Genomic DNA, 57,671 nt, shown 5'->3' with positions numbered 1-57,671 from the left:
AGTCGATATGGCGTTATGGGATATCAAAGCGAAAGCGGCTGGCATGCCACTTTACCAGTTACTCGGTGGCAAAAGCCGGGAGTTCATCAATGTTTATACCCATGTTAATGGTGAAACCGTTGACGATGTTTTAGAGGGATTTGCTGCTGCGCTGGAGAAAGGCTACAAGTTCATCCGCATTCAATGTGGTGTGCCTGGTTTGGCGAAAACCTACGGAGTGTCTAAGAAGGGGGAGGCATACGAACCTGCTAATGCCAGCCTGCCGGAAGAGCAGGTTTGGGACACCACCAAATATTTCAATAGTGTCGAAACCGTATTCAAAGCGGTACGTGAAAAATTTGGTTATGGCGTGGAATTGCTGACTGACGTCCATCATCGTCTGACGCCAATTGAAGCTGCCCGATTGGGCAAAATGCTTGAACCCTACCGTCTGTTCTGGATGGAAGACGCGACGCCGATTGATAACCAGGAAGCATTCAAACTGATTCGTCAGCATACCACCACTAAGTTGGCGGTAGGCGAAGTGACCAGTTCAATTTTTGATGTCAAAGATTTGATCACTAACCAGCTGGTCGATTATATCCGCACCACTATCGTTCATGGTGGCGGGATTACCCACGTCAGACAAATAGCCCAACTGGCCTCTTTGTACCAGATTAAAACGGGTTTTCACGGTGCGACCGATTTGTCTCCGATCACCATGGGATGTGCGTTGCACTTAGGCACTGCAATCAATAACTTTGGTATTCAGGAACATATGGCACATTGCGATGTGACCGAATCTGTCTTTACTCATGCTTACCAGTTTGATCACGGTACATTCCAGCCTGGAGAAGTTCCGGGGCATGGCGTAGACATCAATGAAGCACTTGCCGCAAAATACCCATACAAGAGAGCGAGTTTGCCTGTAAACCGCTTGGAGGATGGCACACTTCATCCATGGTAACCAAATGAGGCACAGTAACGGTGAGTGAACGTTTATATATAAAAATTGCGACTGACATTTTAGCTCAGATTAAGCAAGGGGTGATTACGGTCGGTGAACGTATTCCGCCTGAGCGAAAGCTGGCTGATGAACTCGGTGTGAGTCGTACTGTTATCCGCGAAGCGATGGTATATCTGGAGTTACTCGGAGTCGCAGAAATAAGAAAGGGCTCAGGAGTTTATGTGATCCATGAAGAGCCGATTCATTTACCAAAAGAGCTTCCGGATGTTACGCCGTTTGAAGTGACTGAAGCACGACGCGTTCTGGAATCCCAATTGGCGGCTATTGCCGCTGAAAAGGCCAGTGATGGCTTGATTCAAGAATTGGAACAATGCGTGATTTTGATGGAATCGGCCAAGCGTTTCTCCCGGCCGGAACTACGTAAAAGTGCCTCGGTTGATGCGGATATGCAATTTCATGTGCTGATTGCTCAAGCCAGTGAGAACCCGTTGCTGATCAAGTTCCATGCGGAACTTATGCAGAATCATATGGGAGGCGAGATGTGGGCCCGTTTGAATATCATGGCGGACGAGCCCGCAGAACGCGGAGTCTGGACTGACGATCATCGCAAAGTATTAGAAGCGATTAAGGCGCACGATCCCGAGGCGGCTTACAACGCAATGCAGAATCACCTAAATAATGTGATTTCTGAAATAACGTAGGACAACTGTATGAAATCTCTTGTTATTCAAAAACCGAATCAATTCCAGATGGTGGACAAGGTTCAACCGGAATGTGGGGCGGATGAGGTCGTAGTTAAAGTGGCATATGCGGGGGTTTGTGGCTCAGACATGCATATTCTGCATGGCAACAACCCGTTTGTGGTTTATCCGAGAATCAGTGGTCACGAATTTTCTGGTGTGGTTGCTGAACTAGGTAACGATGTGTCGGGACTGGCTATAGGCGATCACGTCGTGGTTGATCCGGTCATTAACTGTGGCCACTGCCGCCCATGTCGTAACGGCCGTGCCAACAGTTGCCTGAATCTGCAGGTTATTGGTGTTCATCGCGATGGTGGTTTCTCTGAATATCAAGTCGTTCCAGCCGGTAATGTTTATCCGATTTCCAACAAAATTTCATTGAAGCAGGCAGCCTTGGTTGAGCCTTACACTATAGCCGCTAACGTATTTGAACGCCTCAGACCTTGCGATGGCGACAGCGTGCTTATCTATGGTTCGGGTGTGATTGGCCTGACTCTGGTGCAAGTTGCAAAAGTGCTTGGCATTCCGTCGATTGTGGTTGACATCGTGGATGAGAAGTTAGCGGTGGCGAAGCAGCTGGGTGCTGAGCATGTCATCAACTCTAAAAAGCAGGATGTCGAAGCTGTAGTGATGGAATTGACCGGCGGCGAGGGAGTTCCGTTGATTGCTGATGCCGCTTGTATTCCATCTCTGGTACCGCAAATCCTGCGCCTGGCTGCTCCAGCTGGCTCCATTTGTCTGCTTGGTTTCTTGTCTGAGCCAAGTGAATTGATGCAAATGGAAGTGATTAAGAAAGAGCTGACGATTGTGGGGTCACGTCTGAATAACAAAATGTTTGCCAAAGTGATCCCATGGATTGAATCAGGGCAGTTGAATACTGAGGCTATCGTTAGTCATGAATTTGCTTTTAGCGAGTTCTCTGAAGCGGTCAAACAGTTAGAAAACTCGCCGGAATCTACGCGTAAAGTCATCTTAGCGTTTTAAATCCACCGATACCCTACACATTAAAATATAACTATATAGAGGCAATAACGATGAAACTTATGACCAAAGCTTCCCTGCTTGCTCTGTCTGTGCTGTCGACGTCAGCATTCGCGGCAGACTACACACTGAAACTTGGCCACGTTGCCAATGAAGCACACGTATGGCACCAGGCATTCGTGCATTTCGCCGATACTGTTAATAAAAAGTCAAACGGCAGACTCAACATTGATATTTACCCAAACTCCCAGTTGGGTGCGGAACGTGATGTGATAAGTGGTATCCAACTTGGCACAGTGGATATGACCATGAGTGGTGAAACTCTGCAAAACTGGGCGCCTAAAGCCGCTCTTCTGGCCGTGCCTTACGCTATTCGTGACAGTGAACATATGGCGAAAGTCGCCAATGGCGAGATTGGTCATGAGATTGAAAAACAGATCACTGAACGCACCGGTTTAGTTCCTATTACCTGGTTTGAACGTGGCGCACGTAACCTGACGTCGAACAAACCTGTGACCACGCCGGCGGATTTAAAAGGGATGACACTGCGTGTTCCTAATGTGCCAATTTTTGTTTCGACCTGGAGTGCTTTAGGTGCTAAACCGACGCCGATGGCATTTAGTGAAGTCTTTACCGCTTTGCAGCAGGGCACGGTGCATGGTCAGGAAAATCCATTGTCTCTGATCCAGAGTGCTTCTTTCTTCGAAGTACAAAAATATGTCAATAAAACTGAGCACGTGCGCAGTTGGATCTATGTGTTAATCGGCAAGCGTCAGTTGGACAAGCTGCCACAGGATCTGCAGACTATTTTGCTTGACAGTGCGAAAGAGATGCATACCTACGAGCATAAACTCGCGGTAGAGGCAGAAGCGAAACTGATCGATGAACTCAAAGCCGAAGGTATGCAGTTCCATGAGGTTGACCAAGAAAAATTCCGTGAGTTGGCTATCCCGGCGGTGAAAAACAGCCTGAAAGGTGATGTATTAGCGCTGTTTGAACAGATTCAAAAGCTGTAATTCCCGCTTTAAGCAAAGGGGGAGCCTGGCTCCCCCGCAATACGGAACACTGGGGTAGAGTATGGACGTTATGAATGTAAACAATGTCAATAAAAACCGGGGTTTTTCGCCGCCTTTGACCTGGGTGATCAAGATTGAGAATGGGGCCGAAAAGTTATTGGGATTGGGTGCGGTTGCCGGCATCGTTGCACTGTGTGGCGTGGTAATGTTGCAGATTTTCGGACGATTGTTCATGGATGTGCCGCCGGTCTGGACTGAGGAATTGTCACGTTATCTGTTCAGCGGTACGGTCGCATTGACGATAGGTATTGCTTACAAGCGCGGTGAGCTCGTGGCTGTGGATCTGCTGTGTAACTCGCTTAATCAACGTAACGCACATTTTTTTAATGCGTTTGTCGCGCTGGTCATTTTTGTTTTTGGTTTGGTTTTATATCCGTCTGCAGTGCAGTTTACCCAGATAGGTGAATACCAGATGTCTCCAACCATGTTTTTTCCGATGAGCTATGTATTTGGTTCCACTATTTTAATTTTGCTGAACCTGATGTTTTTCGCACTGCTGGCATTTATCCGCCACTTACTGAGTGCCTTTCATGGTGGAGATAATTAAATGGAAGTTGTTATTTTATTTGCCGTCTTTTTTGTTCTCCTGTTTGTCGGTTTACCGATTGCGATTACCTTGGCTTTATCAGCGATGGCATATCTGCTGATGATGGATATTCCCTTAACCGTCATTCCGCAGAAAATGTATGCGGGCATGGATAGCTTTGTACTATTGTGCGTGCCGGGCTTTATTTTGGCCGGTAACCTGATGAACCGCGGTAACATCACGGAGCAGATCATTAACGTCAGCAACGCCATGGTCGGGCATATCAGAGGTGGGCTTGGACTGGCTAACGTTGCCGGTTCTATGTTGTTTGGTGGCGTGTCGGGCACTGCAGTTGCTGATACGGCATCAATCGGTGGCGTAATGATCCCCGGCATGGCGAGGGCGGGATACGACAAGCCATTTTCTGCTGCTGTCACAGCGGCGTCTTCGACTATCGGGCCTATTATTCCGCCAAGCGTACCGATGATTATTGTCGGGACACTGACGGGCATTTCTGTGGGCCAGATGTTTCTGGCCGGGGCGATCCCGGGTCTGTTGCTCGGCTTTGGGATGATGATTACGGTGTATATTCTGGCGGTGAAGCGTAATTACCCGAAAGAAGAGAAAGTTTCTTTTAAACAATTAATGATAGAGATGCGTCGCAGCAGTTGGGCTATCTCTCTGACTATGCTGATTCTGGTCGGCATCATTGGCGGATTCTTCACGCCGACAGAAGCTTCTGTTGTTGCTGCTTTTTATGCATTGATCATCGGTCTTTATGTCTACCGCGGCCTAAAATGGAAAGAGGTACCATCGGTGCTGATTGCTACTGCAGTAACCAGTGCGTCTCTTTTGATTTTGGTTGGTTTTGCTAATGTGTTCGGTTGGATTCTGACCTCGGAGCGTATTCCGCAGATGATTGCCGATGCGATTTTGACGCTGAGTGAAAATAAGCTGGTGGTGCTGTTGATCATCAACCTGTTGTTGTTACTGGTTGGTTCGTTTATGGAAACCATTGCCGCGCTGATTATTTTGTTCCCGACTCTACTCGGAGTGGCGACTTCAGTTGGGGTCGACCCGGTGCACTTTGGTATTATTGCGGTATTGAATCTGATGATTGGCCTGTCGACACCGCCGGTGGGAGTATGCCTGTTTGTGGCTTCCTCGATAGGCGGTATATCGATGGAAAAAGTAGCCAGGGCGATTGTTCCGTTTCTGGTGTGCAACATTATCGTGTTGATGATGGTGACTTACATACCGGCTATCTCGTTGTGGCTTCCAAGTATGTTTTATCGTTAGTTAACTTCGATTAAATGATTATAAAGGGATAACCATCAGGCTATCCCTTTTGCTTTTCGTAACAGCAGACTCAAGAGAGATTTCAGCGGGCAAGAATCCAGTGCAGTTCAGAGTGGACCTGTTTGCCGCCTGAAATGGACGGGATTTGCGTACTCAGTCTGAGATCGTCACCGTCTGTTTCATTCAGTCAAAGCTGTAGCTTGCCGTCAGGCCAACGCCATAGTTGCGACCCGGTGCCGGTTCATAGTAGCGGCCGTAGGTATCATTGACGCTGACGTTACCGGAGTAATTACGGTCAAACAGATTATCGACGCGCACAAAAGCGTTGAACAGCCATTGGTCAAGCTCATATTTGTAGCCGCTGCTCAGGGACGACACTGCGTAAGAGGAAAGGTGCTCTGAGTTGTCATCATTGACATAAGTGCGGCCAATAAACTGAACATCGGCTTTACCGTACCAGCCCACCTGAGGTTGATAGCCCAGAGACGCATAGCCCACCTGGCTGGCTACTCCCGGCAGGTAGTTATCGCTCAGATTGTTACATCCGCTGTCATCGCATTGGTTATCGCGGAACTTCGCTTCGATATAAGACCAGGCCAGCATCAGTTGCCAGTCATCCATAAAACGCTGCTGATAGGCGGCTTCTACGCCACGACGGCGGGTCTTACCTGCGTTGGTGTAGGTTGTACGACCATTGGCACTGTCATCGACGATGATTTCATCATCGGTATCGGTCTGGAACAGGGCGAAGGTCAGCAGACCGCCATCCACGGCTTTTTTGGTACCGATTTCCAGGGTGGTATTGGTGGATGGTTGTAAAGCCAGGTTCAGACCACCCAGACCCGCGTTGCTGTACGAAAGCTCGGTGATGGTCGGGGTTTCGAATCCACGACCAATCGAGGTGTACACGTTCCAGTCAGGGCGGATATCGTATTGCAGCGAGGCGGCTGGCAGCCATTCATGGTAGCTGGTGCTGCCGCTGTCATCACCGTTATCCACGGTGACGTACTGGTCGTTCGAGTCGAAGTAAACCGAGCTATAACGCAGGCCGACATCGAGACGCAGTGCCTGAGTCAGTTGCCAGGAGGTTTGCACATACGGGTCGAGGTTCCACATCAGGTTACGCTCTTTACGACGCAAATCGCCTTTCACCCCTGTGGTGTAGTCGCCGCCGTTTTCCACGTAGTTTTCATAGCCGCGACGATGCTCTTTCATGTTTTCATAATCGAAGCCGCTGGTGACAGTGAATGGCACACTAAATGTGTCGTTACTGTGGGTCCAGCGTGTATCAATGCCCTGGTATTCACGGGTCAGGTCGACCACACCACCGGCATGAAGTGGGTTGCTTTCCTGAGTTGAGTAGGGAATTGCCTGGTATTGATTCATTTTACGTTCACCGGCATAGCCGGTCACGCTGAGTTGGTCGTTGTCGGTCAGTTCACGCTCGTAGCGCAGGCCGACCTGGGTCTGATTGATATTCTTACGGGTGTTGTAGGTATAAACCGCATCGCGGGCCTGGCTTGGATTATTTTTCCAGTCACTGCGGTTGAGTGTGCCCGGATCGTAGGCATCCAGGTCAACGGTATTGAGGATCAGAGTCGCGCTGCTTTTATCATCAATAATGACATTCAGCTTGGCGTTAGCGATGTTCTTGTCTGCCGAGCTGTGATCGCGAAATCCGTGGGTCGCAAAACGGGTACCTGAAACAGTGTAATTCACGTCCCCCGGTTCGTAACCGCTACCAATACTACCGGTCGCCTTCACGCCATAGCGCCAAGTGCCGTAACTGCCGTAGTAGCTGCTCATTTCAACCCGGTTTGGCTGAGCGCCGGTTTCGGTTTCGATATTAATCACGCCGCCGGAAGAGTTGCCGTATAACGCGGAAAACGGACCGCGCAAAACCGTCATACTATCAATTGAGCTGATATCGATATTTGAGGTTTGCGACTGGCCGTCCGGCATGGTTGCGGGAATACCGTCTACATACATACGAATGCCGCGCACACCATATCTCGCCCGAGCACCGTAACCGCGAATAGAGATTTGCAGATCCTGAGCGTAGTTGTGGCGATTGCGGATAAGCAGGCCCGGGATACCTGAGGTATTTTCTGACAGGTTGATGCCTGCACTTGCGTCGCGCAATTCATCGCCATACACCACACTCAAAGCGGCGGGAGTGTCAAATTCTGACAGTTTTTGCGAAGAAGCGCTGATGACCATGGTTTCCATCGGCTCAGTGTCAGCACTTTTTTCATCGGCGGCCAGGGTACCGAAGGCTGGCAAAAGCAATACCAGCATTCTGGTATCAAGATTGTTTCGTTTCATTGCTGTTCCGTTTCTGTTGGTGTTTTAGGTTGTCACCCAGACAAAGCGGCAGTTTAAATATGTACATCAGTGCTTAGTGTGTCTAAATTTAAAACAGTCAGTATCGATATGCGTTAAACTGCCGACAGAATGGTGTACGATATACCTGTCAGGTCATGTATCCAGATAGAGAATTTAACGCCAATTAAACTTTCCCTAACAAATCTGATTGTCTAAATCTACCGAACCGATCATAATTATGTAACGAAGTGTAAAAGAATTACAGCGAAAAATTACATTCCAACCTAGGAGAATGCACGTCATGCCTGAAAAAACTGTTCAGTCAACACCGAAGTTAAAACTTTGGAGTTGGCTAATGGCGATTATCCTGGCTTGTGTCGGCCTGTTCTTTACTATAGCAGGTGCCAAGCTAGTTTCATTGGGAGGTAGTCTTTACTTCCTCATCGCCGGTATCATCACTCTTGTTTCCGCCATCCAATTTTTCCGAGTTCGTTCCTCTGCCGTGACTGTTTTCGGCCTTGTTTTCATCGGAACACTCATCTGGGCTTTAGCCGATGTCGGCATTGACTTCTGGCCGCTGGTTTCACGTCTTATGGTTCCTGCGGGCCTGATGATGCTGGCTCTGGTGACCTGGCCGTTCCTGCGCGCCAGTGAGAGTAAGTCGTCTTGCAGCAAGCCATCTTTTACCCTTGCTGGTGTGATTCTGGTATGTATGGTGGCAACTCTGGTCAGCATGTTCCAGCCACACCCGACGGTTGATAACGGCAGCGAATTACCTCTGATCCCGGTGACCAAGGAAACTCAGCAGAAAAACTGGGAACACTATGGCAACACGGTTGAAGGCAGCCGTTTTGTTGCACTGGATCAGATCACGCGTGATAACGTTAAAGATCTGAAAGTCGCCTGGACTTACCGTACCGGTGATATCGCATACAGTAATGGTAACGGTGCTGAAGATCAGCAAACACCACTGCAAGTGGGCAACCGTATCTTCCTGTGTACGCCGCACAACAATGTTATCGCGGTAGACGCCGATTCTGGTAAAGAGATCTGGAAGCATGAGTTTAACGCTCAGGCACAGGTCTGGAACCGCTGTCGTGGTGTGACTTATTTTGATACCACGCGTCCGGTTCAGCAGCCAACGGTTCCTGGTTCCACTCCGGTAAAAATCATGGATGTAGCGGCTGAATCTCAGTGTCAGCAGCGCATCATCATGAACACCATTAACGCAGAGCTGGTCGAACTCGATGCCAACACGGGTGAGCTTTGTACCAGTTTTGGTGACAACGGTATGGTTGATCTGAAAAAAGGCATGGGTGATGCCTCGGATCCGACTTATCAGCTGACCGCGGCACCGACTTTGGCCGGCACCACGATTGTGATTGGTGGCCGCGTTGCCGATAACGTGCAAACGGATATGCCTGGTGGCGTCATGCGTGGCTTTGACGCATACACGGGTGAAATGCGTTGGGCATTTGACCCGCGTAACCCTAACCCGAATGCAGAACTGCAGGAAGGTGAAACCTACAAACGCAGCTCGGCTAACTCGTGGTCGGCGATGTCGTATGATCCGGCGATGAACACCGTGTTCATCCCAATGGGTAGCCCGTCAGTTGACTTGTGGGGAGCAAACCGTACTGAGCTGGACCACAAATACTCAACCTCGGTACTGGCGCTGGATGCGACAACCGGTAAAGAGAAGTGGGTATATCAGACAGTTCACAACGACCTTTGGGACTTCGACGTTCCAATGCAGCCAAGCCTGATCGATTTCCCGATGGAAGACGGTTCGACTAAACCGGCAGTGATTGTTGGCACTAAAGCGGGTCAGATCTTCGTGCTGGATCGTCAGACTGGTCAGCCATTGACGAAAGTGGAAGAGCGTAAAGTTAAAGTCGGTGATATCCCGAACGAACAGTACTCTGAAACTCAGCCGTTCTCGGTAGGTATGCCGCAAATTGGCGCGCAAACACTGACTGAGTCGGATATGTGGGGTGCAACACCGTTTGACCAATTGATCTGTCGTATTCAATTCAAGTCAATGCGTTACGATGGTTTGTTTACGGTTCCGGGCACTGACCTGTCGCTGAGCTTCCCTGGCTCTTTGGGCGGGATGAACTGGGGCAGCATGTCGTTTGACCCGAATAATCAATACGCGTTTGTGAACGATATGCGTCTGGGTCTGTGGGTACAAATGATTAAGCAAGACACCAGCAACGCGCAAGCCAGCAGTGGTGGTGAAGCGGTGAACGCTGGTATGGGCGCAGTGCCTCTCAAAGGTACGCCTTATGCCGTGAACAAAAACCGCTTTATGTCACCTCTGGGTATTCCGTGTCAGAAACCGCCGTTTGGTACGCTATCTGCGATTGACCTGAAAACGCGTCAGGTCGTTTGGCAAGTGCCGGTTGGTACGGTTGAAGATACTGGCCCGTTCGGAATTAAGATGAAAGCGCCGATCCCGGTTGGTCTGCCAACGTTAGGTGGTACGCTGGCTACTCAGGGTGGCCTGGTGTTCATCGCTGGTACTCAGGACTACTATCTGCGCGCATTTGACTCGGCAACCGGTGAGCAAGTGTGGAAACAGCGTCTGCCGGTTGGTAGTGGCGCCACACCAATGAGCTATGTTTCGCCGCAAACAGGTAAGCAGTACATCCTGATTACCGCCGGTGGCGCTCGTCAGTCACCAGACCGCGGTGATTACGTGATTGCTTACACGCTGGATGACTAATCATCTGTGAATTGTGACGTTATCGCAAAGCCAACCTTAACCGGTTGGCTTTTTTTGTGTACATTTCCCATCATTTGGGCGTCATTCACGCCGCACGCCACCGATGGCCTGGATGATTTAACACAGGAAAGCGGGGCATAGCTGAGTATGTGGCGGGCTGTCACGGTTTTGTCATTGACTTGTCATGTATCTTATATATGCTAATCCATATATACGGTATTTCATATTTGTTCGTTGGCTGTCACAGCCCAAATGTAATATCGACTGACTATCATTATGACTCTCTAACATTAGGCCAAGGTATTCGCCATGTCATTACCTAATATCGATGAATCCCTGTTTCATCTTCCCCAACCATCGCAACTTGCTGCTCCTCGTTCAACTCACGCTCCGCGTATTCTTCTTATGTACGGCTCGTTACGAGAGCGTTCATACAGCCGTCTGGTGGTAGAAGAGTGTGCGCGTTTGCTCGAGCGTATGGGCGCTGAAGTGAAAGTCTTTGATCCGCAAGGTCTGCCTTTACCAGACAGTGTCGATGCGAGTCACCCTAAAGTCGCGGAATTGCGCGAGCTGGTCACTTGGTCAGAAGGCCAGGTATGGTGTTCTCCGGAGCGGCATGGTTCCATGACTGCCATCATGAAAGCCCAGATCGACTGGATCCCGCTTTCAATCGGTGCGGTGCGCCCAACCCAGGGGAAAACTCTGGCTGTGATGCAGGTATGTGGCGGTTCACAATCGTTTAACGCGGTGAATCAACTGCGTGTGTTAGGGCGCTGGATGCGGATGATCACCATTCCGAACCAGTCTTCGGTGGCAAAAGCCTTCTTGGAGTTTGATGATGAAGGTCGGATGAAGCCGTCGGGTTACTACAACCGCATCGTTGATGTGATGGAAGAGCTGATGAAGTTTACCTGGTTGACGCGTGACAACAGTGATTATCTGGTGGATCGATATTCTGAGCGGGTGGAAAGTGCTGAGCAACTGATGCAGCGCGTTAACCAGAAAGAGATTTAGGAGCAAATCGATGGGACTTTTTGAACGTTACCTGACTGTTTGGGTCGGTTTAGCCATTATTGGTGGTATTGCATTAGGCAGTGTGACGCCTGATGTGTTTGCCGCCATCGCCGGGCTGGAATATGCCCACGTGAATATCGTGATCGCGCTACTGATCTGGCTGATGATTTTTCCGATGATGGTGCAGATTGACTTCTCTTCCATTAAGGATGTGGGTAAAAAGCCGAAAGGGCTGGTACTGACTCTGGTCATCAACTGGCTGATTAAGCCGTTTACTATGGCGCTGCTGGGCTGGCTGTTTTTCAAAGGTCTGTTCGCGGACTGGGTTGACCCGCAAACTGCGAGTGAATACATCGCCGGGATGATTCTGCTGGGCGTTGCGCCGTGCACGGCAATGGTGTTTGTCTGGAGTCAACTGACCAAAGGCGATGCCAACTACACTCTGGTGCAGGTGTCGATTAATGACATCATTATGATTTTTGCCTTTGCACCGATCGCCGGCTTCCTGCTCGGGGTGACTGATATCACCGTACCGTGGGATACGCTGCTGCTGTCTGTGGTACTGTATGTTCTGATCCCGCTGCTGGCGGGGGCCTTTACGCGCCAGAAACTGGATAAAGCCAATGACCACTCAAGGCTTAATAGCTTCCTTGCCACGATGAAACCCTGGTCGATTGTCGGCCTGCTGGCCACGGTTGTGCTGTTGTTTGGTTTTCAGGCTGAAACTATTTTGCAGCGTCCGGAAGCCATTCTGCTCATCGCGATTCCACTGCTGATCCAGACCTACAGCATTTTTGCCATTGCTTACTGGGCGGCGAAGCGCATGCAATTACCGCACAATGTTGCTGCGCCGGCCTGCATGATTGGCACATCGAATTTCTTTGAACTGGCGGTCGCCGTTGCCGTCTCTCTGTTCGGACTGCACTCGGGCGCGGCCCTGGCAACCGTGGTTGGCGTGCTGGTGGAAGTGCCGGTAATGCTGTCGCTGGTCTGGTTTGCCAATCGCACCCGCCATTGGTTTGGTCCTGTTAATGCATCTTCGGAGCAATCAAAATGATCGTAATTCACCACAATCCAGAATGTGGCACATCACGTAATGTGCTGAGTATTATTGAGCAAGCCGGCTATCAGCCGGAAGTGATCGAGTATCTCAATGAAGGCTGGACCCGCCCGCAGTTGCTGGCGTTGTTTGCCGCTGCCAACCTGACACCGAAAAGTGCGTTGCGCACCAGTAAGTCACCGGCTAAAGAGCTGGGTCTGATGGAAGAGGGTGTTACCGACGAGCAGATCCTGGCTGCCATGCTGGAGCATCCGGTGCTGGTTAACCGTCCGATCGTATGCAGTGAAAAAGGCGTTAAGCTGTGTCGCCCGAGTGAGCTGGTACTGGATCTGCTCGAGCAATGGCCGCCGGGCCCGCTGTACAAAGAAGACGGCGAGCTGATCCTTGATGAGCAGGGTAACCGTTGCTGATTTTCAGTACTGACGTAATCAAAAAAGGGTCACAGTATTGCTGTGACCCTTTTTTGATTATTGATAAGTCATTAACTGACGTTCATCAAAATACTGCATCATCGCCTTCTTGGATAAATGAGCGGTATTCTGAATGATGGTCCGGGTCAGATGCGGGGCAAATTTTTCGATAAATTCGTACATGTAATGCTGCAGATAGATATTTTTGTTGTAGCAAATCCAGGCATAACAGTCAGGTATCAGGCCTTCCAGGGATCGTACTGTAATCGAGTCGCTGATTTGGTGCGTCGCTACCGAGGCGATAATGCCCAGGCCGACACCAAGGCTGACATACTCTTTGATGACTTCAGCATCCATGGCGGTTACCACGTAATTTGGCGTCAGACCTGCCTTAGCAAAGGCACTGTCGATAGCACTGCGCCCGGTTGATTTTAGCTCGTAGCTGATCAGTTTCTCGTTGGCCAGTTGTTCCAGCGTGATGTTCTGCTGTTTGGCAAGAGGATGATCGGACGGAATTATCAGTGCCAGAGACCACTTGTAAGCCGGTAAAATAGCCAGGTCAGTCTGCTCGTCAATATCTTGTGCAACGATAGAAAAGTCATAGGGCCCAATCGGCAGGGCATTACCACGAGTTTCTGGTTCTATAGTCCCCATATGCAGCGCGACTTTAGGGTATTTCTTCATAAAATGCTGCACGGTTTGCGGCAACAGAAATTTGGCAATCGCGTTAGTGGTATAGACGTTAAGGCGACCCATATCCGGTGAGGTGACACTGGCAGAAAGGGCTTTGATCCGCTCTTCGATTTCCAGCATCTGGCTGGCTTCGTGAATGATCTGCTTGCCTATTTCGGTCGGGCCGGATAAATGTTTGCCCTGACGCTCAAAAATTTGCACGCCAAGTTCGTCTTCTAATAAAGCGACTTGTTTACTGATTCCCGGTTGCGAGGTAAACAGCTTGTCTGAAGTTAGAGAAATATTATAACCATTGCGCTGTATCTCGCGGATATAGCGTAATTGCTGCAGCTTCATTATGTACTCCCGGGCTACAAAACGATGACGTAACGATCACTTGAGCGATATAGGCCTGTATGGAATGCCTCCATCAGGCGCTTAGTATACCTTATTTCTCTAGAACTTTGAGTGTATTGAGGTATATCAAGCCGTTACGCAGTAGGCGTTAATGGGCCGCAGTGTAAGACGGGCAGAAAAGCAGAGCAACGATTTTCCCACAATGGCGGGTGGGTTTATATCTCGAATTGCTTGTCAAACTCGCGTTGTTCGAGGATATCCTCGATGCGACGGCGGGTTTGATGTTCACTTAACTTTTTCGGCGTTTCTTCGGTTTCGCTGCTGTCATGTTTACTTGGTGCGGTTTTCTTTGACGGTCGGGCCATACCAATATCCTTTTTGGTTGCGATAATGTGATGTTAGCTGAAAATTGGACTGAAACTTTGAAAAGTTATCAACACTTTGACAAGCATTGGAGAAATGAGTTTCACTTTTGCTCGTTTGTGAACTGCGTTCTCAATTTCAACAGTGCGTCTGTTAGTCAGAACAGAGCGTCCGAGTAGAAAAGTGCAGCGTTCGGGGCTGGTTAAGTGAGTACTGAGTAATAAATTAGAAGAGATTGGTAGAGTAGAAATTAGTGAGCTTGATGAGAGGTCGGTTTAGTATTGCTTTTTTGCTGGCGCAACAACTGATACCAGTGGCGTTGCCTGGAAGTTCTTCTGGACATTGATTTCCTGTGATTAAGATAAGCGTAGATCGGGTGAAATGCAGTGGAATAAGAGAGAGGGCAGTAGGGGACAGAGTCAGGGGGTTTTGACGCGGCCTGTCGTCAGGCCACGTCCAAGTAATGCTTACAGCGGAGTTACTTGAGTTGCTTGAGGGCCTTTTTTGCCGTCTTCAACGTTGAAGCTTACTTTCTGACCTTCAGTCAGAGTTTTAAAGCCGTCAGCAACAATTGAGTTGAAGTGAACGAATACGTCACTGCCGCCGTTGTCTTGAGAAATAAAGCCGAAACCTTTAGTTTCGTTGAACCATTTTACTGAACCAGTGATTTTACCAGACATAGATACCTCGGTATTTTAAATTTTTACAATAGATAGTTGACGCTGACTACGAAAGCTATTGATGGCGTATGAAGAAAAGTTGTCGCAGGTGCTTATACGAAGGGTATCGAAAGGTGTCTGAGAAAAAACTTGTACTTGATGTTTCATTAATAGCTCTTCGGTGAGAGCTGTCAGTATTATACATAGAGTGAGAGGAATAACCAGCATTATTTTTCTCTTCTTAAGGTAATTATTAGCAGCATGCGGATATGACCACTCTCTTTATCAATAACAAGACCGCTTTGACTGTGCTATGTCGTTGAGCTGTGGGTATAACGTGTATTCGGGTCGTTGGTTCTTACAGCTTGGTTCCTCAGCCAGTGAGGGGCACGGTTGTTCCGGTCGTGATTAGTTGTTGCGAGCCGGGCATAAAAGATTCAGAATGCCGCACCTTTTGTTGTGATCTGCACAACGCCTGTTTTTTTATTTTAACTATTGAGTATCGACTATGGGTTTTACCTCGTTAGGTTTATCTGCGCCAATTCTGCAAGCCATTCAAGAAAAAGGCTACACGACACCTTCTCCGATCCAGGAGCAGGCGATTCCTGCCGTGTTAACCGGCCAAGATGTGATGGCAGCAGCGCAAACCGGTACAGGTAAAACAGCAGGCTTTACTCTGCCTATTCTGCAACGTTTGTCACAGGGGCCGCGTGTGCGTGGTAACCAAGTGCGAGCGTTGATTCTGACCCCAACCCGTGAACTGGCCGCTCAGGTACAGGAAAGCGTGTTTACTTATAGCCGTCATCTGCCTTTGAGCAGCGCTTGTGTGTTTGGCGGCGTTAAGATTAACCCGCAAATGCTGCGCTTGCGTAAAGGGGTCGATGTGCTGGTGGCGACGCCGGGACGTCTGATGGACTTGTATAACCAGAATGCGGTCAAATTTGATCAGCTTGAAATTCTGGTGTTGGATGAAGCTGACCGTATGCTGGATATGGGCTTTATTCGTGATATTCGTAAAATCATCGATTTGCTGCCGGAAAAACGGCAAAACCTGCTGTTTTCAGCCACTTTCTCGGATGACATTCGTCAGCTGGCTAAAGAGCTGGTGAATCAACCGGTCGAAATTTCGGTCAGCCCGGCGAACTCAACGGCAAAAACGGTTGAGCAGTTTGTTTATCCGGCAGACGTGAAAAAGAAAGCGCCGATGTTGGTCAAACTGATTAAAGAAGGTGACTGGCATCAGGTGCTGGTGTTTACCCGTACTAAACGTGGTGCCAATCGCCTGGCCGCATTCTTAAATGAAGAGGGCATCAAGGCCGCAGCGATTCATGGTAATAAAAGTCAGGGCGCGCGTACGACTGCTCTGGCTGAGTTTAAATCGAATGATCTGCGCGTGTTAGTGGCGACCGATATCGCGGCACGCGGTATTGATATTCCTCAGCTACCTCAGGTGGTGAACTTTGAGCTGCCGAATGTGGCGGAAGATTACGTGCACCGTATCGGTCGTACTGGTCGCGCTGGTGAGGCGGGTAAAGCGATTTCTCTGGTGTGTGCGGTTGAAGCGCCGGACCTGTTTGGGATTGAGCGTTTGATTCAGCAAGTTCTGCCTCGTCTTGAACTGGATGGATTTAAGCCAAGTAATACCGTGCCGGAGTCAAAACTCGATACTCGCCCGATCAAAGCTAAGAAGCCGAAAAAGCCAAAGGTTAGTCAGGCTCAGTCTGGGCAGGGTGAAGCGAAATCAGGTGCACAGCGTCAGCGTCGTAAGCCAGCCAATGCCTCCGCTAATAAAGGGACGGGTAACAGTAACCGTGGCGCAAACAACAATAGATCGGCTAACACTAGCTCGGGCAGTCATGGCGCGGGTAACAAACCGTCGTCTCAGTCCAATTCGAAGCTGGGTGATCAGGCGACTGGTGCGAAGCCAGGCAATAAACCACGTAATGGGGCTGGTCAAGCCAATTCAGGCCAGGCTGCCAAACCGAATCGCCGTCGCGCCAGGCCGCGTCAGGATTCAACGCTGCAAGGTTAACCTAAGTAAAAACGCCAGAGTGAACTCTGGCGTTTTTTTTACCGCTAAACGGCGGCTAGTCGCGGCCTGCATAAGCGGTCAGGGTTTATACCAGCCTTTCTGATATGCAACGCTGCCAAAGTTGGCGTAGGCATGTGCTTCTTTAGTCAGGGCGGTATCTGTCTCGGTCGGAGTCAGGTTTTCCCCTTGTAGCAAAAATGTCTGAGGTGCTTTGTCTGGTTGGAAAATAACCGCTTTATCCTGTTTCAGATAAGCAAAGTTTTTATCGTATTGCAGTAAGGCACGTCTCTGATCAGCCGCAACGGGTTTGGTGAAGTCATTACCCAGCATTGGATGTTCGCCGGATGCGCCAATCAGTGACAGCAAGGTCGGCCCCAGATCAATTTGGCTTGCCAGGCGGTCATCCTGCTTAGGTGGGACATCGTTACCGAATATCACTGCCGGGATATGGAAATGACGCACAGGCACCAGGCTGGCGCCATACACCCGTGAATCGTGATCAGCGACGACGACAAAAATAGTGTCTTTCCAATAGTTGGAATTCTTGGCTTTTTTGACAAATTCACCTAGGGCGAAATCGGAATATTTCGCAGCGTTATTGCGCGTTTGTTTCTCGGTATCGTAAGGGGTGATTTTACCGTCCGGATAATCATAGGGTGAATGATTCGATGAAGTAAACACCAGACTGAAGAACGGCTTATTTTCTTTGTATAACTGGCTGAATTCGCGATCAGCCTGGTCGTAGAGATCTTCGTCAGAAGCGCCCCAGGAGCCGGTGAAGTTTACCTTGTCGAAGTCACTGCCCTGGACGATGTCCTGAAAACCATTTCCAAGGAAAAACGTCTTCATATTGTCGAAGTGTGCTTCGCCCCCATAGATAAACTGGGTGTGGTAACCCTGTCTGCCTAAGAAATCTGCCAAAGTGAAAAAGTTTTGCTGCGACTTGCCGAGTTTGACGACAGCGCGTGCCGGAGTCGGCGTAAAGCCAGTGACCACAGCTTCGATACCACGCACTGAACGGGTTCCGGTTGCGTATAGGCGGGTGAAGTTCCAGCCTTCATCCATCAGCTTGTCCAGGTTCGGGGTCAGCGGTAGTCCGCCCAGTTTGCCGACATAGCGCGCACCTAAGCTCTCCTGTAGCAGAATCACCAGATTCTTTTTACGTTCTGGGAAGCTGCTGATATGCAGGGTTTTGGTCGGCGCGGTCGTGTCCAGATAGTGTGCATCCGGATTCTGCTGACTGGAACGAATCTCACTAAGCAGAGTCTGTTGGTTCATGGGGCCGTAGAAGTCGGCGCTCGACATCTCCTTTTGCGCCTGTTTCCAGGCAAAAGCAACGGAGTAGGCCGAGTTGAGACTCAGATCATTGAGCAGGTGATCGGTTGAGAATGCTACCAATGCCGGGTTAATCGGACGGTGATCCAGCGTACCGCGGCCTGCTAAAACAAACAGGCAAGCCAAAACCAGTTGCAGCGCAAGCTGGGGGAGCATCGCCCCTGTTATATCAGGATTCCAGATCCGGTTAAATACCTTACTCAGCCCGCTACCGAGCAAAAACAGGACCAGCAAGGTCACTGCAATTTCGGTCTTGTAGCCGGAGGCGAGCATAGAAAATACTTCTTTGGGATAGATCAGGTAGTCAATAAATAAGCGGTTCGGGCGCAGATCATATTCAAGAATGAAGGTCGGGGTAATGAGTTCAAAGAACAACAGTAATAAGGTGCTACCCACCAGGTAGACTTTGAGTGGCAGACGGATAAAGCGTGTTGCACGCAAAGCCGTTGCCAGCAGCATCACCAGCAGAGCCGGCGCGAGCAGATAGCCCAAAGTTGAGAGGTCAATGCGCAGGCCACCCAGGAAAATCTGGCCATAGTCACCGGCAGCAAATACTCGCTCACTTTGCCAGATCGACAGCATTAAACGTGACAGGCTAAGCAGAGCCAAATCAATCATAAAGAAGCTCAGCAAAGGCAGTAAAGCCCCCGCTTTAAATCTTGCACGTTCGCCTGAAAGAACGGAAATCAACGTAGCCATAACACGGTTCCCCAAACGGCTAAAGAGCACACCATACTGAGCAATACAATCGCCGAGCCGATGTTTTTGGCGACACCAGACAGGGTGTGGTATTCAAGGCCCACCCGGTCGACCACTGCTTCAATGGCGGTATTAACCATCTCTGCAAACAGAACAAACACCATGCTGAGCATCACCAGCAGGGTATGCATGGCCGGCAAATCCAACCAAAACGCAAAATAGGTGAGTGGCGCGAATAACATAAGCTCTTGCTGGAAAGCTGCTTCGTTTTTGCACAACCACTTAAAACCGTTAAAGCTGTGTATGAAAGTGTAGGCAATTCTGTGCATACCGGTACGTTTAATGATCATTTCCTGTTGCATGTTAACGGTGCTCTATAGTTATGGGTCATGAATTTAGTTGGCAGTTCTGGGTAATATCCAGCTCTGGGTTGTGGACTTGTGATGTCACGCCGTACAACCCCAGCAAACTGTGAAAAAGGTTGTCATGCGAGAGCGAACGGATCTGCGCTTCCTGTTCAAGGCATTGGGTATTCAGCCCTTTTTGCTGAGCGTACTGATGCGGAATCCACATGAGCCAAGGCACATGGGTCTGCTCTTTAGGGGCAATTGAGTAAGGCGTGCCATGCAGATAGAGGCCGCTTTCACCCAATGATTCGCCGTGATCGGAGATGTAGGTCATCATTACGTTGTAATCGTTAGAGACACTTTTTAGCTCATCAATGACCTGGGCCAGAACATAGTCGGTATAGACCAGGGTATTGTCGTATACATTGACGATTTGCTGGTCGCTGCAGTTTTCGATATCGCTGCGATCACAAGCAGGCTGGAACGGTGCCTGTGCGTCCGGATAGCGCTGCCAATAGGTCGGGCCATGACTGCCGATGGTATGCAGCACCAGCAGTTTGTCGTGTTGGCCATCATCAATAAATTGTTTGGCATCTTTCATCATCGCCACGTCAAAGCAGGTGGTACCGTTGCAGTCTTGATTTTTCAATGAAGAATTAATGGTGCGGTACGGGAGATTATCTGCCACGCCTTTGTCGCCGCCGTCATTGTCAATCCAAAGTACGTCCACCCCTGCATGCTGAATGACATTCAGGGCATTATCCTGAGCCAGAGCACGTGGTTTGTTATAAGTCTCACGGGTCATATTCGAGAACATACAAGGCACTGACAGCGCGGTGTAGGTGCCGCAGGATGAGACATCCTGAAAGGCAATCAGACCCATGTCTTTGGTGTAAGGGTTGGTATCGCGTGCATAGCCGTTGTAGGCAAAGTTTTGCGCGCGGGCGGTTTCACCCAGCACCACGACCATTAACGTAGGTTTGCCGTTAGGATTGGCCACTACCTTGGCATCTTCGCCTTGGGTTTTATAAACCAGAGTCTGGGTAAAATAGGTTTTTTCCAGATATTTGACCCCGTTGTAAATATGCGCCGGGATGATCATCTTGTTAAGGTAGTGGTTGTTGCGTCCGACTGAGGCGTAATCTTTGTAACTGGTTGCGGCAGTCAGCCCAATTCCAGCCAGAGCAATGACAATAATGCCGACCCGGGACAGCGTTGCTCTCAGTAAGGTGCGCTGCGGTACAATACGGACCATGAACAGCAACAGGGTTGGCAGCAGACCAAAACCGGCCAGATAAGCCAGTGTGGCTCCATTCATGTAGAAGGATATTTCTGAGCTGTTAGTCTCAAACACACTTTCCATCATGGTGGAATCAAACAGCGTGTGGAAGTTAACTTCGGCATATAAAGCGGCTGCTGAAGTCAGCAGCACAAACGCCATAAACGGCTTAAAAATATAGGGCCAGGCGACGAGAGAAAAAATAATGATGAAGGCGCAGGTCAGCAGCAGAGGTGCACTTGCAGCAAACAGCGGATTAGAGACATTGCTGCTCAGGTTGAAAATAGCAGACAGGACCGGATAGTTCATCACGGTGCCAAAATAGACCGCGCACAAAACAATCAGTGTGCTCATGGTCATCGGGATTCGGGGCCAGCTAAAACGGCGAGTATTTGTCATCACAGTCAATCACAGTTATCGGACAGTGTGGTTATGATGCGCAGCAAAACTTAAGAGTTGCTTAAGAGTTGTTAAGAAATATTGAGGCTAGAGAAATTCGTAAACATTGACGTACTGGCCACGGTTGCAACGGTTGAATTCAAACCATTTCTGCTAATTGATGTGATTTTATTATTTTATTTATCAATAGCTTGGGTTGCTACCAACGATGTATGCGATTGCATGCATTGAATTGATGAATGAATAGGATCTTTCTTCCAAATATTACTGCAATTTCATATCACGTTCATGATTCGTTGCCAGTCTTGTGACTTGTTTCATCGTCGGTTTTTCGCGTATGGACACTCAATATCAACGTTAGACAGGTCTCGGAGACATAAATGAAAACCCCTAAGCTTAACAAACGCTTTTGGTCGCACTCTCTTGTGGCAAGTGCAATAGCGCTGGCACTGGTAGGCTGTAATGACAATGACAGCAATGATTCACAAGCCGCGTTTACCCTGCAGCTGCTGCATGTGTCAGATATGGATGGCTCGAATGCATTGACCCTGGCGAATGCCGGTAATTTTGCCAGCAATGTCAGTTCACTGACCGCGCAATATCCGCACAACACTTTGTTCCTCAGCTCGGGTGATAACTATATTCCCGGTTCACGCTATCAGGCCGGTGACAATGAGACGATGGCGACGGTGAATGGGATCGGGGTTCCTGGTGTCGGACGCGCGGATATTGCCATGCTCAATGCCATGGGTCTGCAGGCTTCTGCGGTCGGAAACCATGATCTGGATGGCGGTACCGCTGAGTTCGCTGCTATTATTTCTGCCGAGACGGCCACCGGCTCTTACAGTATGGATTACCCGGGAGCCCGCTTCCCTTATCTGAGCAGTAACATGATCTTTGCTGATGACGCGAATACCGCGCCGCTGGTGGTTGCTGACGGGCAAGTCGCAGATGATGTTCCCAATAGTCTGACGTCAAGCACGGTGATCACTGTGAATGGTGAACGGATTGCTATCGTGGGCGCAACCACGCCAACCAATGAAGTGATTACCAGTACCGGTGATATCACGGTATTACCCGCGAATGATTCCACAACGGAGCTGGCGACGTTAATTCAGGAAAAAGTCGATGCCCTGACCGCCAGCGGGATAAACAAAGTCATCGTACTGGCTCACATGCAGACAATTACGCTGGAGCAACAGTTGGCAACATTACTGAAGGATGTCGATGTTATCGTCGCCGGTGGCTCCAATACCTTACTGGCTGACAGCAACGACCGTCTCTGGGCCGGTGACAGTGCGATTGGTACCTATCCATTGCTTTACAAAGATGCCGACGGCAAAGATGTTGCTGTAGTGAACGTCGATGGTGACTACAAGTATCTGGGGCGTTTGGTGGTTGGTTTTGATGAAAACGGTGATTTACTGACCGGGACTATCAACGCCGAGGAAAGCGGTGCCTATATCAGTGATGATGCTATGGTGAGTGAGCTGGGCGGCAGTAATAATGCAGAGGTTGATGCGATCGTCACGGCGGTCAACAATGTGATTGTCGCAGATGAAAGTAACATTCTCGGCCATACGACTGTGTATCTGAATGGCCGGCGTGCCGATGTGCGCTCCAATGAAACTAACCTGGGCGATCTGACTGCCGATGCGAACTTGTGGTATGCCAAGTTAGAAGATGCCGGCGTACAGATTTCTATCAAAAATGGCGGCGGGATCCGCGCACCAATCGGTTACTCGGCTTATCCGGCAGGTTCGACCAATGCCGATGACCTGAAGTATTATCCACCTGCTGCTTATCCGGCGGCCGGTAAAGCAGAGGGCGATATTTCGCAGTATGATCTGCAGACTACGTTGGCCTTCAATAACGCCTTGGGTATTCTCGATGTGTCGGCGGCTGAGCTAAAGCAGATCCTCGAGCATACGGTGGCTGATATTGATCCGGATGATCCGACCGGTAACGCGGGTGGCCGTTTCCCGCAGATTGCTGGGATGCGTTTTAGTTTTGATCCGACCCAGCCAGCTTTGGATACCGGGGCCGGGGAGTCAGGCCAGCGCATTACCGAACTGGCGGTCGATACTACTGGCGATGGTGTGTACGATGATGTAGTGGTGTCTGCTGGTGTGATGCAGGGGGACAGCAGCCGCTCATTTAGCGTAGTAACCTTAAGCTATCTTGGTGAGGGGGGCGATGGCTATCCATTCCCTTGTACGCAAGCTGTTGACGGGCAGGGCAACAGCTATTGTCAGAACATGCAGTATCTGCAAGGTAATATGAGCGCAGATACCGGTTTGGCCGATTTTGCCGAGAGCGGTACTGAGCAGGATGCGTTCGCGGAATATCTGCGTACACGCTATCCGGATAGTGAAACACCCTACACCAGCGCTGATATGGTTGAAGACAGTTCTGTCGTTGATACGAGAATTGTACGCATCAATTAATTCATTTAGCAGATTCCCGATTTTTCACTGGCCACCCATTAATTGGTGGCCTTTTTATTTTGTAAAAACAGAGGATTAATGGCGCGGCTTTATTAACGTGCGACCTGGTTTGATTTTTTTGTGTCTCAAAAACACTCTATTTTTAAATAAAGACGGAGTGAATATCAGGGATGTAATATCTTTGGTTGTTGCAGTGCCTAACTGAGGTATGCAACATTTTTGTGAGCAGATAATTGACCTGTTTTTGACAATACAGTTACTATGGAATCTGATGAATACCAAGAATAAGTGGCTGCTATTATTTCCTTCCCACAATGCAATTCATCATGGTTTTATTTTTTAATATTTTGAATCGCTGTCAGGTTAATACCACACTCATTTTGTAACGGGCGACATTTTTTGTCGAATAGGGAAGGCATCTTTGGACCGTCATGAATACGCCGTAAAGTCGATTTTTATCAGATCCTCCTATCTGTTGATTTTAGGGCTGGTAGTCTGTCTGTTGTGGATCTTGTCCCGACAAGATTTTATGACCTTTCATGCCTTCGTCGAATTATTTACAATTCTGGTTTCCGGCTTAATTGCCCTGGCCGGATTTAAAGCTAAGGCAACCGAAGAAACCCGCTATCTGAGATTGCTGAGTACGGTATTCATGTGTGTGGCCTTTATCGACCTGGCGCACATGCTGACCTATAAAGGGGCCTTTTTGTCCGGTAATCTCGGCCCTAATCCACCGACTCAGTTCTGGACGTTAGGCCGCTTAGTTGAAGCGATTGGCTTGCTGATTGTCTTTGTCTGTCCTTTTCAATGTCGTCATCAAACCGCGTATATTCGCGCTCTGATCGCAGTTTCTGCTGCGGGGATTCTGGCGATTTACCCGCTGATGGTATTTCCCGATACCTTTGTGGAGGGGAGTGGCCTGACGCCATTTAAAATATACAGTGAGTACGTGGTGATTGGTCTGACGGCAGTCGCCTGGCTTGCGGTGTGGTTGAAACGTAAAACCCTGCAATCTGTGCACGTGCCACATCTGATTCTCTTTTTTGCCCTGACCATATTGGCGGAACTCTGTTTTACTCAATACATCTCCGTCTATGGTGACGTGAATGCAATCGGTCATCTGTTCCGCTTTATGGCGACCTATTTTTTATACCGGGGCATTTTTTCGGATAAATACTCGTTACGTCATTCGATTTTCCGAATCAACCCGCTGCACGTCACGATTATTGTCCTCACCTGTATAGTGTGGCTCACCGTCGGTTTTGCTGTGCGTTATGTCGAGCAGGAAAGACAGAAGCAAGACCAGTTGTATCTGTACAAACAGCGTTTACAAGGGTTGGTCATTACTCTGCAAGCCATGTTGGATAACGAGTTACGACTCACTGACAGCCTGGAAGCATTCGTCATAGCACGCCCCGATTTTAGCGCACAAGAGTTTACCCTGTTCGCCGAGCGCGTGCTGGCTAAATCAGACTTTGTCAGCAGTCTGCAGCTGGCGCCTGAGGGAGTCGTAACCTATGTTACGGACCTTGAACGTAATCAGAATGCTATCGGACATAATCTGCTGCAAGATCCAAGACGTAAAGAGGGAGTGATGAAAGCGATTACCACCCGCCGGCCGATTGTAGATGGCCCTCTGCGCTTGATCCAAGGTGGGTATGGTCTGATAGCCCGAGCGCCAATTTATATCTCCAGTGGAGAAGGGCGCCAGAAGCAAACATTCTGGGGATTTGCGACAGTATTAATCGATATGGACGCGTTACTCAGCTCGCCCATACTCAAACGTTTTACTGATGAATTTATATTGTCGATCAGGGCGGTGAATCCGGTCGGGTATCTGGACCAACGCATTCTGGGCGAAGATCCGCCCGGGCAGGCGCCGCTGTTGCAAAATAAGTTGCACCTTAATAACAGCACCTGGACACTCTCTATGTACGGCGGGCGCCAGGGGGGGATGCAACATTCGTCTTTTATTCTCTCTTCCTGGTACTGGACCTATCTGCTGCTTTCAACGGGTTTAATCGCCGTGGCTCTGCTGCGGATACTCGGACATAAAGTCTATGTAGAGAAAGCTGTAATTGATGCCACGGAACACTTGCAGCAGGAAGTCATACGTCGCCAACAAGTGGCTGAGATGGAGCGTCGGTTGGCGACCCGTGATGAATTAACCGGCCTCGCCAACCGGCGTCATTTCTATGAACTGGCGTATGAACATCTTGACGTTGCCCGCCAAAAGGGGCGCAGCTTTACCCTGTACTATATGGATCTTGACGGTTTTAAAACGGTCAATGATACCTATGGTCATACTACTGGCGATGGCGTATTGAAAATGGTCGGCCAGAGATTGTTCGGCTGCCTGCGATCGAGTGATATTGTTGCCCGGCTTGGTGGGGACGAATTTGTCGCAATCCTGTCTGATTCTGAAGATCATGATTTTCTAAAATCCCAGCAGATTATTGATAGGATCGGCATGCCGATGAAGATTGGTGAGCTGCAAGTATGCATAGGGATCAGTATCGGCGCCGCAGTTTATCCGGATAATGGCACCACGATCGAAGCCATGTTACTCCAGGCCGACCGGGCACTTTATCAGGCCAAAGATCAGGGGAAAAACCGCCTGGTGGTTGCCAGCACGGCTTCCTGAGCGCGGAACAAGTTCAAGGTCGGATTAGCTTCGCAGAATTCCGATGAATATCAGTGCCACTCCGGTCAACTGATACCAATGCAAACTCTCACCCAACAGGCCAATTGAGAGCAGAACACCAAACGCCGGGATGAGATGAATCGACAAACCAGCCTTGGCCGGTCCTAAACGCTCGACGCTGGCGGTATAAAGCAGGTAAGCCAGCACAGAGGGCACGATGCCTACATAGGCCAGAGCCAGCAGAGTGTGACTGTTCCAGATCGGGCTGGCACCTGAATACACTTCGGCAGCGTAAAATGGCATAACCACCAGCAGTCCGACAAACATCTGTACTGACATCAGCCCTAACCGGTTCATTTCTTTTGGCATTCTCTGGATCACCAGGGTATATACAGCCCAGCTGACCATCGCCAGGAAGACCACCAGATCACCATGATTAAAGCTCAGTGAGCGGAGGATCTGCCAGTCGCCACGGGTGAGAATCAGCAGCACTCCGCTAAACGACACTGCCATGCCCAGCCATTGTGAGCGCTTGAGGTGCAGTTTGAAAAACAGTGAACCGAACAGGCTGATGAGTAATGGAATGAAGGAGTTTAGGATCAGGGCGTTGCTGGCGGTTGTCGTTTGCAAGCCCACATAGATCAGTGAGTTAAATGCCGCCACGCCAGTGATCGAAGCGAGCAGGATACGGTAGCGATATTGCCAGTACAGACGACACTCGCGACGTAATATAGCGTAAGTAAATGGCAGCAGCACCAGGCTGGCAATCACCCAGCGATCAAAGGAAAGCGTTAAAGGCGGAATATCACCACGCACAGAGCGTCCGACAATAAAATTACCGGCCCAGAATAGTGGCGGCAGTGCCAATAGGCAGAGAGTGGCCAAGAAGTTTCCTGAGGGGCTTTTGAGGCGTTGCACAAGGCTGGTCATACGTATCCTTTCGCTGACATTATGAATGACTGTGTTTCGAAAACGAAGATGTGGATGAGGCGCGCAGAGCGATGATAGACCCAGCGCGGCGATTATAGGATTGAAAGTAAGGCTTGCCAGGCGAAAATGCCACTGTTTATTGGATGCAGAGGTCAAAATGAGAGGTTGTCTGGAGTACAAGGGCTTGTCGTGCTGAAATAAAAACATAGCCCGCGAATGCGGGCTATTAAAACGGGAATCCGTCAGGAGAAATTAAACGCCGGCGCGTTTCAGCAGACCTGCCATCAGAGGAGAGCTGGATTTCACTTGTTTCGATTTATTCTGGAAGTTACGAGCCAGTTGAGTGTCATTGATGTTTTTCGCAATGTAAGCCATGGCGTGATAGAAGTCAGTGCCCGATTTTACTTTTGATTTATCGTTCATCGGCGCCAGCAACTGAACCATCTTAGTGCCGGTCATTTTGTTCTCAATCGCGTAGTTTTGCACTGAGTCCAGCAGCAGATCCAGGTCAGCCATGGATTCTGCGCTCTCTACGCCTTGCTTTTGCATTTCTTTACGGTTGCGTTTGCGCAGTTGTTTGACAACAAAAGCAGGTTGGTTGATTTTTTTGTAACCGAAGTAGCCCGCGGCTAGGACCAGGACGATACCGCCGATGACATAACCCCAGATAGAGGAGCCAGTCGCTTCGGCAACAGGTTGGATAGAGTCAATGCTCGTCGTTAGGTCAGACATAATTATGGATCCTTTGAATGGTGCTTTGTTAATAAAGCTAAAACTAATCTGGCAGGGAATAAGGTGTATTGCGGTGAATCAAGAATTCATTAAAAGCACGTTTCTGCCTCATTCCCCATTTATTGGGTTTTTTATCCCTTAAAGCAAGGGGCGCTGGTCTATCGTTAATAGTTTTATGTTTAATAAGTCGAGTAGATCACGCGAAGGCCACTATTTGAACATAAAACAGCGCTGATTTCGAACCAAATTTTCAACCGATTTAGCGCGCAACGCAATGAAATCAAGCATTCTGAGCCGATATGATGGTCATTGGTCCAACGCGGCAAAATTGAGTGAATCAGAGGTTCAATAAATCAGCGAGTTAGCTTATTTATTTTTCGGCAGGCTAAAAATTGTGGCTGCAGGCGTGGAATGCGAGATAAATCAGCCGATGGCTGAACATGGACGATTGAAAGAATGGCTGGCCGCAGAAATAAAGAGTAAAAAGTAAAGGCCACCTGGGTGACCTTTATGAATCCTAGCCGATAAGATGATTGTTAGTGGTGGTGTCTGCCGCCTCTGTCTTCGTAGCGCCACTCTTCCTGGTAAATGACTTTTTCACGTTTTTTCCAGTGACCCTGACCATTTTTCCAGTGTTTATCGTGTTTCCACTTATTTTTACGCTGCCAGTGAGACGGATGTCTGTGATGGTCGTGATCTTCGTAAACGCGTACGGTTTCACGGTAAACACGTCTTGGGCGACAATCACCGGCACCGATACTCAGTCCGTCGACTTTAATGTTCAGACAGTCGGTTTCTACGCTAACTCCGCTCTGGCGTACAGCGACGTCGGCATGAGCCATACCCAACGGCATGACTGCCGCTCCAATTAGTAACCATTTATTAAACATAAGATGTCCTGCTTCGTCCCATCTGGTGCTATTAAAGATGGCAGGACTGTAGGGAGCAAGTCATCGCACGGCTTTATGACGTAAATCTGACCATAGCACAACCTGATGCTTTAATAGGCCGTATGCTGTGGGGTTAAGTCAGAATCGGGCAAGGAAAATCAATGTGCAACCTAATGCGCTGTGGCTCAGAAGAGGGGGACTTTTAGTGAGTGCGAAGGACTGAACAAGTCGTAAGAAGCGTGGGGATGAGCCGAGTTGCAATGTTGCGGGCAAGCAAACCGCAACCGGCTCAGAGATACTCAGGCCGTCTGGCGGCGAGATTCCAGTGCATATTTGCCCGGACCAATCAGCATAATCGCCAGTGCCGCGAACAAATAAACCCCGATGCCTTCCGCTGCCCAGGCGCCGACTTTATTGACGGTAAACAGGTTGTCTGCATGCATCAACCAGATGACCATCAGGCTGGTGCCTACCCAGATGATGGCAGACAAGCGGGTAAACAATCCGATGATAATTAGGATCGGTACAATCACTTCTCCGAGGTAAACCCCGTAGGCGAAGAACGCCGGCAGGCCATGTTGCACAAATAACCCCTGAATAAATTCGGTACCGCCATAGATTTTGTGGATACCGTGCAGTAAAAACATAAATCCAAAGCTGACACGAAGAATGAGTTTGCCGAGGTCGTCTTTGTCTAACAGTGAATCCAGCCAATTAACCAGTGCTTGCATAGTGATATCCCCAGTGATTTTTTTCTAACTTAGCATCAGCCGAAAGTCTTGTTGGCTAACAGACCTTGTTGATGATCGCCAATTTTTTCGAATAACTTTGTTGATATGTATCAAACTGAATTATTCCCTTTTATGCACCAGCAGAAATCAGTTCTGCTATCGGTTGATTTAAGTGATTCAGTGCACAGAAATAGTCGTGAGCCGGACAGGTCGCACGGCCCTATCCGTCGGGAGCACAGGCAGGATGCGGAACGTCGGTGTGCTTAATTGTGAGTGAGTCGACATTCCGTTTTGGGTACTGAATCTCAAAAAACTCAGCCGGCAGAGTGAACTGGTCAGGAAAGCAGCAAACTAGCCCATGTTACGCCAGTTTTCTTTGGCTTCCATACTGGCGCCGCGATCAAACTCATGAGTACTGTCAGCACTTTCAAACGCCATTTCTTCTTTGAGGCGCTGCTCCAGTTCGATAAACAGTTTAATGTAGTTATTGTCCACGCGCTCTTTGCCCTGGGCCTCACTTAACCAGGCTTGATACAATCCATCTGAATGACTGGCTTCGACTTTTTTGTACACCTTCTTCTGCTGTTCAACCAGATAGGGATGAAAGCCCAGCGCTTTCATGGCCGAAGCGCCGACTTCCAGTGCGGAATGGTAGGTTTCTGATACCGCCAAATCAACGCCGACCTGACGCAGGCGGTAGCCGTGGCCACGGTCAAACGCCCGTGCCAACACTTTGACGTGCGGGTAGGCATGTTTGACATATTTAACCAGTTCGACGCTGCTCTCCTGATTATCAATCGCCACCACTAACATGGTGGCTTCTTCGATTCCCGCTGTGTGTAGCAGGCCCGGGCGGGTCGCATCACCAAAATAGGCGGGGGTATTAATTTGACGCAAGTTGTCTATCTGTGACGCCTGGTGGTCAAGGACCACGGTTTTCACCCCGTTGGCAACCAGAAGACGGTTGACTATCTGACCGAAGCGGCCGCTGCCGGCAATAATGACGGTGCCGTGTTCGTCGATGACATCAGCTTCACGTTGCGGATTGGTTTGCTGTTCAAAGCGCGGCATGATGACTTTATCAAATAAGATAAACAGCCCCGGTGTCAGGAACATAGACAAGGTCACCACCAGCGACAAGACCTGAGCCATTTCGGTAGGCAATACGTGGCGCTGCTCGGTAAAGCTCAGCAGCACAAAACCAAATTCACCGGCCTGCGCCAGGCTCAGGGTGAACAGCCAGCGATTGCTGCCACGAATGCGGAAGATGACCGCCAGCAGATACAGCACAACGGCTTTAAGCAACATGATGGCCAGAGTGGCACCCATGATGACAACAAAGTGACTGAACAGCAGGTCGAACTTAATCCCTGCACCGACTGTAATAAAGAATAACCCGAGCAGCAGGCCTTTAAGTGGTTCAATGTTGGCTTCCAGTTCATGACGAAATTCACTGTTGGCCAGCACGACGCCAGCGAGGAAGGTGCCCAGCGCCGGGGAAAGACCGACCAGGTTCATTAATATCGCAATACCAATCACCAGCATCAGTGCGGTCGCCGTGAAAATTTCGCGCACACCGGCGTTAGCGACAAAACGAAACAGCGGCCGGCTCAGGTAGTGACCTCCGACAACGACAATCGCGATGGCGGCGGTAATGATTAATCCATATGCCCAGCCGGGTAAGTGAGTCATCACTAGCAACTCTTCCGCATGCTGAGCCGCTGTGCTGGCGGCGTTTTGTGCCTGTTCAACCAGCTCCGGCAATGCGAGCAGAGGAATAAAGGCCAGCATCGGGATCACGGCAATGTCTTGGAACAGCAACACAGAAAATGCATTCTGACCGCCCTCGGTACGATTGAGGCGTTTTTCGGTGAAGGTCTGCAGCACAATCGCAGTCGAAGAGAGCGACAAAATCAGACCAATGGTCAGTGCGATGGTGTAGGGAATATCAAACAGCAGGCAGCCTGCCATCGTCGCAAGGGCCGTCAACCCAACCTGTAAGCCGCCCAGTCCCAGTAACCGGTGACGCATCGCCCACAAGCGTTGCGGTTCCAGTTCCAGCCCCACCAGAAACAGCATCATTACCACGCCAAATTCGGCAAAATGCTGAATAGCCTGGGTTTCATCACCCACCAAGCCAACAATCGGGCCAATCACCACTCCGGCGATCAGGTAACCGAGCACGGAACCAAGCCCGAACCTTGTTGCCAGTGGAACAGCAATCACCGCTGCAATCAGATAGATAAAGGCCTGGATAAAATAACTTGTCATGCTGGGTGCCGGATTCCTTGTCGGTAAATGGGACTTGATTGTAACGGGCGAAATGCCGGATGACGCAGAGTGCCTGTATTAAGAGTACCTGTATCAATAGTTGTCTAAACCGCCGTGACTGGCAAATGATCTTTACTGTTTTTGTAACACATTGCCAGCTTGAGATCGCGCAGTGAATTCAAGTGATTATCGGTGGGCGGGAAATATGTCAGCAAAAGTTAGCAGTATAAAAATTGTTGTATAAAATCTTTCCTTATTGTGAACAAAAGTGAGACAATGGTCACTCTTTTGTCCTTCTAGTTAAACATCTGATTGCGTATGACCCACACCGTTTCGGCGGCGAGCAAAAACTCGCGCCACAATCAATATTTGCGTGTCTTTGCTCTGGGCTTTAGTGCCTTTATTTTTAACACCACAGAATTCGTGCCGGTCGGTTTGCTGACTGATATTGCCCGCGATCTGAATGTGCCGGTGGCGTCGGCAGGTTGGATGCTGACCATCTATGCCTGGATTGTGGCTTCAATGTCATTACCTATGATGATGCTGACTAGCCGAATTGAGCGTAAGAAACTGCTGATTGGCGTATTTACCCTGTTTATCGTCAGCCACGGCTTTTCCGTTATTGCCTGGAACTTTGAAACCTTGGTTGCCAGCCGGATAGGAATTGCATTTGCGCACGCTGTTTTCTGGTCAATAACCGCGTCAATTGCGATTCGGGTCGCTCCTGCGGGCAAGAAAACGCTGGCTTTAAGTGTATTGGCGACGGGGACATCGCTGGCGATGGTGCTGGGGGTTCCTCTGGGACGGATTATCGGCCAATGGTTCGGCTGGCGGGTGACCTTTGCTGCTATCGGCATTGTGGCTTTGCTGATTCTGCTTGCTCTGGTGCGTTTATTGCCAGTGATGCCAAGCCTGTTCAGTGGTTCAATGAAGAAACTGCCTGAGCTGCTGCGTAATCCAAAACTGATGGGCTTGTACCTGTTCATCTTCCTGTTGTTCACGGCGCACTATTCCGCCTACAGCTACATTGAACCTTTCGTGAAACAGATCGGCCAGGTAAGTGAGAACTTTACCACCTTGTTACTACTGGTGTTTGGTGGTGCTGGTATTCTCGGCAGTATCATCTTTGGCTACTGGGGTGAGCGTGCTAACACCAAGTTATTGATGAGTAACACCTTCTTACTGCTGCTCTGTCTGGTTGTGCTGATGTGGTCAGTGGGCAACCTGTGGGGCATCAGTGCGCTGTTGGTGGTTTGGGGGACGGCGTTGATGGTCGCGTGCCTGGCAATGCAGGTTAAAGTGCTGAACATTGATACCCAGGCGTCGGACATGATTATGTCGATGTTCTCCGGCATTATTAACCTCGGCATCGGTGCTGGTGCCTTGATTGGCGCTAAAGTGATTCATTTTAGTTCGCTGGAAATGATTGGTTATGTCGGTGCTGTCTTTGCCTTGCTGGCTCTGGTGCTGATGGCAACGTTGCTGAAGAAGTTTCCGGCATTACGCTAAAAATACGCGCACGACAATAAAACCCAAGCCCGCCTAATCGGGTTTGTAAGGCTGCCATTTGGCTGCCTTTTTGTTGGCCAAATAAAGTTGTTGGCCAGATAACGTAAAGATTGCTTGCGCTAGGTAAAGGTTATTTGCCGGAGAAAGGGAGCTAGGCAGCTTCACTGTTTATATCTGGCAAATAAAAAAGGTTGTTTTGCAAATAAAGAAAAAGGCGCAAGCTAACTGGGCTTGTGCCTTTCAGGAGGAGATGTTGTCGGCGCTCTGGCTGTCATGTTGTCTTGGGGAGGCGAAAGCCAGAGCAGCGTACAATGTTAAGCTTAGCTATATATTTGCCAATAGCAATAATTATCATTTAAATCTGTTCAAGCACTTACAACATGAGGGGTCAGCTGCGGCTGCGGCTGGATTCACGCACCACCAGTTCACCACCATAAGTCTGATGCTGACTGTCAATCGGCTGCTTGTTGGCCAGGTTAATCGCCAGTTGCACTGCATCTTGGGTCAGTCGGGAAATAGGCAGCGAGACGGTAGAGAGGCTGGGAATGGCGTAAGCGGCCGCAGGTTCATTATCGATGCCGATAACGGAAATATCGTGCGGTACCTCAAGACCGTGATCGTGCAGGGCACGGATCGCGCCGATTGCCATGTCATCGTTACAGGCGAAAATGGCGGTGAAACTTACCTCATGTTCCAGTAAGAGCTGAGCTGCCTGGTAACCGCTGTCGAGTGTGTTTTCACCTTCTGCGACCCAGTTTTCCTGAGCAGGTAACTGGTTGGCTTGCAACATGTGCTGATAGACCCGGTAGCGACGGCGGCCGGTTTCACTGTTGAGTGGTGAGGTAATACAAGCAATATGCTGGTGGCCGAGCTCAATCAGATGCTGCATCGCCAGAGTGGCGAGCTGCGCCTGATCCAGACCAAAGCTGGAGATGCCCTCGTCGTTCAGCAGACGATTGATGATAATCAGTGGTACTTTGACGGACTGTTGCAGCTGTTTTAGTTGTGATTCACTCAGGTGACGGCTGTAAAGCATGATAGCGTCACAACGCTGATTGGCCAGAGTGAAAACGGCTTCACGTTCGCCATCTGCGGCGTCTTTGCTGTTAACGACCAGCAATTTCTTGCCAGCTTGCTGCGCGCCCTGTTCGGCATGATAGAGCACGCTGCCGAAATAGCTGCTCTGAAACTGAGGGAGTACCAGACCGATGGCGTTGGACGTATTGGTGGCTAAAGCCTGAGCCAGGGTATTGGGCTGGTAACCTAACTCTTCGATGGCAGCCATTACTGCATTGCGAGTGGCCTCTTTGACCAGTTGACTGCCATTGAGAACCCGGGAAACCGTTGCTTTTGAAACGCCAGCGGCCTTACATACGTCATTGATTGTTGCCATCACTGCTCCTTGATTACACTCACTGGACTGAGGTAATACTCAGGCCAGTGAGGATTTTAGCTAATTTCGCTAACTGATTGAAACAGTTATCTTCATTGGTGCGAATTACAGCTCTTCGCCATTGGTGCTAATCACATTCTGGTACCAGAAGAAACTCTTCTTCTTCGAACGGGTCAGGCTGCCGCTGCCGTCATCGTGACGGTCTACGTAGATGAATCCATAGCGTTTTTTATATTCACCGGTAGTGAAGGAAACACAGTCGATGCAGCCCCAAGGGGTGTAGCCCATCACTTCAACACCGTCATAACTGATGGCCTGTTTCACCGCGTTAATGTGCGCGCCAAGGTAGTCGATACGATAATCGTCATTGACTGAGCCGTCGGCTTCAACCTGATCGACCGCTCCCAGACCGTTTTCGACAATAAAAATCGGTTTTTGGTAGCGTTCATACAGCTCGGACAATGCAAAGCGCAGACCGTCCGGGTCAATCTGCCAGCTCCAGTCCGATGCCGGCAGATAAGGGTTAAGCTGGCTGCCTTCGAACAGAGAACTGCTTGAGCCTTCTTCATCCTTTTGCGCGGATACGATGTTGGTCATGTAGTAGCTGATAGCCAGGTAATCGGCACAACCGGCACGCAGAATCTCATCATCACCAGGCTGCATCTCGACATTGATACCTTTGCGTTGCCATTCTTTCAGCAGGTAGCTTGGGTAGTAGCCGCGCACCTGAACATCACTGAACAGGTATTTTTCACGCATCATTTCCTGTGCCAGCAGAACATCTTGCGGACGACAGGTTGCCGGGTAAAGTGGCATCATGTGGATCATGCTACCGATTTGGAAGTCGGGATTGATCTTGTGGCCAAGTTTGACCACTTTGGCGCTGGCCAGGAACTGGTGGTGCAGTACCTGATACAGGGCTTGTTCTGGATTTTCGTGCTCGGCGTAGATCATGCCTGAGTTACAGTACCCCCAGATTGGCAGTTTCCAGTTACGCTGGTTGTTGATCTCGTTAAAGGTGATCCAGTATTTCACCTTGTGTTTATAACGCTCCATCACGGTCTGGCTGAACTTGACAAAGAAATCCATCACCTGACGGTTCATCCAGCTGCCATATTGCTTCACCAGATGGTTTGGCATCTCAAAGTGAGACAGCGTGATGACCGGTTCAATGCCATATTTTAGCAGTTCATCGAACAGGTCATCATAAAACTGCAGACCGGCTTCGTTCGGTGCCGCTTCGTCACCATTCGGGAAAATACGCGTCCAGGCAATCGAGGTACGAAAACATTTGAAACCCATTTCAGCAAACAAGGCTACATCTTGTTTGTAGTGGCCGTAGAAATCGACCGCTTCGTGGTTAGGGTAGAACTGACCGGCTTCTACGCTATCGGTAATCACACGTGGCACTTCATGCGCGCCGCGGGTCAGAACATCTACCACGCTGACGCCCTTACCATTCTGGTTCCAGCCGCCCTCGACCTGATGCGCCGCTACCGCGCCGCCCCATAAGAAATCTTTAGGAAAACCTTGCTGAGACATTCTTCACCTCTTTGCTATCGTCATTTTTGTCCGGTTTGCCCTTTGGGGCGATGGACTCATAGTAGATCATTGTCCGCCATTCTAGATCAGATAAAGCAAAAGTGTAACCGGTTTCTGTAACCGGTTACAAAGTGGTACCGCTAAACTTGGCGCCAGTGGAAAGCCCGGTTGAGGCCACAAAATGATGTTTCCTTAAATTTAACCCTTTTGGGTCAGGAGGCGTGGCCTTCAAGGACACGGATGCAGATACTGGCAGCGGCGGTGCGATTATCCACACTGAGTTTTTTGTACACTTGTTCGAGGTGTTTGTTGACGGTGCGCGGGCTCATGGCAAGAATTTGCGCTATCTCCCAGTTGGTCTTGCCAAAGGAGAGCCAGTAGGCGACTTCAGACTCGCGTCTGGTCAGTTGCAACGCATGTTGCAGATCCTGTTCATTGCCTTTTTGCTTGGGCTCAGAGAGGCGGATTAACCGGTGCAAGTTGTTATAGTCACCCGCATACTGCGCATCAAGCGGCGGGCTGAACTCATCCAATGTCAGGTGGGCAGGGCGCTGCTCATCGGCCAGCCAGGTTGCAATGCGCGGCTGAAGTTTGGCCCATACTGTGGCCACCTCCCCTTTGAGCTCGCTGATCAGCTGCTGGGCCTGCGGGGTGGCCCATTCGAGTTCACCTCTTTGATTGACGCAGAAGATATACTGACCGGCGTAGTCGAGCGCAACTTGCGCTGACTGGGCCAGACGGGCGTTGTGGCTGTGAACGCGAATGCGGGCCAACACTTCATCCGGTACCACGGGTTTGGTAATGTAATCGACGCCACCGGATTCAAATCCGCGCAGCACGTGGGCTGAGTCATCCAGTCCGGTCATAAAAATGATCGGCGTGGCCGGCAGACGTTCTTTCAGCTTCTGACAGGTATCAAAGCCGTTCATCTCCGGCATGATGGCATCAAGCAGAATCACATCCGGCTGAATGCGCTCCACGATCGACAGGGCTTGCAGTCCGTTTAACGCCACCAATACCGTCAGCCCGGCCTGATTGAGGGTCGCGTTGAGCATACCCAGTGATTCCGGTGAGTCATCGACCACCAGGACAATTATGTTATTCGGCATGATGGTACTCATTGATCCACTCTTCCAGTTGCTGACTGATTTTGGCGAAATTGCATTGCTGCATCTGTTCTTCCATTCGACTGATAAAACTTTCCCCGGCGCTCTGTTGCTGTTTTATCTCTTCCAGCTTTTCACCAAATGCACTCATAAAGCCGATTTCGGCATAGTTTTTCAGTTTTTTCATCGTTTTCACGGATGGTAAACGCATGCTGTCGGGAGCGGATACGTCTGGTGACTGTGCCGTTTGGGAGTCGATCTGCCAGTCGATATCCAGCCACTGGCTCAGTTTACCCAGCAGTTGCGCCATCGACACCGGCTTGGTCAGATAGTCATTATGATGATGGTTTTTCTGGTGTCGCTCCAGTTCACGAATGTTGGCTGACAGCATCAGGATAGGCTGTTTGTAACCACTGTGGCGCAGATGACCGGCCAGTTGCCAGCCATCAACGTTGGGCATAAAGATGTCGAGCATAAATAAATCGACCGATTCGCTTTTTGCCAGCGTCAGTGCCGCCTGCGCGCCGTTGGCCTGCAGGACGTTAAATCCAAGCGGTGTTAACAGATTCGCGATTAACTGGCGCTGGTCATCAATGTCATCCACCACCAGAATCGTGCGGGTGCGGCCATGATAACCACAGATACGCTGATCGTAAATTTCCGGCTCCAGATCAGGGTTCGCAACACTCGACAGCATCAGGCGCAGGGTAAATGTACTGCCTTTGTCGACGTCACTCTGGCAGGTAATCTCACCGCCCATCAGTTCGGCCAGTGCATTGGAAATGGTCAGGCCAAGCCCCGTGCCGCTGATATCCATGGTATGCGGGGTGTGAATGCGTTCAAAGGGCTTAAAAATCAGCGCCTGATCGGCGGCTGAAATGCCGATGCCGGTGTCTTCGACAATAAAACGCGCCACCTGATTGCGATACATCACCTTAAACGTGACCGTGCCGCTGGCGGTGTATTTAATCGCATTGTTGAGCAGATTAATCAGGATTTGGCGCAGGCGCTGCTTGTCGGCGACGATAAACTCCGGCAGGTATTGCGACATAATGAATTCAAACTTGAGTCCTTTACGTGACGCCTGCAAATCGAAGATCTCTTTGATCTGGCTCAGCATCATACGCAGGCTGAACGCGTCACGGTGCAGCTCGAGCCGGCCGGCTTCGATTTTGGATATTTCCAGCAGACCTTCGAGTAAATCGGCCAGATGTTTACCGTTACGTTTCAGGATTTCGGCATAGCCGCGTTTTTTATGGTCGAGATCCTGATCATTGCTTAGCAGTTGGGCGTAGCCCAGTACCACATTGAGTGGGGTACGCAGTTCGTGGCTCAGACCAGCCAGATAACGACTTTTGGCCTGGTTAGCGTGCTCGGCCACCCGGCGGGCTTTCTCCAATTCACGTGACGTGTTTTCGTGGGCGCGGATTTCACGCAGCAGCAAATCGGCGTGATCCTGCAGCTCTGAAATCGCGCTGTGGCTGCCTTTACGCGCCAGCACCAGCAGCCAACTGATCACGCCCAGTGGGATCAGCAGCAGGACAAACGCTTTAATCAGCCCGTTGGCGATAGTGTTCATCTGGGTTTGTTCCAGCAGCGGCACCTGGGTGTAGGCCAGTAACAGGATGGCGCCGATGACACTGGTCATAATGAACACCACCAGCAGAAACTGCCCCAGTGATGAGGCTTGGTCGTTGAGCCAGGCGCGCGGGAGCACTTTGGCCAGAGCGCCGGAAATTTGCGCCGAGAACGTCGCTTGCGGCCGGCAGGCATCGTGACAGCGGACATCGAGTGAACAGCACAGTGAGCAGATGGGGCCCTGATAGGCGGGGCAAAAGGCGATGTCTTCATGTTCAAATGAGTGCTCGCACACCACACAGCGGTTTTCACCAACAGAAATCGGCCGCAGCGTGGCAGGCGTCGGAGCGAGATAATAGCGGCTGCGGGTCAGCAGGGCGATTAGGGGCACGGTCAGAAACGGCAGGCCAAAGGCGATGTAAGAAGCGAACGCCTTGATGACGTCATTGCACAGATCAAGATGGGCACCGATGCCGACCAGAGACGCGATCAACATTGAACCGACACCGACCGGATTGATGTCGTACAGTTTGGCGCGTTTGAACTCGATGATTTTCGGGCTCAGTCCCAGCGGCTTGTTGATCACCAGATCGGCGACGATACTGCCAATCCAGGCCAGCACTAATACCGAATAGATTTGCAGGGTTTTTTCCAGCATCTGATACACCCCGAGCTCCATCAGCAGCAGGGCAAACATGACGTTAAACACCATCCATACCACCCGGCCCGGATGACTGTGGGTCAGACGCGAGAAAAAATTCGACCAGGCCAGAGAGCCGGCATAAGCATTGGCGACATTGATTTTCAGCTGGGAGATGACCACGAAAATACCCGCGGTCAGCAGCGCCAGCTTGGGGTTGTCGGTCACATAGGAAAAAACAGTCTGATACATGTGGGCCGGATCGCCGGCTAAATCAGCCGGTGTACCCGCTGACAGCGCCAGCCAGGCGAGAAAACTCCCCAGCATCAACTTAGCGGCTCCGAACAGCATCCAGCCCGGGCCGCCGAGCAGCATTGCCAGCCACCATTTGCCTTTGCCGCACTGCTCCTGCGGGGGCAAAAAGCGCAGAAAATCGACCTGTTCACCAATCTGGGCCACCACCGACAGCAGTACGGCCGATGCGGCGCCAAACAGCAGCCAGTCGAATCCACCGCCATTATCATCGACTCCGGCAAAAGAGAGCCAGCGTTCGATATTGGCGTCTGGGTGGGTGAAGACATAAAACAGCGGCACCACCTGCATCAGCAACCATAATGGCTGCGACCACATCTGGAAGCGGCCAATGTGAGTGATGCCCAGGATCACCAGAGGAATGACGATGACAGCACTGACGATATAGCCGATGTAGAGCGGAATGCCGAACAGCAGTTCCAGCGCCATTGACATGATGGCCGCTTCCAGCGCAAAGAAAATAAAGGTGAATGAGGCATAAATCAGTGACGCTATGGTCGAACCGATATAGCCGAAACCAGCGCCGCGACTGAGCAGGTCGATATCGACACCGTATCTCGCTGCATAATAACAAATGGGGATTCCGGTTACGATGACCAGTAAAGCGACAGCGCCAATAGCCCAAAGCGAATTGACCACGCCATAGTTGAGTGTGATAGCGCCGCCAAGCGCTTCCAGTACCAGAAACGAAACAATTCCAAGTGCCGTATTGGCAATCCAGCCAGCGGACCATTTCCGCGCTCGTTTGGCGGTAAAACGCAGTGCGAAATCTTCCAACATCTCGTTGGCAACCAGTTTGTTGTATTGACGCCTTGCCCTGAGGACTTTATGCATTCGATCTGACTTGCTATTCCGTGTTTCTGCTGCCGGCTCTTCCTGAGCCGGTTGATGACACCGGGCCGGCGAAATCTTTGGGTCAGCCAGCACTATAAGAGTGTCTGACAAGCTTGAGTGCATGATCACCTGAAAATCATCATCAACTTAAGACCATCCAAAAAACGCGCGCCCGGATGCAAGCGCACAGTATAGCGTGAAAGCGGATTGCCGCTATGCGTCATTTGACGTAGGTGTGATGCACGAACTGCGCATATTCATAAAAACGTGATTCATCAATACTGTGCACAGTCGCCCGGTTTATGCCAGGAAGTCGTAACCGGAGCGTGATGACCAAAACCGAAACGGACGCAAAGGAAACAAAACATGAAAAGGAAAGTTCTCGCCAGTGCTGTACTGGCTGCTTCATTGTTGACCAGTATGCAGGCGTTAGCGGAAGAGACGATTAAAGTCGGTATTCTGCACTCGCTCTCCGGCACCATGGCAATCAGCGAAACCACTTTGAAAGACACTATGCTGATGCTGATTGATGAACAGAACAAACAGGGCGGCTTATTGGGTAAAAAGCTGGAGCCTGTGGTCGTCGACCCGGCGTCTAACTGGCCGTTATTTGCCGAAAAGGCGCGCGAACTGATATCAAAAGATAAGGTCTCTGCGGTGTTTGGTTGCTGGACTTCGGTCTCGCGCAAATCTGTTCTGCCAGTGTTTGAAGAGCTCAACAGTCTGCTGTTTTATCCGGTTCAGTATGAGGGTGAAGAGTCATCGAAAAACGTGTTCTATACCGGCGCGGCGCCAAATCAGCAGGCGATACCTGCGGTGGATTACCTGATGGATCAGGGCGTACAACGCTGGGTACTGGCGGGGACTGACTACGTCTACCCGCGTACCACCAACAAAATTCTCGAAGCCTACCTGAAATCCAAAGGTGTCGCTGCAGCGGACATCATGATCAACTACACCCCGTTTGGCCACTCTGACTGGCAGTCGATCGTCTCGGATATTAAGAAATTTGGTGCAGCCGGTAAGAAAACCGCCGTGGTATCGACCATCAATGGCGACGCGAATGTCCCGTTCTACAAAGAACTGGCTAATCAGGGTGTGAAAGCGGAAGACATTCCTGTGGTGGCGTTTTCTGTCGGCGAAGAAGAGCTGTCCGGTATGGATACCAAACCACTGGTTGGCCACCTGGCTGCCTGGAACTATTTCATGAGTGTTGAGTCGGACGCCAACGACGAGTTCATCGAAGAGTGGCACAAGTTTGTGAAAGACGACGAGCGCGTCACCAATGACCCGATGGAAGCGCACTATATCGGCTTCAAAATGTGGGTCGAAGCGGTTAAGAAAGCTGGCACCACGGATCCCTCTGCAGTCGAGGATGCCATGATTGGTATCACGGTGCCGAACCTGTCTGGTGGTTACTCGGCGATGATGCCGAATCACCACATCACCAAACCGGTCCTGATTGGCGAGATCCAGGATGACGGTCAGTTCCAGACGGTATGGAAAACGTCCGGACTGGTGGCCGGCGATGCGTGGTCTGATTACCTGCCTGGCTCTAAAGACCTGATCTCGGACTGGCGTCAGCCGCTGTCGTGCGGCAACTACAACGTCAAGACCGGCAAATGCTCGGGTCAGAATTTCTGATCCCGGGCGGGCAATCCGTGGCGGGCGTTAACGATTGACGCTAACGCCCCAAATTTGCGCTTCATGGATGAACCCCTATGTTAAGCATTAAAAAATCTCGTCTGGTGTCGATGATTTTTATTCTGGTTGGTCTGTTAATGACAACCCGGATTTATGCCGCTGAGCCGGCCTCTTTTCAGCAAGGTCTGGATGCGCTGGCACAAAATACCTTCGAGCAGGTGGAAAGCGGCGTCGGACTGATTGCCCAAAGCGGCGATGAGCGTGCCGACCAGGTTCTTAATCTGCTGCTCAACGGCGATTTGTATGTACAGAAAAAAACCGATGTCCTGGTAACTGTGCGTGATAAGCAGGGCAGTAAATCAGACATCGTGGCGTTGTTTGCGCCGCAACAAGCGCAGGCTGAAACGGTCAGCTCGCGCTCAATCCGCAAAATCGCGATCAATAACCAGTTGCGCGGCCTGCTGCGCTCTGAACTGGCGTCGCTCAATCTCAGCCATCGCGACCCTGATGTGCGCGCTGAGGCGATAAAACAACTGCTCGGCACGTTAGACGCCGGGATGTATCAGCGCCTGCAGCAGCGTTTGACGGTTGAAGGTGATGATACAGTGCAGGATCTGCTAAGCGTTGCGCTGGCTATCTACGATCTAAAAAACAGCAGTGACAGCGCGCGCCAAAGCGCGGCAATCAGCACGCTGGGTGACAGTTACCAGCCGCAAGCACGTATCGCTCTCAACAGCTTTGTCGCCGGACCGCATTCTGATGTCTTACTCAGTGAAGCTAACAAGGCGCTCGGTATGATCTCCCAACGCGCTTCGCTCGCGGAGATGTCGGAGACACTGTTCTTTGGTCTCAGCCTTGGCTCGGTACTGGTGCTGTCCGCGATTGGTCTGGCCATTACTTTTGGGGTGATGGGTGTCATCAACATGGCGCACGGTGAACTAATGATGCTTGGCGCTTACACCACTTATGTGGTGCAGACACTGATGCCGGATCACATCGGCTGGTCTCTGGTTGTTTCCATACCTTTGGCATTTTTAGTTGCCGGTGCAGTCGGTATTTTAATTGAACGCAGCGTGATTCGTTTCTTGTACGGCCGCCCGCTGGAAACGCTGCTTGCCACGTTCGGCATCAGTTTGATCCTGCAGCAGACCGTGCGCACCATTTTCTCACCGCTTAACCGTTCGGTTGCCACCCCGGAATGGATGCAGGGTGTGATTGAAATTAACCCGCTGCTTAGCCTGACGTTAAACCGGCTTTATATCATCGGCTTTTGCCTGGCAGTATTTGCGCTGCTGTTTATGGCGCTGCGCTATACCCGGCTCGGGATTGAAGTGCGTGCCGTGTCGCAGAACCGCAGTATGGCGCGCGCCATGGGGGTTCGCTCCGACTGGGTGGACGCCATGACCTTCGGCCTTGGCTCCGGTATTGCCGGTATTGCCGGCGTGGCGCTGAGCCAGTTGACCAACGTTGGACCGAATCTCGGTCAGTCGTACATTATTGATTCATTCATGGTGGTGGTGTTTGGCGGAGTCGGCAATCTGTGGGGCACGCTGGTGGCCGGTATGTCGCTGGGTATTGTCAACAAGGTGCTGGAACCCTGGGCTGGAGCCGTGCTGGCTAAGATCCTGGTTCTGGTGTTCATCATTCTCTTTATTCAGAAAAAGCCCCGGGGATTGTTTCCTCAGAAAGGGCGCTCAGCGGAGGGTTAAAGGATGTTACAACCCAAATTGTTTGACCGTTCAACCCAGACGTTTCTTCTGGTGCTGGTGGTGGCGGTGGCACTGATTCCGCTGCTTAATCTGGCCACCGGCGCAGACAGTGCGCTGCATGTTTCGACCTATACCCTGACCCTGATGGGCAAATATCTGACTTATGCCCTGCTGGCGGTGGCGGTCGATCTGGTGTGGGGATATCTCGGTATTCTCAGCCTTGGTCATGCCGCGTTTTTTGCTCTCGGCGGTTATGCGATGGGGATGTATCTGATGCGTCAGGTCGGCGATCGCGGCGTATACGGCAACCCGGAACTGCCGGATTTTATGGTATTCCTCAACTGGCAGGAGCTGCCGTGGTTCTGGCATGGGTTTGACCAGTTCTGGTTTGCTGCACTGATGATTGTGCTGGTTCCGGGCGCACTGGCGTTTGTGTTCGGCTGGCTGGCGTTCCGTTCCCGGGTGACCGGTGTGTATCTGTCGATTATTACCCAGGCGCTGACTTATGCGCTGATGCTGGCGTTTTTCCGCAACGAAATGGGCTTTGGCGGCAATAACGGTCTGACCGATTTTAAAGATATCCTCGGATTTGACCTGCAGTCGGATGCAACCCGGGTCGGCTTATTTGTCGCCTCCGGTATCGCGCTCGGACTGGGGTATCTGGCGTGCCGGATGATTGTGGTCAGCCGTCTTGGCCGGGTGGCTATGGCGGTAAGGGATGCTGAATCACGTACCCGTTTTACCGGCTATAAAGTGGAATATTTCAAGCTGGCGATTTTCTGTTTCTCCGCCATGCTGGCCGGGATTGCCGGTGCACTGTATGTGCCGCAGGTCGGCATCATCAACCCGTCAGAATTCTCGCCGCTTAACTCGATTGAACTGGTGGTGTGGGTGGCACTCGGAGGCCGCGCCACGTTGTATGGCGCCGTGGTCGGTGCTCTGGCGGTTAACTATGCCAAAAGCTATTTCACCGCAGTCCTGCCGGAAGTGTGGCTGTTCAGTCTTGGTGCTATGTTCGTGCTGGTGACACTGTTTCTGCCGCGTGGCGTGGTTGGGTTGATCAATCTGAAGGAGAAACAGGCATGAGTGTACTCAATTTCGCCCGACAACTGACCGACCGTGAGCACGTCTACGACTTTATGCTGCCGAGCGTTAACCCGATGCTCAATGTTGATAAAGGAGTCCTGCTTTATCTGGAAGGCATCAGTGTCAGCTTTGATGGTTTCAAAGCGATTAATGATCTCAATCTGTACATCAAACAGGGTGAACTGCGCTGCATTATTGGTCCCAACGGGGCGGGTAAAACCACCATGATGGACATCATCACCGGCAAGACTCGACCGGATTGCGGCAGCGCCTGGTTCGGCCAGAACATCAACCTGCTGACCATGAGTGAGGCGGAAATTGCCCAGGCCGGCATCGGACGTAAATTTCAGAAACCGACGGTGTTTGAGTTTCAGAGCGTGTTCCACAACCTGGAACTGGCGATGGCGGGCGACAAAACGGTGTGGTCGACCCTGACCGCGCGTCTGAGCAGCAGCCAGATTGATTTTATCGATCATGTACTGGCACAGATTGGTCTGACAGATCAACGCTTTCAGTTGGCGGGTGCTTTGTCGCACGGACAGAAGCAGTGGCTGGAGATTGGCATGTTACTGATGCAAAACCCCAAGTTACTGCTGGTGGATGAACCGGTGGCGGGCATGACGCATCAGGAGATGGATAAAACCGGCGAACTGCTGACCTCGCTGGCTGGGGAGCGTACGGTGATCCTGGTTGAACATGATATGGATTTTGTCCGTTCACTGGCACGGCAAGTGACCGTGTTACATCAGGGCAGCGTGCTGGCGGAAGGCAGTATGGAGCAAGTTCAGGCCAACCCGCAGGTGGTTGAAGTCTATTTAGGAGAATAAGGATGTTACAGGTTAAAGGACTCAACCAGTTTTACGGCCAGAGCCATACGCTGTGGGATCTCGATCTTGATGTGACAGAAGGGCAGTGCACTTGCCTGATGGGGCGCAACGGCGTGGGCAAAACCACCCTGCTGCAGAGCATTATGGGCCTGCTGCCGGTCAAAAGCGGTCAGATTGACTATCGCGGTCAGAATATTGTCCCGCTGGCGGCGGAAAAGCGCGCGCCGCTCGGTATTGGCTATGTGCCGCAGGGACGGCAGATATTTCCGCTGCTGACAGTGGAAGAGAACCTGCGCATCGGGCTGCCGGTGCGCGCTGACCGAGCCAAACAGGTGCCGGAATTTATCTATGAACTGTTTCCGGTGCTGAAAGAGATGTTACACCGTCGCGGCGGCGATTTATCCGGTGGTCAGCAACAGCAGCTGGCGATTGGCCGGGCGCTGGTGATTAATCCCAAGCTGCTGATCCTCGATGAGCCGACCGAGGGTATTCAGCCCAATGTGGTGGCGGAAATCGGTGACATTATCCGCCGCCTCAATCAGGACATCGGCCTGACGGTGTTGCTGGTGGAACAGAAACTGCCGTTTGCGCGCAAAGTGGCGGACCGGTTCTGTATTCTCGATCGTGGCCGTCAGGTGGCAAGCGGTGAGATGGCCGCGCTTGATGACAAGCTGGTCAAACAGTACCTGACGGTGTAGGGCGATGGGCGAACTCTCTTTTCTCAATTTATCCCAGCAGGCCGAGCGTCACTGGCCGGCCTATCTTGCCCTAGGATTTGACCGCACGGAGGGCCAGACCCGGCTGCGCCATATGGAATTTCGCGGTCCGCTGCGGGTACAGCGGCCATTTTATCCCGAACAGGGGTTGTGTCATGTTTACCTGCTGCACCCTCCGGGCGGGCTGGTATCTGGCGATGATCTGACGATTCAGATCCGCTGTCAGCCTGACAGTGAAGCGCTGCTGACCACTCCGTCGGCCGGTAAGATTTACCGGGCTGACAGTCAGGGCGTGGTGCAAAAGCAGCTGGTCGAAATCGAGGTGGAACAGGCTTGCTGTGAGTGGCTGCCGATGGAAACCATCGTGTTTGACGGTGCGCACGGCAAACTGGAGACCACGGTCAACCTGCTTGGCGATGCTCGTTTTATCGGTATGGATGTGTTTTGTCTTGGCCGGCCGAAAAGCCAGTTGCCGTTTGTCTCCGGCAGTATCGAGCAGCGCTTTGCGGTGTATCACCAGGGGCGGCCTTTGCTGCTTGAGCGTCAGTATCTGGCCGCCGATGACCCACTGCTGCAGGCCAGCAGCGCTTACGCCGGTCATCTGGTCTCCGGCATGCTGGTGGCCTTCGGGCTCAAGGATGTTGATGCCGTACTCGAACGGATGCGAGAGGCGTTTCCGGCCGGCGCCAACGCGACATTAAGTATCACCTACCGGCTCGATGTGCTGGTGGTGCGTTATCTCGGTGACTGCAGCGAACAGGCCCAGCAGCAGCTCAGACGCTGCTGGCAACTGATCCGCCCGGCCCTGCTCGGGCGCGAGGCCTGCATTCCCCGTATCTGGAATACCTGAAGGAGAACACAATGGAACTGTCACCCAGAGATAAGGATAAATTGCTGCTGTTTACCGCGGCGCTGGTGGCTGAGCGTCGTCTGGCGCGCGGCATCAAACTCAATTATCCCGAAGCGGCGGCCTATATTTCCGCTGCGATTATGGAAGGTGCGCGTGATGGTAAAACCGTGGCGCAACTGATGAGCGAAGGGCGTCATCTGCTGAGTAAAAATGATGTGATGGATGGTATCGCCGAGCTGCTGGATGAAGTGCAGGTTGAGGCTACGTTTCCGGACGGAACCAAGCTGGTTACCGTTCACAACCCGATTCAGTAGGAGACGGTGATGAAACCAGGTGAGTACTTACTTCGACCCGACACGCTCGATTTAAATGTCGGGCGGCGCACGGTGACGTTATCCGTGGTCAATCACGGCGACCGGCCGATTCAGGTTGGTAGTCATTACCATTTTTATGAAACCAACCCGGCGCTCGATTTTGACCGCGAGCTGGCGCGCGGCATGCGCCTCAATATCGCCGCGGGCACGGCAGTGCGGTTTGAACCGGGCCAGAATCGCAGCATTGAACTGGTTGAGCTGGCCGGTGAACAGACACTGTATGGCTTTCGCGCGGCAGTGATGGGCAAATTGTAAAGGATGAACACATGGCACAGATAAGTCGGCAGGCTTACGCCGATATGTACGGACCCACGGTCGGTGACCGGGTGCGCCTCGCGGATACCGATCTGATCATTGAGGTTGAACAGGACTTCACCGTCTATGGCGATGAGGTCAAATTTGGCGGCGGCAAGGTGATTCGTGACGGCATGGGGCAGGGGCAGAAATGCTGTGCTGACGTGGTGGATTGCGTGATCACCAATGCGCTGATTGTCGATCACTGGGGGATTGTCAAAGCCGATATCGGCATCAAAGACGGCCGTATCCATGCGATTGGCAAAGCTGGCAACAGCGATATTCAGCCGCAGGTTACCATTCATATCGGCGCCAGTACGGAAGTGATCGCCGGGGAAGGCCACATTGTCACCGCCGGTGCGATTGACGCCCATATTCACTTTATCTGTCCGCAGCAGATAGAGGAAGCGCTGATGTCGGGCACCACCACCATGATTGGCGGCGGTACCGGCCCAGCCACGGGAACCAATGCGACCACCTGTACGCCGGGGGCGTGGAATATGGCGCAGATGCTGCGCAGTACCGACCTGCTGCCGATGAACTTCGGCTTTCTTGCCAAAGGTAATGCCAGCCTGCCGGAGCCGCTGATTGAGCAGGTTGAAGCCGGCGCATGCGGCTTTAAACTGCATGAGGACTGGGGCACCACGCCCGCTGCGATTGATAACTGCCTGAGCGTCGCTGAACAGTATGATGTGCAGGTGGCTATCCATACCGATACGCTCAACGAGTCCGGTTTTGTTGAAGACACCATTGCGGCATTCAAAGGCCGTACCATACATACCTATCACACCGAAGGTGCAGGCGGCGGTCACGCGCCGGATATCATCGTGGCCTGCAGTCAGCCGAACGTGTTGCCGTCATCGACCAACCCGACCCGGCCTTATACCGTTAACACCATTGATGAGCACCTCGACATGTTGATGGTATGCCACCATCTGGACCCCAATATTCCGGAAGACGTAGCGTTTGCCGATTCGCGCATCCGCAAAGAGACGATTGCCGCCGAAGACATTCTGCATGATCTGGGTGCGTTTTCGATGATCGCCTCAGACTCGCAGGCGATGGGGCGGGTTGGGGAAGTGATCTGCCGCACCTGGCAGACCGCCCACAAAATGAAAGTGCAGCGTGGCCTGCTGGAGCAGGATCGGGAGCTGGGCGCGGATAACTTCCGGGTCAAACGCTTTATCGCCAAATACACCATTAACCCGGCGCTGGCGCATGGCATCGACCATATGGTCGGTTCACTCGAAGTGGGCAAGCTGGCCGATATCGTGCTGTGGAAGCCGGCTTTCTTCGGTATCAAGCCGGCGCTGATCCTTAAAGGCGGCTTTATTGCGGCCGCGCCGATGGGCGATGCGAATGCCTCTATTCCGACGCCGCAACCGGTTCATTACCGTTACATGTTCGGCGGTTTTGGTCAGGCCGCGGCCGCCACTTCGGTGACCTTTACCAGTCAGGCTGCGATTGATGGTGAACTGCGCAGCCGCCTTAATCTGAGCCGTGAGCTGGTGGCGTGTCGCAACTGTCGCAGCGTCACCAAACACGACATGGTGCATAACAGCTACATGCCGAATATTACGGTCGATCCGCAAACCTATGAAGTGCGTGCGGACGGCCAGTTGTTGACCTGCGACCCGGCCACTGAACTGCCGCTCGCACAACGTTATTGTTTATTTTAATCCATAAGGAGAAGGGGATGTTTCGTGTGATAAGACGCATAGCGGATGCTGAGCATCAATCTCCCGTACAGGTGGCTGATCAGGTCATGCTGCCGTTTGATGTGCGCCAGAAAGGCCGCTTTCGCACCCAGAGTGCGCAGGGGCATGATGTTGGTGTATTTCTGGAGCGTGGCGAAGTGCTGCAAAGCGGCGATCATCTGCTGACCGAATGCGGGCAGAGATTCGCCGTCGTGGCAGAACAGGAGGCGGTGATTGAAGCCAGTTGCAGTGACTGGCAGGTATTTGCGCGCGCCTGTTACCACATGGGTAACCGGCATGTGCCGATGCAAATTGGTGAGCGCTGGCTGCGTTTTCAGCCCGATCACGTGTTGCAGGAAATGCTGGAATTGCTTGGTATGGCGTGCCGCGCGATGACAGCGGAATTCAGTCCGGAAAACGGGGCTTACCATGGTCGCGGCGGACACACTCACGGCGGACACAGTCACGGCCATGCTCACAGTCATGACCATAGCCTCAATCCAAATCATCGTCATGATCACCATCATTCACACAGTGATCATCAGCATGAGGAGCACAACCATTGATGAAGACCCAGGCACTGCTTTCGCTGCTGCATCTGAGCAGTCCGAGCCTGCCGATTGGTGCGTTTGCTTACAGTCAGGGGCTGGAGAGTGCCATTGAGCACCAGCTGGTCACCAATGAGCAAAGCCTGATGGCCTGGCTGGAGCCGCTGTTGGCGCAGGGTCAGGCCAGTCTGGATATTCCCATGCTGGCACGTTGCTACCATGCGTGGCAACAGCACGACCTGGCTGCGTTGCAACACTGGCAACAAATCTTGCTGGCTTATCGTGAGACGGCGGAGCTGGTGAAAGAAGAGCAGATCCTCGGTCAGACTTTATGCCGCTTGCTGACCAGCCTGGAGGTTGAACTGCCTGCTGAGGCACGGCAGATGAGTTACCTGCCGCTATACGCCAAGGCCGCACACCATTTTGGCCTCGATCTGGAGCAGGCGGTGGTGGGCTGGCTCTGGTCCTGGCTGGAAAATCAGATCACGGTGGCGTGTAAAGCCATTCCACTTGGCCAGACGGCCGCACAAAAGGTGCTGCTGGCGATGATGCCGAAATTCGAGTCGGCGATAGACAGGGGCCTGTCACTGGATGACGCCTCGGTCGGCTTAACCCTGCAACGTTTTGCCATGCTCAGCAGCTGGCATGAGACGCAGTATTCAAGATTATTCAGGAGTTAAACAATGAGTACACAATGCTTACGAGTCGGGGTCGGTGGCCCGGTCGGTTCAGGTAAAACCGCGCTGCTGCGCCAGTTGTGTCTGGCGATGCGCGAACACTACAACCTGGCGGTGGTCACCAATGATATTTACACCAAGGAAGATGCGGAATTTCTGCTGCGTCATCAGGCTCTGGAAGCGGACCGCATTCTTGGGGTGGAAACCGGCGGTTGTCCGCACACGGCGATTCGTGAAGATGCGTCGATGAACCTGGCGGCGATTGATGAACTGCAGGCGCGTCACGCCGGGTTGGAACTGGTACTGGTGGAAAGTGGTGGCGATAACCTCAGTGCGACGTTCAGCCCTGAGCTGTCGGATCTGACCCTGTATGTGATTGATGTGTGCGCCGGGGATAAAATTCCGCGCAAAGGCGGGCCGGGGATCACCAAATCGGATTTGCTGATCATTAATAAAACCGATTTGGCGCCGATGGTGAATGCTTCACTGGAGGTGATGGATCGGGATGCGAAAAAAATGCGCGGCGAAAAACCGTTTGTATTTACCAACTTGATGCGTGGTGACGGGCTGAAAACCGTGATCGATTTTATTGTCCGCCAGGGAATGCTGGCTCAGCGTGACGTCAAGGTCACGGTTACCGAATAATAATTGATAAGGAGAGTGTGATGAAAGTAACCAAATTAATGATGGCCGCGAGCGGATTGCTGGCCAGTCCTGCGGTCTGGGCTCATCCGGGCCATGACACCACGGCCAGTTTTGCACACGGCTTCATGCATCCGCTGACCGGCGCCGATCATCTGCTGGCGTTGCTGCTGATTGGTATGTTTGCCGCACCTTACGGCTGGAAGACCGCGTCTAAAGCGATTGGTGTGGTACTGGGCGCACTAGCGATGGGTTTTGTGGCCGGCATTGAGTGGGTTAATACCAGCCATATCGAAACGGTGGTGATGGCATCGCTGGTTCTGCTGCCATTGGCTCTGATTGCGATGCGCCGTTCTGCGTTGCAGGCGCTGGCGCTGGCCGCGGTGGCGCTGTTCAGTGCCTGTCACGGTATCGTGCAGGGCGCTGAGTCTCAGGGGGCCTTGCTGCAATATGCCCTGGGCACGCTGCTGGCGAGCGGCGTAGTGATTGTTGCCAGCCTGCTGGTGAGTAAAGCGGTGCGCCGTGCAGTGCTTGCTACCCGTCAGTTCAGCCAGCGTTAGACGCCATTAAACCGTTATGTGTACTGAAAACAGGATATGTGTTGAAAACAGGGATACGTACTGAGTTGGTTGATAAAGCTTAATCCGGATAGATAAAAGGGCCTGCAGATAGGCAGGCCCTTGTTATACTTTTCTCACGCTGCTAAACAAATGTTATACCGCGCTGCCAGCTTATGGCAGATCAAACACCAGAGCTTTGACCGCAACATCGCTGACGTTATGCAGCTGCAGCTCGCTTTCGGCGCTGATTTTTGCGCCATCGCCCGGCGTGAGCACGACGTCGTTGACGTTCAGTTCGCTGTCTATCTGATGGATATAAATCCGGCGACCCGGCGCTACATCCAGGTGTAAATCAGTGCCTGGCAGCAGGATTAGCTGGTGCAGGGTTACATCCTGTTTGATGTGCAGCGTGCCATTTTCACCCGTTGGCGTGGCAATGGTAGTCAGCCCCGGCTCCTGTCCGAAATCTTTCTGCTGGTAACCCGGCTCGCCGCCCAGCGTATCAGGCTGAATCCAGATTTGCAGAAATTTCAGCGTATCGCTGTTGGAAGCATTGAATTCACTGTGGTGAATTCCGCGCCCGGCCGACATCAACTGAAATTCACCGGCCGGCAGGGTTTTCACATTGCCGGCACTGTCTTTGTGGGCGATGGTGCCCTCCAGCACATAACTGATGATTTCCATGTCTCGGTGACCGTGGGTATCGAAGCCCGCGCCAGGTGTCACTTGGTCATCATTGATGACGCGCAGCTCGGAAAAGCCCATGTGCGCCGGATCGTAATAGTGGCCAAACGAGAAGGTATGTTTACTGTCCAACCAGCCAAAATTTGCCCGGCCACGCGCTGCTGCCGCTCTTACTTCAATCATCTTGTGCTCCTCACCCGCTTGCTGCGGATTGCTTTTATTGCTTTCAACCGTTGGTGTACTGTTGCTTGATGGAGCCAGTCTACGGCGTTATGGATAGCCTCAACAGCAAGTCAGGTTGTCGCACTTGTTCAATTATTTGCAATGACTTTGTGCGGGGAATGTGCATCAATCAAGTCACGCAATGCTCTGGCGGCCTGTTCAGGTTGGCTGGCATGGCTGATCGCCGATACCAGAGCAACGCCGTCTACGCCGGTCGCGGCCACACGGGCAAGGTTTCCCTGATTAAGACCTCCGATCGCCACCAGCGGCAGGCGGGTGTGCTGCATCGCCCAGGTCAGTCCTTCCAGCCCCCAATGTTTGACTGTATCGGTTTTGGTCGGGGTGGCAAAAATCGCACTTAACCCCAGGTAGTCGACCGGTAACTGATGAGCCGCCTGAAACTGCTGCTCATTTTCGACCGACAGTCCAAGGAGTTTCTCCGCTCCCAGCAACTGGCGGGCGATGGTGGCGGGCATATCGCTCTGCCCGAGGTGCACACCGTCAGCATCAACAGCCAGGGCGACATCGACCCGGTCGTTGATGATCAGCGGCACCCCTGTACCGCTCAGGAGCTGTTTTATCGCTTCAGCGCGTTGGATAAAGGCGCGCACATCACCATGTTTTTCACGGATCTGCACCATGGTTACCCCGCCACGTACGGCTTGCTTTACCACCTGACATAAGTTGGTGAGATCCTGCTGGTCATCGGTGACCAGGTATAAACGATAGTCACTCATAGTTCGAACGCCTTCGGGTCAGTTGGATGCGGCATAGTTTGCAGCTTTACTCTGTCGATTAAGCTGTTTTCATCCAGCAGGTGTAGCGTATCGAGCAGGGCAAGCTGCAGGCTGCCCGGCCCTTGAGCCTGCTGAGCCGCCAGTTCGCCGGCGACACCCATGATGGCTGCGGCGCTCAGACCACTCAGATCACCACATGCCGCGCAGGCGCCGGTTAAAGCACTCAGGCTGCATCCCATCCCGGTCACTTTGGGCATCATGGCGTCGCCGTTACTCAACTGTGCGACTTGATCGCCGCTGATGATAAAATCCTGCGCTCCGGAAATGACCACGCTGGCATGGTATTGCCTTGCGAGTTGTTGCCCGGCGGAGATGGCGCTGTGGCTGGCATCTCTGGCATCCACCCCTTGCCCCTGTGTATCACTACCGGCCAGCGCCATGATTTCTGAAGCATTGGCACGGATGATTAGCCGCTCTGCCTGAGCGGCGAAACGACGTGAGGTTTCTGTACGTAACCGACTGGCGCCGCAGCCGACCGGATCCAGGATGACGGGTTTGTGGTGACGGTTGGCTGCATCAATGGCAAATGCCATGCGCTCAATCCAGATTTCATCCAGGGTGCCAATATTAATGACCAGCGCTCCGGCAATCTGCATCAGTTCATCCATTTCGCGGCGTGAATGGGCCATGATCGGAGACGCGCCGACGGCCAGCAACGCATTGGCACTGTTGTTCATCACTACATAATTGGTAATGCTGACTACCAATGGCTGATTGGCGCGCAGGGCCTGAAAGGTACGCGCGATAAGCTCAATATTCATAAAGACTCCAGCTGAGATGATGGAATAGGCGAAAGGGCAAAGAAATGATGCACCGGGCCGTGACCGCGTCCAACATCTAGCTCATCGGCATGGGCAATCGCCCGAGAGATGTAGTGTTTAGCGTGGCGAATGGCATCTTGCAGCGTAAATCCCTGAGCGAGGTAACAAGCAATCGCTGACGACAGCGTACAACCGGTGCCATGCGTGTTTTGGGTGTCGACCCGCTGAGCGCGGAATACCGCCGTGTCCGTGCCGCTCAGTAGCCAGTCATCGCTGTGACTGGTACCTGGCAGATGACCGCCTTTGAGCAGCACGGCCTGGCATGGCAGGGCGCGCAGTGCTGCGCTCATCGCTTCAAGCTGTGACTCCTGCTCGCAGAGCGGCAGACCAGTCAGCGCCGCGGCTTCTGGCAGGTTAGGCGTGATCAGGGTCGCCAGTGGCAGTAATTCCCGCTGCAGGCTGTCGATTGCCGCACTTTGCAGCAGTAAATCGCCACTGGTGGCCACCATGACCGGATCCAAAACCACAAAACGCGGTTGATACTGACGCAGTTTACGCGCCACAGCGGCAATGATGTTACTGTCGGCCAGCATACCAATTTTGACCGCGACGATATCGAGATCGCTGAACACCGCATCGAGCTGACTTTCTACATGTTCAACCGGCACCGGCAGAATGGCACTGACACCTTGGGTGTTTTGCGAGGTTATGGCAGTAATCACGCTGCAGGCATAACCGCCTGTTGCTGAGATGGCTTTGATATCGGCCTGGATACCGGCGCCGCCGCCACTGTCTGAACCGGCAATGGTCAGCACAATCGGTGTATTAAGAGAGGATTGGGATTGATTATCTGATTGAGGCATTTGGGCTCCTAATCGTCCGACAATCAGGAACCGGTTTAGCACCACCTGTCAGGTTTTGCTAAACAGCCGCCGCGAGGCGGTCATGTTGGGGGAGATGACAGGGGGAGCTATTATATCTCAACCCGCCTATAAGCCTTACCACAACACTATAGTTCCCTACGTCAGTACTAACTGAATCAGGTTCTACGGGTCTCGCGATGACGCTTTGCCTGTGGCAAATCTTCCGGCGATCTCAGCTTTACAGCTCCCCGACTATAAGGCGCAGATGATAACAGATATTTTTACTACTGTTGATCACTGAGCGCTACTTTTGCTCGATTGACGCACTCAATCTTGTCTAGAGTGGTTAGTTGATAACACTTCTCACTAAGATTGGTTTTATGCGACACTAGTAGCTAAAGGTACTCAGGAGTCAGTTTACATGGGCGCTGTATCCGCTTCATTTACGCGAATCTGCAATTTGCTCGAATATATTCACCAACATCTAGACCAGCCTTTATCGCTGGATCGGCTTTCACAGCAGAGTTGCTGGTCGCGCTGGCAGTTGCAACGGGTATTTCACAATGAAACCGGTCTGACGGTGGCGAACTATGTACGCGAGCTTAAGCTGAGTGAAGCCGCTGAGCGTCTTGTATGCAGTCAGGAGCGAGTGATTGATATTGCACTGGCCCTCGGTTTTAGCTCTGAAGTCAGTTTTAGTCGCACCTTTAAACATCATTTCGGTATCAGTCCGCGCCAATATCGCCAGCAAGGGCAGCGCACAGGCTTACGTAAACCATTGCAGGTGCAACAATTTGCGCCGCGTGGTGAGCGCTGTACTCGTCTGGTTGATGTTCGGCTGGAAAGCCAAGCAGAATTTGAGTTGTTCGGTGTCGCCACGACTATCCGCGGTTTACTCTCTTCACAACCGGATTTCACGACTCAGGTGCCGAAAATCTGGCAGACATATTTTTCTTGTCCAAGCGATAGCAAATCTGGTCCCTTGACGGGCGTCATCGATGTGACCCGGGTCGGCAGTGAACATGGTCAGCTGCGCTACTGGGCGACTGGAAGTCATTGGATGGCGGGGTTAAATTCGGTGCGTATTCCGGCGCAAACTTATGCGGTGGTGAAACATTGCGGACCGGTTTCGCAACTGGCTGATACTCTGGAATGGTTTATTTTTGAATGGCTGCCGGATTCTCCTTATCGGGGAGTGGACGGATTTGAGCTGGAGCGCTATCCGGCTGATTACAACTGCGCCTGCGATAACGCGGCAATGGAATACTGGTTACCGATTACCGCACGAACGGATTAACATGCTCCAAATTGTTAACTTTCCGTGGTGTACTTTGCTTAGAATACAAATGATATGTATTCTCATAAATAAAAGCAGGGTAGTTATTTCACATGGCTGTTGTTAAGCATTCTACATTTTCTCCGATCGCTGTGGCGATCATGGCGGCTTTCGCCACTCCATTTGCCTTGGCAGCGCAAGCAGACAATCCACCAGTCGATACGGTCACTATACTGGGCAAAACCTATCGCAACACCGCAACGAAAACCACGTTAGCACCGCAAGAAACGCCTCAGGGCATCAGCGTGATTGAAGGGGAGCAACTGCAGCAGCGTGCTGTCACCTCACTTGGCCAGGCGGTACGTTACGCGCCGGGTGTGGTGACGGAAACCAAAGGTGGTTCAGTCACCTTACTTGATAATTTCTATATTCGTGGTTTTGAATCTAATCAGAGCTATTACGATGGTATGTTGGTGCAGTATCTGAAAGGCTGGAACCTGCAGCCGCAGATTGATCCGATTGCGATGCAACAGGTGGAAATTTTTAAAGGGCCGACCTCTGTGCTGTATGGTGCCATGCCGCCTGGCGGCATGGTGAATGTGATTGCTAAAAAACCGCAGCCCCAGCGACATACTGAG

General features: G+C 51.5%; 49 protein-coding genes and 1 riboswitch (2 of these 50 cut by a window edge). Of the genes, 29 read left to right on the top strand and 20 right to left on the bottom strand.

All coding sequences use genetic code 11. The annotated features are described in order from the left end of the window. The 6 genes from manD to J0X00_RS06560 form a co-directional block, all read left to right on the top strand. Positions 1-946 carry the 3' portion of a D-mannonate dehydratase ManD gene (gene manD / locus J0X00_RS06585; RefSeq protein ID WP_282477735.1) on the top strand. Its footprint begins 263 nt before the window's first position, so the window shows 946 of its 1,209 coding nt (coding positions 264-1,209); the start codon falls outside the window, past its left edge; it ends in the stop codon at positions 944-946. Between the two features lie 20 nt (positions 947-966). Next, on the top strand, positions 967-1,647 hold the full coding sequence (locus tag J0X00_RS06580) for a FadR/GntR family transcriptional regulator (protein ID WP_136483020.1): 681 nt from the start codon (positions 967-969) through the stop codon (positions 1,645-1,647). Positions 1,648-1,656: 9 nt separating this feature from the next. Next, the gene (locus tag J0X00_RS06575; RefSeq protein WP_282477734.1) at positions 1,657-2,670 is read left to right on the top strand and encodes a Zn-dependent oxidoreductase; all 1,014 of its coding nucleotides are present in this window, start codon (positions 1,657-1,659) and stop codon (positions 2,668-2,670) included. 59 nt (positions 2,671-2,729) lie between these two features. Then, positions 2,730-3,683: a TRAP transporter substrate-binding protein gene (locus J0X00_RS06570; RefSeq protein ID WP_282477733.1), complete on the top strand. Its 954-nt coding sequence runs from the start codon at positions 2,730-2,732 to the stop codon at positions 3,681-3,683. Between the two features lie 70 nt (positions 3,684-3,753). Beyond that, entirely contained in the window at positions 3,754-4,290 is a 537-nt protein-coding gene (locus J0X00_RS06565; protein WP_282477732.1) for a TRAP transporter small permease subunit, read from the top strand. Then, positions 4,291-5,568 carry a TRAP transporter large permease gene (locus J0X00_RS06560; RefSeq protein ID WP_136483029.1) on the top strand — a complete coding sequence of 426 codons (1,278 nt, stop codon included), beginning with the start codon at positions 4,291-4,293 and terminating at the stop codon, positions 5,566-5,568. A gap of 183 nt (positions 5,569-5,751) precedes the next feature. Here J0X00_RS06560 and J0X00_RS06555 read toward each other — a convergent pair whose 3' ends face one another. Then, complete coding sequence (locus tag J0X00_RS06555; RefSeq protein ID WP_282477731.1) at positions 5,752-7,893, bottom strand: TonB-dependent receptor; 2,142 nt, start codon at positions 7,891-7,893, stop codon at positions 5,752-5,754. Between the two features lie 301 nt (positions 7,894-8,194). On the opposite strand from J0X00_RS06555, the gene J0X00_RS06550 reads away from it, so the two are divergent. The 4 genes from J0X00_RS06550 to arsC all read left to right on the top strand — a co-directional run bounded on the left by J0X00_RS06550 (position 8,195) and on the right by arsC (position 13,105). After that, complete coding sequence (locus J0X00_RS06550; protein WP_282477730.1) at positions 8,195-10,621, top strand: glucose/quinate/shikimate family membrane-bound PQQ-dependent dehydrogenase; 2,427 nt, start codon at positions 8,195-8,197, stop codon at positions 10,619-10,621. A gap of 309 nt (positions 10,622-10,930) precedes the next feature. Beyond that, complete coding sequence (gene arsH / locus J0X00_RS06545; RefSeq protein ID WP_136483035.1) at positions 10,931-11,635, top strand: arsenical resistance protein ArsH; 705 nt, start codon at positions 10,931-10,933, stop codon at positions 11,633-11,635. Between the two features lie 10 nt (positions 11,636-11,645). Beyond that, positions 11,646-12,692, top strand: a complete 1,047-nt coding sequence (gene arsB, locus J0X00_RS06540; protein WP_282477729.1) for an ACR3 family arsenite efflux transporter — start codon at positions 11,646-11,648, stop codon at positions 12,690-12,692. Beyond that, positions 12,689-13,105, top strand: a complete 417-nt coding sequence (arsC, locus tag J0X00_RS06535; RefSeq protein ID WP_282477728.1) for an arsenate reductase (glutaredoxin) — start codon at positions 12,689-12,691, stop codon at positions 13,103-13,105. The genes arsB and arsC overlap by 4 nt, the downstream gene beginning before the upstream one ends. Before the next feature lie 57 nt (positions 13,106-13,162). Here the strand turns inward: arsC and J0X00_RS06530 are convergent, their stop codons facing one another. The 3 genes from J0X00_RS06530 to J0X00_RS06520 all read right to left on the bottom strand — a co-directional run bounded on the left by J0X00_RS06530 (position 13,163) and on the right by J0X00_RS06520 (position 15,177). After that, positions 13,163-14,134 (bottom strand): LysR substrate-binding domain-containing protein, encoded by a 972-nt coding sequence (locus tag J0X00_RS06530; protein ID WP_136483046.1) that lies wholly within the window; start codon positions 14,132-14,134, stop codon positions 13,163-13,165. Between the two features lie 215 nt (positions 14,135-14,349). After that, entirely contained in the window at positions 14,350-14,499 is a 150-nt protein-coding gene (locus J0X00_RS06525; RefSeq protein ID WP_168796936.1) for a hypothetical protein, read from the bottom strand. Between the two features lie 465 nt (positions 14,500-14,964). Further along, positions 14,965-15,177, bottom strand: a complete 213-nt coding sequence (locus J0X00_RS06520) for a cold-shock protein (protein WP_136483048.1) — start codon at positions 15,175-15,177, stop codon at positions 14,965-14,967. A 487-nt stretch (positions 15,178-15,664) separates the two neighbouring features. On the opposite strand from J0X00_RS06520, the gene J0X00_RS06515 reads away from it, so the two are divergent. Further along, positions 15,665-17,188, top strand: a complete 1,524-nt coding sequence (locus J0X00_RS06515; protein WP_282477727.1) for a DEAD/DEAH box helicase — start codon at positions 15,665-15,667, stop codon at positions 17,186-17,188. A gap of 78 nt (positions 17,189-17,266) precedes the next feature. Here the strand turns inward: J0X00_RS06515 and J0X00_RS06510 are convergent, their stop codons facing one another. From J0X00_RS06510 to J0X00_RS06500, 3 genes are read right to left on the bottom strand one after another with little or no spacing between them, the layout of a single operon-like run. Beyond that, entirely contained in the window at positions 17,267-19,222 is a 1,956-nt protein-coding gene (locus tag J0X00_RS06510; protein ID WP_282477726.1) for an LTA synthase family protein, read from the bottom strand. Then, on the bottom strand, positions 19,210-19,584 hold the full coding sequence (locus J0X00_RS06505) for a diacylglycerol kinase (RefSeq protein ID WP_282477725.1): 375 nt from the start codon (positions 19,582-19,584) through the stop codon (positions 19,210-19,212). Before J0X00_RS06505 ends, J0X00_RS06510 begins: the two co-directional genes overlap by 13 nt. Positions 19,585-19,609: 25 nt before the next feature. Next, positions 19,610-21,202, bottom strand: a complete 1,593-nt coding sequence (locus tag J0X00_RS06500) for a phosphoethanolamine--lipid A transferase (RefSeq protein ID WP_282477724.1) — start codon at positions 21,200-21,202, stop codon at positions 19,610-19,612. A gap of 425 nt (positions 21,203-21,627) precedes the next feature. Between J0X00_RS06500 and J0X00_RS06495 the strand changes: the two genes are divergently transcribed. Both J0X00_RS06495 and J0X00_RS06490 read left to right on the top strand, forming a co-directional pair. Next, positions 21,628-23,694 carry a bifunctional metallophosphatase/5'-nucleotidase gene (locus tag J0X00_RS06495; protein ID WP_282477723.1) on the top strand — a complete coding sequence of 689 codons (2,067 nt, stop codon included), beginning with the start codon at positions 21,628-21,630 and terminating at the stop codon, positions 23,692-23,694. Positions 23,695-24,115: 421 nt separating this feature from the next. Continuing rightward, a complete protein-coding gene (locus J0X00_RS06490) occupies positions 24,116-26,338 on the top strand; it encodes a sensor domain-containing diguanylate cyclase (protein ID WP_282477722.1) in 2,223 nt (740 codons plus the stop codon). Between the two features lie 24 nt (positions 26,339-26,362). Here J0X00_RS06490 and J0X00_RS06485 read toward each other — a convergent pair whose 3' ends face one another. The 5 genes from J0X00_RS06485 to J0X00_RS06465 all read right to left on the bottom strand — a co-directional run bounded on the left by J0X00_RS06485 (position 26,363) and on the right by J0X00_RS06465 (position 31,892). After that, entirely contained in the window at positions 26,363-27,223 is an 861-nt protein-coding gene (locus tag J0X00_RS06485; RefSeq protein WP_282477721.1) for a DMT family transporter, read from the bottom strand. Positions 27,224-27,520: 297 nt separating this feature from the next. Further along, positions 27,521-28,000 (bottom strand): LPXTG cell wall anchor domain-containing protein, encoded by a 480-nt coding sequence (locus J0X00_RS06480; protein ID WP_136483064.1) that lies wholly within the window; start codon positions 27,998-28,000, stop codon positions 27,521-27,523. A gap of 536 nt (positions 28,001-28,536) precedes the next feature. Beyond that, a complete protein-coding gene (locus J0X00_RS06475) occupies positions 28,537-28,890 on the bottom strand; it encodes a hypothetical protein (protein ID WP_136483066.1) in 354 nt (117 codons plus the stop codon). Positions 28,891-29,189: 299 nt separating this feature from the next. Beyond that, positions 29,190-29,621, bottom strand: coding sequence for a DoxX family protein (locus J0X00_RS06470; RefSeq protein WP_136483068.1), 432 nt, complete (start codon positions 29,619-29,621; stop codon positions 29,190-29,192). Positions 29,622-29,972: 351 nt separating this feature from the next. Next, entirely contained in the window at positions 29,973-31,892 is a 1,920-nt protein-coding gene (locus J0X00_RS06465) for a monovalent cation:proton antiporter-2 (CPA2) family protein (RefSeq protein WP_282477720.1), read from the bottom strand. Between the two features lie 318 nt (positions 31,893-32,210). Between J0X00_RS06465 and J0X00_RS06460 the strand changes: the two genes are divergently transcribed. Continuing rightward, complete coding sequence (locus tag J0X00_RS06460) at positions 32,211-33,401, top strand: sugar transporter (protein ID WP_136483072.1); 1,191 nt, start codon at positions 32,211-32,213, stop codon at positions 33,399-33,401. 388 nt (positions 33,402-33,789) lie between these two features. Here J0X00_RS06460 and J0X00_RS06455 read toward each other — a convergent pair whose 3' ends face one another. The 4 genes from J0X00_RS06455 to J0X00_RS06440 all read right to left on the bottom strand — a co-directional run bounded on the left by J0X00_RS06455 (position 33,790) and on the right by J0X00_RS06440 (position 40,806). Beyond that, positions 33,790-34,794 carry a LacI family DNA-binding transcriptional regulator gene (locus J0X00_RS06455; RefSeq protein WP_136483074.1) on the bottom strand — a complete coding sequence of 335 codons (1,005 nt, stop codon included), beginning with the start codon at positions 34,792-34,794 and terminating at the stop codon, positions 33,790-33,792. 105 nt (positions 34,795-34,899) lie between these two features. Further along, positions 34,900-36,336 (bottom strand): 6-phospho-beta-glucosidase, encoded by a 1,437-nt coding sequence (locus J0X00_RS06450; RefSeq protein WP_282477719.1) that lies wholly within the window; start codon positions 36,334-36,336, stop codon positions 34,900-34,902. 212 nt (positions 36,337-36,548) lie between these two features. Continuing rightward, on the bottom strand, positions 36,549-37,445 hold the full coding sequence (locus J0X00_RS06445) for a DNA-binding response regulator (protein ID WP_282477718.1): 897 nt from the start codon (positions 37,443-37,445) through the stop codon (positions 36,549-36,551). Then, entirely contained in the window at positions 37,435-40,806 is a 3,372-nt protein-coding gene (locus tag J0X00_RS06440; protein ID WP_282477717.1) for an ATP-binding protein, read from the bottom strand. The genes J0X00_RS06445 and J0X00_RS06440 overlap by 11 nt, the downstream gene beginning before the upstream one ends. Before the next feature lie 366 nt (positions 40,807-41,172). On the opposite strand from J0X00_RS06440, the gene urtA reads away from it, so the two are divergent. The 13 genes from urtA (at position 41,173) to J0X00_RS06375 (ending at position 52,430) form a co-directional block, all read left to right on the top strand. After that, complete coding sequence (urtA, locus tag J0X00_RS06435) at positions 41,173-42,450, top strand: urea ABC transporter substrate-binding protein (RefSeq protein ID WP_218562925.1); 1,278 nt, start codon at positions 41,173-41,175, stop codon at positions 42,448-42,450. 77 nt (positions 42,451-42,527) lie between these two features. Beyond that, positions 42,528-44,159: an urea ABC transporter permease subunit UrtB gene (gene urtB / locus J0X00_RS06430; protein WP_282477716.1), complete on the top strand. Its 1,632-nt coding sequence runs from the start codon at positions 42,528-42,530 to the stop codon at positions 44,157-44,159. 3 nt (positions 44,160-44,162) lie between these two features. Continuing rightward, positions 44,163-45,245, top strand: coding sequence for an urea ABC transporter permease subunit UrtC (gene urtC / locus J0X00_RS06425; RefSeq protein WP_136483084.1), 1,083 nt, complete (start codon positions 44,163-44,165; stop codon positions 45,243-45,245). Next, positions 45,242-46,072, top strand: coding sequence for an urea ABC transporter ATP-binding protein UrtD (urtD, locus tag J0X00_RS06420; protein ID WP_282477715.1), 831 nt, complete (start codon positions 45,242-45,244; stop codon positions 46,070-46,072). Before urtC ends, urtD begins: the two co-directional genes overlap by 4 nt. Positions 46,073-46,074: 2 nt before the next feature. Continuing rightward, positions 46,075-46,770, top strand: a complete 696-nt coding sequence (urtE, locus tag J0X00_RS06415) for an urea ABC transporter ATP-binding subunit UrtE (protein WP_282477714.1) — start codon at positions 46,075-46,077, stop codon at positions 46,768-46,770. A 4-nt stretch (positions 46,771-46,774) separates the two neighbouring features. Further along, positions 46,775-47,638 carry an urease accessory protein UreD gene (locus J0X00_RS06410; RefSeq protein ID WP_282477713.1) on the top strand — a complete coding sequence of 288 codons (864 nt, stop codon included), beginning with the start codon at positions 46,775-46,777 and terminating at the stop codon, positions 47,636-47,638. 11 nt (positions 47,639-47,649) lie between these two features. Next, positions 47,650-47,952, top strand: coding sequence for an urease subunit gamma (gene ureA / locus J0X00_RS06405; protein ID WP_136483092.1), 303 nt, complete (start codon positions 47,650-47,652; stop codon positions 47,950-47,952). A gap of 9 nt (positions 47,953-47,961) precedes the next feature. Continuing rightward, positions 47,962-48,267 carry an urease subunit beta gene (locus J0X00_RS06400; RefSeq protein ID WP_136483094.1) on the top strand — a complete coding sequence of 102 codons (306 nt, stop codon included), beginning with the start codon at positions 47,962-47,964 and terminating at the stop codon, positions 48,265-48,267. A gap of 11 nt (positions 48,268-48,278) precedes the next feature. Further along, positions 48,279-49,985 (top strand): urease subunit alpha, encoded by a 1,707-nt coding sequence (ureC, locus tag J0X00_RS06395; protein ID WP_282477712.1) that lies wholly within the window; start codon positions 48,279-48,281, stop codon positions 49,983-49,985. A gap of 17 nt (positions 49,986-50,002) precedes the next feature. Beyond that, the gene (gene ureE, locus J0X00_RS06390; RefSeq protein WP_282477711.1) at positions 50,003-50,569 is read left to right on the top strand and encodes an urease accessory protein UreE; all 567 of its coding nucleotides are present in this window, start codon (positions 50,003-50,005) and stop codon (positions 50,567-50,569) included. Next, on the top strand, positions 50,569-51,231 hold the full coding sequence (locus J0X00_RS06385) for an urease accessory UreF family protein (protein ID WP_136483196.1): 663 nt from the start codon (positions 50,569-50,571) through the stop codon (positions 51,229-51,231). Before ureE ends, J0X00_RS06385 begins: the two co-directional genes overlap by 1 nt. 3 nt (positions 51,232-51,234) lie before the next feature. After that, positions 51,235-51,873: an urease accessory protein UreG gene (gene ureG / locus J0X00_RS06380; protein ID WP_136483100.1), complete on the top strand. Its 639-nt coding sequence runs from the start codon at positions 51,235-51,237 to the stop codon at positions 51,871-51,873. A 20-nt stretch (positions 51,874-51,893) separates the two neighbouring features. Then, the gene (locus J0X00_RS06375) at positions 51,894-52,430 is read left to right on the top strand and encodes a HupE/UreJ family protein (protein WP_282477710.1); all 537 of its coding nucleotides are present in this window, start codon (positions 51,894-51,896) and stop codon (positions 52,428-52,430) included. Positions 52,431-52,601: 171 nt separating this feature from the next. Here the strand turns inward: J0X00_RS06375 and J0X00_RS06370 are convergent, their stop codons facing one another. From J0X00_RS06370 to thiD, 4 genes are all read right to left on the bottom strand, one after another. Further along, positions 52,602-53,297, bottom strand: coding sequence for a pirin family protein (locus J0X00_RS06370; RefSeq protein ID WP_282477709.1), 696 nt, complete (start codon positions 53,295-53,297; stop codon positions 52,602-52,604). A 128-nt stretch (positions 53,298-53,425) separates the two neighbouring features. Next, positions 53,426-54,073 (bottom strand): thiamine phosphate synthase, encoded by a 648-nt coding sequence (gene thiE, locus J0X00_RS06365; protein ID WP_282477708.1) that lies wholly within the window; start codon positions 54,071-54,073, stop codon positions 53,426-53,428. Continuing rightward, on the bottom strand, positions 54,070-54,894 hold the full coding sequence (gene thiM / locus J0X00_RS06360; protein WP_282477707.1) for a hydroxyethylthiazole kinase: 825 nt from the start codon (positions 54,892-54,894) through the stop codon (positions 54,070-54,072). Before thiM ends, thiE begins: the two co-directional genes overlap by 4 nt. Further along, entirely contained in the window at positions 54,891-55,757 is an 867-nt protein-coding gene (thiD, locus tag J0X00_RS06355) for a bifunctional hydroxymethylpyrimidine kinase/phosphomethylpyrimidine kinase (RefSeq protein ID WP_282477706.1), read from the bottom strand. The genes thiM and thiD overlap by 4 nt, the downstream gene beginning before the upstream one ends. Positions 55,758-55,893: 136 nt before the next feature. Further along, a riboswitch (TPP riboswitch) is annotated at positions 55,894-56,018 on the bottom strand. A 160-nt stretch (positions 56,019-56,178) separates the two neighbouring features. On the opposite strand from thiD, the gene J0X00_RS06350 reads away from it, so the two are divergent. Together J0X00_RS06350 and J0X00_RS06345 are read left to right on the top strand one after the other, a co-directional pair. Further along, the gene (locus J0X00_RS06350; RefSeq protein WP_282477705.1) at positions 56,179-57,054 is read left to right on the top strand and encodes an AraC family transcriptional regulator; all 876 of its coding nucleotides are present in this window, start codon (positions 56,179-56,181) and stop codon (positions 57,052-57,054) included. 92 nt (positions 57,055-57,146) lie between these two features. Beyond that, positions 57,147-57,671 carry the beginning of a TonB-dependent siderophore receptor gene (locus J0X00_RS06345; protein ID WP_282477704.1) on the top strand. 1,623 nt of this gene lie beyond the right edge of the window, so 525 of the gene's 2,148 nt are visible here — the first part of the coding sequence; it begins with the start codon at positions 57,147-57,149; the stop codon falls past the right edge of the window.

It is taken from the genome of Vibrio sp. ABG19 (assembly GCF_029962385.1).
GTDB classification, from domain to species: domain Bacteria; phylum Pseudomonadota; class Gammaproteobacteria; order Enterobacterales; family Vibrionaceae; genus Vibrio; species Vibrio ostreae.
Note: the sequence above shows the minus strand (reverse complement) of the source record. Positions and strands in the feature narration are given on the sequence as shown.

What these genes read in the sequence shown, in the direction of transcription:
- J0X00_RS06375 (WP_282477710.1), top strand. Translation starts at nt 51,894, where the DNA reads ATGAAAGTAACCAAATTAATGATGGCCGCGAGCGGATTGCTGGCCAGT.
- urtE (WP_282477714.1), top strand. Translation starts at nt 46,075, where the DNA reads ATGTTACAGGTTAAAGGACTCAACCAGTTTTACGGCCAGAGCCATACG.
- thiM (WP_282477707.1), bottom strand. Translation starts at nt 54,894, where the DNA reads ATGAATATTGAGCTTATCGCGCGTACCTTTCAGGCCCTGCGCGCCAAT.
- J0X00_RS06510 (WP_282477726.1), bottom strand. Translation starts at nt 19,222, where the DNA reads ATGGCTACGTTGATTTCCGTTCTTTCAGGCGAACGTGCAAGATTTAAA.
- J0X00_RS06575 (WP_282477734.1), top strand. Translation starts at nt 1,657, where the DNA reads ATGAAATCTCTTGTTATTCAAAAACCGAATCAATTCCAGATGGTGGAC.
- urtD (WP_282477715.1), top strand. Translation starts at nt 45,242, where the DNA reads ATGAGTGTACTCAATTTCGCCCGACAACTGACCGACCGTGAGCACGTC.
- arsC (WP_282477728.1), top strand. Translation starts at nt 12,689, where the DNA reads ATGATCGTAATTCACCACAATCCAGAATGTGGCACATCACGTAATGTG.
- J0X00_RS06465 (WP_282477720.1), bottom strand. Translation starts at nt 31,892, where the DNA reads ATGACAAGTTATTTTATCCAGGCCTTTATCTATCTGATTGCAGCGGTG.
- J0X00_RS06385 (WP_136483196.1), top strand. Translation starts at nt 50,569, where the DNA reads ATGAAGACCCAGGCACTGCTTTCGCTGCTGCATCTGAGCAGTCCGAGC.
- J0X00_RS06475 (WP_136483066.1), bottom strand. Translation starts at nt 28,890, where the DNA reads ATGTTTAATAAATGGTTACTAATTGGAGCGGCAGTCATGCCGTTGGGT.
- J0X00_RS06460 (WP_136483072.1), top strand. Translation starts at nt 32,211, where the DNA reads ATGACCCACACCGTTTCGGCGGCGAGCAAAAACTCGCGCCACAATCAA.
- ureG (WP_136483100.1), top strand. Translation starts at nt 51,235, where the DNA reads ATGAGTACACAATGCTTACGAGTCGGGGTCGGTGGCCCGGTCGGTTCA.
- J0X00_RS06525 (WP_168796936.1), bottom strand. Translation starts at nt 14,499, where the DNA reads ATGGCCCGACCGTCAAAGAAAACCGCACCAAGTAAACATGACAGCAGC.
- J0X00_RS06470 (WP_136483068.1), bottom strand. Translation starts at nt 29,621, where the DNA reads ATGCAAGCACTGGTTAATTGGCTGGATTCACTGTTAGACAAAGACGAC.
- J0X00_RS06550 (WP_282477730.1), top strand. Translation starts at nt 8,195, where the DNA reads ATGCCTGAAAAAACTGTTCAGTCAACACCGAAGTTAAAACTTTGGAGT.
- arsH (WP_136483035.1), top strand. Translation starts at nt 10,931, where the DNA reads ATGTCATTACCTAATATCGATGAATCCCTGTTTCATCTTCCCCAACCA.
- J0X00_RS06565 (WP_282477732.1), top strand. Translation starts at nt 3,754, where the DNA reads ATGAATGTAAACAATGTCAATAAAAACCGGGGTTTTTCGCCGCCTTTG.
- arsB (WP_282477729.1), top strand. Translation starts at nt 11,646, where the DNA reads ATGGGACTTTTTGAACGTTACCTGACTGTTTGGGTCGGTTTAGCCATT.
- J0X00_RS06370 (WP_282477709.1), bottom strand. Translation starts at nt 53,297, where the DNA reads ATGATTGAAGTAAGAGCGGCAGCAGCGCGTGGCCGGGCAAATTTTGGC.
- J0X00_RS06440 (WP_282477717.1), bottom strand. Translation starts at nt 40,806, where the DNA reads ATGCATAAAGTCCTCAGGGCAAGGCGTCAATACAACAAACTGGTTGCC.
- J0X00_RS06455 (WP_136483074.1), bottom strand. Translation starts at nt 34,794, where the DNA reads ATGGCAACAATCAATGACGTATGTAAGGCCGCTGGCGTTTCAAAAGCA.
- thiE (WP_282477708.1), bottom strand. Translation starts at nt 54,073, where the DNA reads ATGAGTGACTATCGTTTATACCTGGTCACCGATGACCAGCAGGATCTC.
- J0X00_RS06500 (WP_282477724.1), bottom strand. Translation starts at nt 21,202, where the DNA reads ATGAGCACACTGATTGTTTTGTGCGCGGTCTATTTTGGCACCGTGATG.
- J0X00_RS06555 (WP_282477731.1), bottom strand. Translation starts at nt 7,893, where the DNA reads ATGAAACGAAACAATCTTGATACCAGAATGCTGGTATTGCTTTTGCCA.
- urtA (WP_218562925.1), top strand. Translation starts at nt 41,173, where the DNA reads ATGAAAAGGAAAGTTCTCGCCAGTGCTGTACTGGCTGCTTCATTGTTG.
- J0X00_RS06570 (WP_282477733.1), top strand. Translation starts at nt 2,730, where the DNA reads ATGACCAAAGCTTCCCTGCTTGCTCTGTCTGTGCTGTCGACGTCAGCA.
- urtC (WP_136483084.1), top strand. Translation starts at nt 44,163, where the DNA reads ATGTTACAACCCAAATTGTTTGACCGTTCAACCCAGACGTTTCTTCTG.
- J0X00_RS06515 (WP_282477727.1), top strand. Translation starts at nt 15,665, where the DNA reads ATGGGTTTTACCTCGTTAGGTTTATCTGCGCCAATTCTGCAAGCCATT.
- ureE (WP_282477711.1), top strand. Translation starts at nt 50,003, where the DNA reads ATGTTTCGTGTGATAAGACGCATAGCGGATGCTGAGCATCAATCTCCC.
- J0X00_RS06350 (WP_282477705.1), top strand. Translation starts at nt 56,179, where the DNA reads ATGGGCGCTGTATCCGCTTCATTTACGCGAATCTGCAATTTGCTCGAA.
- J0X00_RS06445 (WP_282477718.1), bottom strand. Translation starts at nt 37,445, where the DNA reads ATGCCGAATAACATAATTGTCCTGGTGGTCGATGACTCACCGGAATCA.
- J0X00_RS06560 (WP_136483029.1), top strand. Translation starts at nt 4,291, where the DNA reads ATGGAAGTTGTTATTTTATTTGCCGTCTTTTTTGTTCTCCTGTTTGTC.
- J0X00_RS06520 (WP_136483048.1), bottom strand. Translation starts at nt 15,177, where the DNA reads ATGTCTGGTAAAATCACTGGTTCAGTAAAATGGTTCAACGAAACTAAA.
- ureA (WP_136483092.1), top strand. Translation starts at nt 47,650, where the DNA reads ATGGAACTGTCACCCAGAGATAAGGATAAATTGCTGCTGTTTACCGCG.
- J0X00_RS06480 (WP_136483064.1), bottom strand. Translation starts at nt 28,000, where the DNA reads ATGTCTGACCTAACGACGAGCATTGACTCTATCCAACCTGTTGCCGAA.
- ureC (WP_282477712.1), top strand. Translation starts at nt 48,279, where the DNA reads ATGGCACAGATAAGTCGGCAGGCTTACGCCGATATGTACGGACCCACG.
- J0X00_RS06450 (WP_282477719.1), bottom strand. Translation starts at nt 36,336, where the DNA reads ATGTCTCAGCAAGGTTTTCCTAAAGATTTCTTATGGGGCGGCGCGGTA.
- J0X00_RS06530 (WP_136483046.1), bottom strand. Translation starts at nt 14,134, where the DNA reads ATGAAGCTGCAGCAATTACGCTATATCCGCGAGATACAGCGCAATGGT.
- J0X00_RS06505 (WP_282477725.1), bottom strand. Translation starts at nt 19,584, where the DNA reads ATGCAACAGGAAATGATCATTAAACGTACCGGTATGCACAGAATTGCC.
- thiD (WP_282477706.1), bottom strand. Translation starts at nt 55,757, where the DNA reads ATGCCTCAATCAGATAATCAATCCCAATCCTCTCTTAATACACCGATT.
- J0X00_RS06495 (WP_282477723.1), top strand. Translation starts at nt 21,628, where the DNA reads ATGAAAACCCCTAAGCTTAACAAACGCTTTTGGTCGCACTCTCTTGTG.
- urtB (WP_282477716.1), top strand. Translation starts at nt 42,528, where the DNA reads ATGTTAAGCATTAAAAAATCTCGTCTGGTGTCGATGATTTTTATTCTG.
- J0X00_RS06410 (WP_282477713.1), top strand. Translation starts at nt 46,775, where the DNA reads ATGGGCGAACTCTCTTTTCTCAATTTATCCCAGCAGGCCGAGCGTCAC.
- J0X00_RS06400 (WP_136483094.1), top strand. Translation starts at nt 47,962, where the DNA reads ATGAAACCAGGTGAGTACTTACTTCGACCCGACACGCTCGATTTAAAT.